The sequence below is a fragment of the Flavobacteriales bacterium genome, assembly GCA_020635855.1.
In the GTDB taxonomy this organism is placed as follows: domain Bacteria; phylum Bacteroidota; class Bacteroidia; order JACJYZ01; family JACJYZ01; genus JACJYZ01.
Map to the genome: position 1 here is coordinate 692,059 of JACJYZ010000003.1, position 57,671 is coordinate 749,729.

At 51.3% G+C, this 57,671-nt stretch carries 51 protein-coding genes, 2 tRNA genes and 1 pseudogene (2 of these 54 only partly in view); 31 read left to right on the forward strand and 23 right to left on the reverse strand.

All coding sequences use genetic code 11. From position 1 onward, the window contains the following. Positions 1-95, reverse strand: the 5' end (the start) of a protein-coding gene (locus H6585_11310; GenBank protein ID MCB9448923.1) for a hypothetical protein. The gene continues 1,174 nt to the left of window position 1, outside the view; 95 of the gene's 1,269 nt are visible here — the first part of the coding sequence; its start codon is at positions 93-95; the stop codon falls past the left edge of the window. 32 nt (positions 96-127) lie between these two features. Next, on the reverse strand, positions 128-2,260 hold the full coding sequence (gene cadA, locus H6585_11315) for a cadmium-translocating P-type ATPase (protein MCB9448924.1): 2,133 nt from the start codon (positions 2,258-2,260) through the stop codon (positions 128-130). A gap of 112 nt (positions 2,261-2,372) precedes the next feature. Here cadA and H6585_11320 point away from each other — a divergent pair. The 3 genes from H6585_11320 to H6585_11330 all read left to right on the forward strand — a co-directional run bounded on the left by H6585_11320 (position 2,373) and on the right by H6585_11330 (position 6,069). Next, a tRNA-His gene (locus H6585_11320) sits at positions 2,373-2,446 on the forward strand. Positions 2,447-2,755: 309 nt separating this feature from the next. Continuing rightward, on the forward strand, positions 2,756-4,285 hold the full coding sequence (gene guaA, locus H6585_11325; protein ID MCB9448925.1) for a glutamine-hydrolyzing GMP synthase: 1,530 nt from the start codon (positions 2,756-2,758) through the stop codon (positions 4,283-4,285). Between the two features lie 14 nt (positions 4,286-4,299). Next, positions 4,300-6,069: a LysM peptidoglycan-binding domain-containing protein gene (locus H6585_11330; protein ID MCB9448926.1), complete on the forward strand. Its 1,770-nt coding sequence runs from the start codon at positions 4,300-4,302 to the stop codon at positions 6,067-6,069. 44 nt (positions 6,070-6,113) lie between these two features. Here H6585_11330 and H6585_11335 read toward each other — a convergent pair whose 3' ends face one another. From H6585_11335 to H6585_11350, 4 genes are all read right to left on the reverse strand, one after another. Continuing rightward, entirely contained in the window at positions 6,114-6,914 is an 801-nt protein-coding gene (locus H6585_11335) for a hypothetical protein (protein ID MCB9448927.1), read from the reverse strand. A 305-nt stretch (positions 6,915-7,219) separates the two neighbouring features. After that, complete coding sequence (locus H6585_11340) at positions 7,220-7,738, reverse strand: redoxin domain-containing protein (GenBank protein MCB9448928.1); 519 nt, start codon at positions 7,736-7,738, stop codon at positions 7,220-7,222. A gap of 11 nt (positions 7,739-7,749) precedes the next feature. Next, complete coding sequence (locus H6585_11345) at positions 7,750-9,225, reverse strand: hypothetical protein (GenBank protein ID MCB9448929.1); 1,476 nt, start codon at positions 9,223-9,225, stop codon at positions 7,750-7,752. A gap of 25 nt (positions 9,226-9,250) precedes the next feature. After that, positions 9,251-10,018, reverse strand: a complete 768-nt coding sequence (locus H6585_11350) for a hypothetical protein (protein MCB9448930.1) — start codon at positions 10,016-10,018, stop codon at positions 9,251-9,253. Between the two features lie 137 nt (positions 10,019-10,155). Between H6585_11350 and H6585_11355 the strand changes: the two genes are divergently transcribed. From H6585_11355 to H6585_11460, 22 genes and pseudogenes are all read left to right on the forward strand, one after another. Continuing rightward, positions 10,156-11,376, forward strand: coding sequence for a hypothetical protein (locus H6585_11355; protein MCB9448931.1), 1,221 nt, complete (start codon positions 10,156-10,158; stop codon positions 11,374-11,376). Next, positions 11,376-11,807 (forward strand): Rieske 2Fe-2S domain-containing protein, encoded by a 432-nt coding sequence (locus H6585_11360; protein ID MCB9448932.1) that lies wholly within the window; start codon positions 11,376-11,378, stop codon positions 11,805-11,807. The genes H6585_11355 and H6585_11360 overlap by 1 nt, the downstream gene beginning before the upstream one ends. Before the next feature lie 4 nt (positions 11,808-11,811). Beyond that, complete coding sequence (locus H6585_11365; GenBank protein MCB9448933.1) at positions 11,812-12,891, forward strand: hypothetical protein; 1,080 nt, start codon at positions 11,812-11,814, stop codon at positions 12,889-12,891. Between the two features lie 2 nt (positions 12,892-12,893). Beyond that, entirely contained in the window at positions 12,894-14,279 is a 1,386-nt protein-coding gene (locus H6585_11370) for a c-type cytochrome (protein ID MCB9448934.1), read from the forward strand. A gap of 83 nt (positions 14,280-14,362) precedes the next feature. Continuing rightward, a pseudogene (locus H6585_11375) lies at positions 14,363-14,617 on the forward strand (type B 50S ribosomal protein L31). 423 nt (positions 14,618-15,040) lie between these two features. Next, positions 15,041-16,195, forward strand: a complete 1,155-nt coding sequence (locus tag H6585_11380) for a GlmU family protein (GenBank protein ID MCB9448935.1) — start codon at positions 15,041-15,043, stop codon at positions 16,193-16,195. 233 nt (positions 16,196-16,428) lie between these two features. Further along, a complete protein-coding gene (gene lon / locus H6585_11385; protein MCB9448936.1) occupies positions 16,429-18,819 on the forward strand; it encodes an endopeptidase La in 2,391 nt (796 codons plus the stop codon). Between the two features lie 79 nt (positions 18,820-18,898). Continuing rightward, positions 18,899-19,978 carry a type IX secretion system protein PorQ gene (porQ, locus tag H6585_11390; protein MCB9448937.1) on the forward strand — a complete coding sequence of 360 codons (1,080 nt, stop codon included), beginning with the start codon at positions 18,899-18,901 and terminating at the stop codon, positions 19,976-19,978. Next, positions 19,975-20,661, forward strand: a complete 687-nt coding sequence (locus H6585_11395) for a (d)CMP kinase (GenBank protein MCB9448938.1) — start codon at positions 19,975-19,977, stop codon at positions 20,659-20,661. The genes porQ and H6585_11395 overlap by 4 nt, the downstream gene beginning before the upstream one ends. 81 nt (positions 20,662-20,742) lie before the next feature. Then, complete coding sequence (locus H6585_11400; protein MCB9448939.1) at positions 20,743-21,633, forward strand: 4-hydroxy-3-methylbut-2-enyl diphosphate reductase; 891 nt, start codon at positions 20,743-20,745, stop codon at positions 21,631-21,633. Positions 21,634-21,748: 115 nt separating this feature from the next. Next, positions 21,749-23,707 carry a 30S ribosomal protein S1 gene (gene rpsA, locus H6585_11405; protein MCB9448940.1) on the forward strand — a complete coding sequence of 653 codons (1,959 nt, stop codon included), beginning with the start codon at positions 21,749-21,751 and terminating at the stop codon, positions 23,705-23,707. An 86-nt stretch (positions 23,708-23,793) separates the two neighbouring features. Next, positions 23,794-24,354, forward strand: coding sequence for a bifunctional pyr operon transcriptional regulator/uracil phosphoribosyltransferase PyrR (gene pyrR, locus H6585_11410; protein MCB9448941.1), 561 nt, complete (start codon positions 23,794-23,796; stop codon positions 24,352-24,354). After that, positions 24,338-25,270, forward strand: coding sequence for an aspartate carbamoyltransferase catalytic subunit (locus H6585_11415; protein MCB9448942.1), 933 nt, complete (start codon positions 24,338-24,340; stop codon positions 25,268-25,270). Before pyrR ends, H6585_11415 begins: the two co-directional genes overlap by 17 nt. 84 nt (positions 25,271-25,354) lie before the next feature. Further along, positions 25,355-25,732 (forward strand): STAS domain-containing protein, encoded by a 378-nt coding sequence (locus tag H6585_11420; protein ID MCB9448943.1) that lies wholly within the window; start codon positions 25,355-25,357, stop codon positions 25,730-25,732. Positions 25,733-25,760: 28 nt separating this feature from the next. Next, positions 25,761-26,507 (forward strand): T9SS type A sorting domain-containing protein, encoded by a 747-nt coding sequence (locus H6585_11425; GenBank protein ID MCB9448944.1) that lies wholly within the window; start codon positions 25,761-25,763, stop codon positions 26,505-26,507. Further along, a complete protein-coding gene (locus tag H6585_11430) occupies positions 26,504-27,466 on the forward strand; it encodes a ribonuclease Z (GenBank protein ID MCB9448945.1) in 963 nt (320 codons plus the stop codon). The genes H6585_11425 and H6585_11430 overlap by 4 nt, the downstream gene beginning before the upstream one ends. Beyond that, positions 27,463-28,932, forward strand: coding sequence for a sodium:solute symporter (locus H6585_11435; protein MCB9448946.1), 1,470 nt, complete (start codon positions 27,463-27,465; stop codon positions 28,930-28,932). Before H6585_11430 ends, H6585_11435 begins: the two co-directional genes overlap by 4 nt. A 127-nt stretch (positions 28,933-29,059) precedes the next feature. Continuing rightward, on the forward strand, positions 29,060-31,849 hold the full coding sequence (locus H6585_11440) for a PKD domain-containing protein (GenBank protein MCB9448947.1): 2,790 nt from the start codon (positions 29,060-29,062) through the stop codon (positions 31,847-31,849). Positions 31,850-31,919: 70 nt separating this feature from the next. Continuing rightward, positions 31,920-32,591 (forward strand): toxin-antitoxin system YwqK family antitoxin, encoded by a 672-nt coding sequence (locus tag H6585_11445; GenBank protein ID MCB9448948.1) that lies wholly within the window; start codon positions 31,920-31,922, stop codon positions 32,589-32,591. A gap of 177 nt (positions 32,592-32,768) precedes the next feature. Then, complete coding sequence (locus tag H6585_11450) at positions 32,769-33,305, forward strand: SRPBCC family protein (GenBank protein MCB9448949.1); 537 nt, start codon at positions 32,769-32,771, stop codon at positions 33,303-33,305. Between the two features lie 281 nt (positions 33,306-33,586). Next, positions 33,587-34,129: a hypothetical protein gene (locus H6585_11455; GenBank protein ID MCB9448950.1), complete on the forward strand. Its 543-nt coding sequence runs from the start codon at positions 33,587-33,589 to the stop codon at positions 34,127-34,129. 9 nt (positions 34,130-34,138) lie between these two features. Further along, complete coding sequence (locus H6585_11460; protein MCB9448951.1) at positions 34,139-35,191, forward strand: hypothetical protein; 1,053 nt, start codon at positions 34,139-34,141, stop codon at positions 35,189-35,191. Here H6585_11460 and H6585_11465 read toward each other — a convergent pair. The 5 genes from H6585_11465 to nth form a co-directional block, all read right to left on the reverse strand. Next, positions 35,188-36,519, reverse strand: a complete 1,332-nt coding sequence (locus H6585_11465; GenBank protein ID MCB9448952.1) for a nodulation protein NfeD — start codon at positions 36,517-36,519, stop codon at positions 35,188-35,190. The genes H6585_11460 and H6585_11465 overlap by 4 nt on opposite strands. 47 nt (positions 36,520-36,566) lie before the next feature. Continuing rightward, the gene (locus H6585_11470; protein MCB9448953.1) at positions 36,567-37,379 is read right to left on the reverse strand and encodes an inositol monophosphatase; all 813 of its coding nucleotides are present in this window, start codon (positions 37,377-37,379) and stop codon (positions 36,567-36,569) included. Beyond that, complete coding sequence (locus H6585_11475) at positions 37,366-38,529, reverse strand: prolipoprotein diacylglyceryl transferase (GenBank protein ID MCB9448954.1); 1,164 nt, start codon at positions 38,527-38,529, stop codon at positions 37,366-37,368. The genes H6585_11470 and H6585_11475 overlap by 14 nt, the downstream gene beginning before the upstream one ends. A 458-nt stretch (positions 38,530-38,987) precedes the next feature. Beyond that, on the reverse strand, positions 38,988-39,656 hold the full coding sequence (locus tag H6585_11480; protein MCB9448955.1) for a response regulator transcription factor: 669 nt from the start codon (positions 39,654-39,656) through the stop codon (positions 38,988-38,990). A 202-nt stretch (positions 39,657-39,858) separates the two neighbouring features. Continuing rightward, positions 39,859-40,506 (reverse strand): endonuclease III, encoded by a 648-nt coding sequence (nth, locus tag H6585_11485; protein ID MCB9448956.1) that lies wholly within the window; start codon positions 40,504-40,506, stop codon positions 39,859-39,861. A 522-nt stretch (positions 40,507-41,028) separates the two neighbouring features. Here nth and H6585_11490 point away from each other — a divergent pair. Both H6585_11490 and H6585_11495 read left to right on the forward strand, forming a co-directional pair. Then, positions 41,029-41,547 (forward strand): ferritin, encoded by a 519-nt coding sequence (locus H6585_11490; protein ID MCB9448957.1) that lies wholly within the window; start codon positions 41,029-41,031, stop codon positions 41,545-41,547. 11 nt (positions 41,548-41,558) lie between these two features. Next, complete coding sequence (locus H6585_11495) at positions 41,559-42,404, forward strand: ATPase (GenBank protein MCB9448958.1); 846 nt, start codon at positions 41,559-41,561, stop codon at positions 42,402-42,404. A 142-nt stretch (positions 42,405-42,546) separates the two neighbouring features. Here H6585_11495 and H6585_11500 read toward each other — a convergent pair whose 3' ends face one another. The 8 genes from H6585_11500 to H6585_11535 all read right to left on the reverse strand — a co-directional run bounded on the left by H6585_11500 (position 42,547) and on the right by H6585_11535 (position 50,263). Continuing rightward, entirely contained in the window at positions 42,547-43,032 is a 486-nt protein-coding gene (locus tag H6585_11500; protein MCB9448959.1) for a DUF4199 domain-containing protein, read from the reverse strand. Beyond that, positions 43,029-43,742, reverse strand: coding sequence for a dipeptidase PepE (pepE, locus tag H6585_11505; GenBank protein ID MCB9448960.1), 714 nt, complete (start codon positions 43,740-43,742; stop codon positions 43,029-43,031). Before pepE ends, H6585_11500 begins: the two co-directional genes overlap by 4 nt. Before the next feature lie 126 nt (positions 43,743-43,868). Then, positions 43,869-45,107 (reverse strand): MFS transporter, encoded by a 1,239-nt coding sequence (locus tag H6585_11510; GenBank protein MCB9448961.1) that lies wholly within the window; start codon positions 45,105-45,107, stop codon positions 43,869-43,871. Between the two features lie 156 nt (positions 45,108-45,263). Continuing rightward, on the reverse strand, positions 45,264-46,145 hold the full coding sequence (miaA, locus tag H6585_11515; GenBank protein MCB9448962.1) for a tRNA (adenosine(37)-N6)-dimethylallyltransferase MiaA: 882 nt from the start codon (positions 46,143-46,145) through the stop codon (positions 45,264-45,266). A gap of 148 nt (positions 46,146-46,293) precedes the next feature. Continuing rightward, entirely contained in the window at positions 46,294-47,724 is a 1,431-nt protein-coding gene (locus H6585_11520) for an HD domain-containing protein (GenBank protein ID MCB9448963.1), read from the reverse strand. A gap of 1 nt (position 47,725) precedes the next feature. Further along, a complete protein-coding gene (locus tag H6585_11525; GenBank protein MCB9448964.1) occupies positions 47,726-48,304 on the reverse strand; it encodes a threonylcarbamoyl-AMP synthase in 579 nt (192 codons plus the stop codon). After that, on the reverse strand, positions 48,301-49,284 hold the full coding sequence (locus tag H6585_11530; protein ID MCB9448965.1) for a glycosyltransferase family 9 protein: 984 nt from the start codon (positions 49,282-49,284) through the stop codon (positions 48,301-48,303). Before H6585_11530 ends, H6585_11525 begins: the two co-directional genes overlap by 4 nt. 163 nt (positions 49,285-49,447) lie before the next feature. Continuing rightward, positions 49,448-50,263: a 2,3,4,5-tetrahydropyridine-2,6-dicarboxylate N-succinyltransferase gene (locus tag H6585_11535; protein ID MCB9448966.1), complete on the reverse strand. Its 816-nt coding sequence runs from the start codon at positions 50,261-50,263 to the stop codon at positions 49,448-49,450. A 174-nt stretch (positions 50,264-50,437) separates the two neighbouring features. Between H6585_11535 and H6585_11540 the strand changes: the two genes are divergently transcribed. After that, positions 50,438-51,772 (forward strand): T9SS type A sorting domain-containing protein, encoded by a 1,335-nt coding sequence (locus H6585_11540; GenBank protein ID MCB9448967.1) that lies wholly within the window; start codon positions 50,438-50,440, stop codon positions 51,770-51,772. A 38-nt stretch (positions 51,773-51,810) separates the two neighbouring features. Beyond that, entirely contained in the window at positions 51,811-52,227 is a 417-nt protein-coding gene (ruvX, locus tag H6585_11545) for a Holliday junction resolvase RuvX (protein MCB9448968.1), read from the forward strand. A gap of 66 nt (positions 52,228-52,293) precedes the next feature. On the opposite strand, the gene H6585_11550 is transcribed toward ruvX, so the two are convergent. Beyond that, positions 52,294-52,662 (reverse strand): four helix bundle protein, encoded by a 369-nt coding sequence (locus tag H6585_11550; GenBank protein MCB9448969.1) that lies wholly within the window; start codon positions 52,660-52,662, stop codon positions 52,294-52,296. Between the two features lie 239 nt (positions 52,663-52,901). Here H6585_11550 and gldM point away from each other — a divergent pair, with 239 nt between their 5' ends. Both gldM and H6585_11560 read left to right on the forward strand, forming a co-directional pair. After that, on the forward strand, positions 52,902-54,488 hold the full coding sequence (gene gldM / locus H6585_11555; GenBank protein ID MCB9448970.1) for a gliding motility protein GldM: 1,587 nt from the start codon (positions 52,902-52,904) through the stop codon (positions 54,486-54,488). A 138-nt stretch (positions 54,489-54,626) separates the two neighbouring features. Continuing rightward, positions 54,627-55,166, forward strand: a complete 540-nt coding sequence (locus H6585_11560) for an ORF6N domain-containing protein (GenBank protein MCB9448971.1) — start codon at positions 54,627-54,629, stop codon at positions 55,164-55,166. 269 nt (positions 55,167-55,435) lie between these two features. Here H6585_11560 and H6585_11565 read toward each other — a convergent pair. From H6585_11565 to H6585_11575, 3 genes are all read right to left on the reverse strand, one after another. Further along, positions 55,436-55,519, reverse strand: a tRNA-Leu gene (locus tag H6585_11565). Positions 55,520-55,808: 289 nt separating this feature from the next. After that, positions 55,809-57,113: a hypothetical protein gene (locus tag H6585_11570; protein MCB9448972.1), complete on the reverse strand. Its 1,305-nt coding sequence runs from the start codon at positions 57,111-57,113 to the stop codon at positions 55,809-55,811. Continuing rightward, a protein-coding gene (locus tag H6585_11575) for a membrane dipeptidase (protein MCB9448973.1) crosses the window boundary here: on the reverse strand, positions 57,110-57,671 show its 3' end. It continues 698 nt past the right edge of the window; 562 of the gene's 1,260 nt are visible here — the last part of the coding sequence; its start codon lies beyond the right edge, outside the window; it ends in the stop codon at positions 57,110-57,112. The genes H6585_11570 and H6585_11575 overlap by 4 nt, the downstream gene beginning before the upstream one ends.

A 57,671-nucleotide genomic window follows, 5' to 3' on the forward strand; every position in this document is an offset into this window, starting at 1 on the left:
TGTTGTGCCCATTCGAGGGTATAGGATTTGTCATATCCGGAATCGGGTGTGATGATAAAACAAATTACCCAGGCCATGCATGCCGACAGCGCCATCTGCACGGATGCAGGTATGTGCCGGAGCAGTTTCAGATACGCTTTGTTTTAAGACGGATGGAGTTCCCGATCACGATCACATCTGAAAATGCCATAGCGAGGGCTGCGATCATCGGGTTGAGGTATCCGGCGGCGGCAATGGGAATGGCGATCACATTGTAGAAGAATGCCCAGAATAGGTTTTGCTTGATGGTTTTCAAGGTTTGCCTGCTGAGTTTGTTCGCCCACGCAAGTTGTTCGAGGTTGGTGTGACTGAGCAGCACGATTTGCGCAGAATGAATGGCCGCCTGCGTGGCGTTTCCGATGGAAATGCCCACGGATGCTTTGGCAAGAGCCGGTGCATCGTTCACGCCATCGCCTACCATGGCGGTGGGTGCTTCTGCGGAAAAGGAAGCGATCAACGACATTTTGTTTTCCGGACTTTGTTCGCTGTATACTTCTTCAATGCCGCATTGCGCGGCGATCTGTTCGGCTTTGTCCTTTTTATCCCCACTTACCATGATGCAACGGATGCTGAGCTTTTTCAGGGAGGTCACTTCTTCCTTTACCCCCGGTTTCAGTTCATCTTCAATCCGGATGGAAGCGCAGGGTTTTCCATTTCGTACCAGGAAGAGGGCCGCATTACCTGTATCTTCATTCCATCCTGTGAACCTGGCCGAACCCAGGAGGTAGGTGTCACCCTGGGATGTGCGGGCGCTGATGCCGCCTCCTTTGGTTTCTTGTATGTTTTCCAGTGTTAGCTGGGCTGCCGATGCCAGTTCTTCTACCAGTGATTTGGCAATGGGGTGATCCGAGTGTGTCTCCATGCTACGGATCAGGCTTTTTACCTGACCTTCATCGCTTCCGTCATGAACCCGGATTTCCGCCAGGTGAAATCGGCCCGTGGTGAGTGTTCCGGTCTTGTCGAACACAATTTGCTTGATGCGGGCAAAAGATTCGAGTGTGTCTCCGCCTTTGATCAGGATGCCTTTTTTGGCCGCACGTCCAAGTCCGGCCATCACGGCAGTTGGTGTGGCAAGCCCCATGGCGCACGGGCAGGAGATCACCAGAACGGCCACGCTCCTCATTAATGATGTTTGCCAGCTGATGTCGAAGACCCATGCGGATACCAGGAGGGTGGCAAGTGCAATCACCAGAACGGCCGGTACGAATACGGCACTCACGCGATCACCCAGCTTCTGAATGGGAGGTTTGGCCAGTTGTGCCTGTTTGACAAGTTCAATGATTTTGGAAAGAAGCGTATCGTTCCCCACACGTTTTGCCGCCATCTTGATAGAGCCGGATACCAGGATGGTGCCGCCCGTCACGGGGTCGCCGTTGTGTTTGTCTACCGGTATGCTTTCGCCTGTAACCATGCTTTCGTCTATGCTGGTATCCCCCCAGTAGATAACGCCATCCACAGGCACCTTGTCACCGGTATTCACCAGCAGCTTGTCACCCGGTCGAATGTCTTCGTAATTTTTCTCTGTTACCTGCCCATCCGTTCCGAGCACCTTGGCTTTGGTTACCCTGAGTTTGTTCAGTTCGGCCAGCGCCGTGGTGGTTTGCCGCACCGACTTTTCCTCGAGCAGGTTGCCCAGCAGGATCAGTGTGATGATTGTGGCTGCCGTTTCGAAGAAAAGGTAATGGTGCATCTCCGGCTTGCCATAGTAAAGGAGTGCTCCGGCCAGGCTATAGAAAAATGCCGAAGAAGAACCCACGGTGATCAGTACGTCCATGTTGGGTACGCCACTCTTCAGGGAGGCCCATGCGCTGCGCCCGAAATGATACATGCCGATAAGGTATACGGGCAGACTGAGGGCCAACTGGAAAAATGGGTTTTGCAACCACGTTACATTCGGCAGGAACATGTGTAGTACCAGCGGTAGTGACAGGCCGGCGCATATCCAGAACGGACGGGCGAGGTGGCTGTGTTCATGATGGCTGTGATCATGTGTGCCGGTGTGCTCGGGCTGACCGGCACGGTAGCCCAGGGCCTCGATGTGTGCGATCATGTCGGGTATCCGGGAAGGGTCGGTTACATTGAAAGCGGCTTCTTTGGTAACGAAGTTCACCTCCACATTTTCAGCGCCGTCTTTTTCCAGGCTGCGTGAGACCGATTGGGCACAATTCACACAGGTCATGCCATTGACTTCCAGTCGGACCGGTGTATGTTGTTCAGACATATGACAAAGGTAATTATTTGAAAAGCAGTGCTGATGACAATGCAGGAAATCAAAAAATATTTACTTTTGCAAACCTTTCCCGCTGCATCCGGTATGCAGGGGAAGAAATACGGTGGCTGTAGCTCAGTTGGTTAGAGCATCAGATTGTGGTTCTGAGGGTCGCCGGTTCGAGCCCGGTTAGCCACCCGATGAAAAAGCGTCCCACATGTGCGGGGCGCTTTTTTTATATCCCCGATCAACAAATTGCCCGGTCGAGAAAATTCTTTTTTATATTTACCCCATCAACGCTTCAAAGTAAAATGGAACATCATTCTTCAAACAACGCGAACCCGTCCGCTGAGATCTTTGCAGGAGTATATGCTGCAGTGCTTGCGCTCGCCTGGGCCGCGCTGATCATTTTCGGTTAAAGGCCGTTTACCCGTGACTACCATCCGGGAATTCGTTTGATCGCCTGACATGCTGTTTCACGAATGGGGATAATATCTACCTTTGTGCATGCACGACAGTATTCTCATTTTAGATTTCGGATCGCAGTACACCCAGTTGATTGCCCGCAGGGTTCGGGAGTTGAATGTTTACTGCGAAATAGTTCCCTTTAACAACATTCCTGATTTCGGTGAAGAGGTGAGAGGAGTCATCCTTTCAGGTAGCCCGTCATCTGTTCGCGATAACAAAGCCCCCGCGCCGGACCTAGCCCGCATCAGGGGGCGCTTGCCTTTGTTGGGTATTTGTTACGGTGCACAATGGCTTGCCCAAAGTTCCGGAGGCGAAGTAACGCCTTCTGAGAACCGCGAATACGGAAGGGCAAACCTCACCTCCTTAAACGATAACAGTTCCCTGCTGAAGGGTATGACCGTTGGAAGCCAGGTGTGGATGTCACACGCGGATACCATCCGTGCCGTACCCGATTCATTCGAAACACTCGCAAGTACACCTGATGTGGCGATCGCAGCATTCGGCATCAAAGGCGAAACCACATTCGGTATCCAGTTTCATCCGGAAGTGACCCATTCCACCGAAGGCCTTACACTGCTACGCAATTTCGTGGTGGATGTGTGCGGTTGCAAACAAGACTGGACCCCCGAGTCTTATATAGGCGAAACCGAGAAGAACCTGAGAAAACAACTCGGGAGCGACAAGGTTGTGCTCGGACTTTCCGGAGGCGTTGACTCTACCGTCGCAGCCGGATTGCTTAATCGCGCCATTGGTGAAAACCTGTATTGCATTTTTGTAGACAACGGACTGCTGCGTAAAAATGAGTTTGAGGACGTGCTGACGCAGTACAAGAAAATGGGATTGAATGTGAAAGGTGTGGATGCACGCGATCGTTTTCTTCATGCGTTGAAAGGCATATCGGATCCCGAACAGAAACGCAAAATCATCGGAAGGGTATTCATTGAGGTGTTCGACGAAGAGGCGCACGCCATACAGGATGTGAAATGGCTGGGCCAGGGCACCATCTATCCCGACGTGATTGAATCCGTTTCGGTAAAGGGACCTTCGGCCACCATCAAGTCCCATCACAACGTTGGCGGGTTGCCCGATTACATGAAACTCAAGATTGTGGAACCCCTGCGCTTCCTCTTTAAGGATGAAGTTCGCAATGTGGGTAAAAGTCTCGGCTTACCGGAAGACCGCCTAGGTCGTCATCCTTTCCCGGGACCGGGTCTGGCCATTCGCATCCTGGGAGAAGTGACCCCGGAGAAAGTTTCCATCCTGCAGGAAGTGGATCACATTTTCATTTCAGGTTTGGTCAAACACAACTTGTATAATACCACCTGGCAGGCAGGAGCGATCTTTTTGCCCGTACAGTCGGTCGGAGTCATGGGAGACGAACGCACGTATGAAAACGTTGTATGTCTGAGGGCGGTCACCTCTGTGGATGGCATGACCGCCGACTGGTGTCACCTGCCCTATGAGTTCCTCGGAAAGATCTCCAATGAGATCATCAACAAAGTGAAAGGCGTGAACAGGGTGGTGTACGATATCAGTTCAAAACCACCGGCAACCATCGAATGGGAATAACATCATCAAATCGTTTGTCCCGCATCTTTGTTACTTGCGGACTCCTGTGTGTAAGCGCATACACCTTTGGCCAACAGCCCGAATGGCATGAGGGAGATACCATCCAGGCGTACGGCAAAACCGCCGTAGTGCGAAAAGTGGAAAAGGGGCTCACGTTGTATTCGCTTTCCAAAAAACACCATGTTGAAATCGAGGAAATTCTGGATTTGAATCCCCGGGTTCGCGCAAGCGGGCTGCAGGAAGACCAGCTGGTTCTGATCCCGATTCCACAGAAGGTAACCAAGGCTTTCCCACCCAAGAAAGAACCTGAAAAACCCGGTAAGGTGGAAGGGTATAGCTACCACGAAGTGGCAAAAGGTGAAACCATGTATTCGTTGGCAAAGCAATACGACCTTACGGTTGACGAACTCACCATGGAAAACCCCATTGTGCAGCAACAAGGTCTGAAGGCCGGCATGGAACTTCGTATTCCCGTGCATGGAAAAGGAGGTAAGGAGGGAGATGTGCCGGCGATCGAACCTGTGGTTTCCAGCGACGCCATGAACATGGAAAGCATGGATTCTATTCCGATGCCTCCGGTAGACTCGGGAGCGTTGAAATTGAAATATACAGTGTCGCTGTTATTGCCGCTATACCTGGATTTGAACGACTCTACCGAGGCGCGTATGCGCCGTGAGCCGCCAGCAGGTGAAATGGAAGATCATGTGCTCCCCCAATCGAGGCTCGGATTGGAATTCTATCAAGGCGTGCTGATGGCCAGTGATTCGGTTTCAAATGCCAACGGCATCGGATTCAACCTGAAGGTGTACGACACGGAAAATGATACCAACGTGGTGAAAAAGTTGGTACGGCAAGGTGCCCTGGATAGCACCGACCTGGTGATCGGACCTATGTATGAGAATTGCTGGAACACAATTTTGCCGACTGCACGCCGCAAGCATGTGGATGTTGTGAGTCCGTTTGCCATCGATGATGCATGGTTGGCCGGAATGCCGCATGCAGCCAAATTAACGACTCCTGCAGCCGTGCATGTAAGGACACTCGGTAAACTCGGTGCCGCAAAGTACAGTCATCACAAATTCATCGTTGTGTACCTGGATCGGGACGGTGACCGGGAATTGAAGGATGAATTCCGGCATGCCCTCTACACTTCATTGCCTGTATACAGGGATTCGTCTGCGGTGAATTATAAGGAAGTGAATTACTCCAAAGAGAAAATTGAAGGCGTGAGGTCACAGCTATCTGCTAAGGATACCAATGTGGTGGTTTTTCTTAGCAAGGAATATTCACTGGTAAGCGATCTGATTTCCAAGTTGAACTACTCTGCGGTAAAAACAGATGGACCGGACATCATCCTTTTCGGTATGCCGAATTGGAAAGGATTCGACAACATCGATGTGGCCTACCTGCAGAATCTGTTCGTTCATATTCCATCCTCTTATCATGTGGATTATTCCAATCCTGCGGTGACGGAATTCATGGTAAGGTTCAGGGATCGATTCCATACCGATCCTTCCAACTATGCCTTCCTGGGTTATGATGTGGCGATGTTCTTCCTGGAACGCCTGGCCACCAACGGGGTTCATGCATGTACGACATGGGACCAGCCGGTAGGGCATATTTTTCGCGGATTGCAAACCGGCTTTCAGTTTACCCGCAAACCGGGTTACGGAGTAGAGAATGGGTATACCCATGTATACCTGGTGAATGATTTTGAACTGAAGGATGCCAACGTTTTTAAGATTCATCCTCCGGAGCCGGGTACAGAAAAAGGGAAGAAGTAATACTCCTTCCCTTTAAATTTTGCAGGCTTCTTCCGAAGCGTTAATTAGCTGAGAACTTCTTCCAATTGATTGGCCAAGGTTTTGGCAATGCTCTTGGAGACATTGGTTGCCGACTTCCGTTTTGATTCCGGTTTGGTCCAGGTACCGGGCCTTGCATTGGTTTTTGCCTTGGTGGCGGAAGCTTTGGTTGCTTTTCTGCCCGGGGTTGACTTGGCTTTTGAGGCCTTCTTTGTCGTTGCTGCTTTCCCGGATTTCGCCGTGCCGGCTTTCAGCCTGGGAGTTGATTTCCCTTTGGCTTTTGCTTTGGCAGCGGTCTTTGTTTTGCCTGATGTGCCTTCCTTCTTTATCAATTCCGCACGTTTGGCGTAATCGGATTTCAAGACACCCGGACTGGAAAACCAGCTTTTCAGGCCCAGGTATTTTTCCTTTACACCCAAAGAAGCAGTATCAATTCTCTTTTCAATTGTTCTGAGTTTAAAACAAACCTGCAGAATGGCTTGCTTGGTAGAAAGCTGACGCTGTGCCGGAATGTTGGCGAAACCCATGATTTCCTCCGTCAGTTGGTCGTATGTCAGGGGACGGTCGACCTGGCGCAATCTTTTTAGAACCAGCATGCGCCATACAGATTTGGGCCCTGGTTTTTTCTTTTTGGTGGATGTGTCTCCTCCGGCAGATTGCCTGCGTTTGGTCGGGTTGCTTTCCAGCTCCCATTTACCTCCGGTGACACCTAATTGGGAAAGGATGTTTTCTATGTGTTGGAGACGACGAACGGCTTTGTCGTATTCTTCCTGATAGAACTCCTTCATGGCCGTAGTTTCACGGGCATCAAGCTTGATGTTTTCCATACGAATACATGTTGTGGGGTGCAATGCGTGAAAGGTATGCCATAATTCCCTGTTGCCGGTTTGCCCCCCGAGTTAGGGTATTAAGAACGTAGGTTCAAAGGTTGTAAAAAAAATTAATATTAGAATTTTGATTTAACAATTGTTTTGAAAAATAGATCAATACAAGAAATGAGTGGACAGACCTGTTTTTACAATAGGTAAAAATACCTATTTATGTTTTTCTATCCAAGTTGATGGTAGTCGGGAAGTCATTAAGGAAGAACCGGTATTGCAACCATTTCGGGGGATTAGGTCCGGCTGCTTCTTTATAGACCCAGCGCAGACAGGATGGTGTTGATGCTTGTCTTTCCTTCGAATGTGCCTGCCAACACATGTTCTTTGTTATATACAAAAGATGTAGGATTCAGCCGGATTTTAAACAACTGCATGGCCTGTAGGTCCCGATCGCTCAATACACGGATGTTGTGGTAGAATTGAAGGTTCTGATTTTCGGTATAAGAAAGAAGTTCTTCCGGTAGCTGGGATGAGACCAACAGGATATCCACGTCTTCAAGTGCTTTGTGGTTTCGTTTGATCTGGAATACCTCGTCCTTGCATAAATGGCATTCCGTATTGAAATAGATCAGTAGCACACGGCGTCCTGGTTCCATGCTTTGTGTGTAAAAGGCATTTCCCTGCGGTGTGTACAGGGTGACGTTTGGCATGTGCCCGATGGCGTTTTGAAGATTCCTTTGCCGGATGGCGTATCGTATGTAGGCTATCGTTCCCGTGCATGCAACCATGGCCAGTAAAAAAATGATCAGGGTTTTGCGGCGGTTCTTCATACCGGGATAAGTCAATCCTTTTCGTATGCACCGAGATCGGGTGCCAGTCCTTTCACACGCGTATTGCCGGTGATATCGGTGGTGATGGGGTCTGACGCATTGGTGATGGACGGATCGCCGAGATCAATGGCCGGCGATAATGTATCCAATGCATAAATAAACGGCGGGCGTTCCAGGAACCCCGGATTGGTTTTGGTAATGGAGAGGAAATGCGTGGCATCCTGGAGATCATGACTGCCATCTTCTTTCAGAATGCAATGATCGAACATGTAGTTGCCCAATGCTCCGCTTTTAAGGTCTACACCCACCTCGTTCGGTAGTCCTCCATAGATAATGCAGTTGCCAAAGTAAGCGCGGACCAGATCCCTGTGCTGTATGTTCTCATCGATATCTTTGTACCAGTTGTTGACAAGCACGGCGGGAGACTGCCTTACATCATAGTTCCAGTAATTTGCCATGGTGCAATGACGGAAGCGGTAGTCGCCGCCGAGTGTAAGGGCTACGGTATACTGTCCGCAATTGGATACCATCAGGTTGGTGGCATCCACCACAGCCCCCTGTGCAAATAATCCCGCCACCGTCATGTTCTCAATCACGGTGTTGTTAATTTTTAAAGTCGGATTTCCATTTCCTACGGTATCCACCTGGATTCCTACGCTGCCGTTCCTGATGATGGCATGATCAATGGTGTTGTTGATGCTGCCGGCGGAAAGCCAGATGCGGCTCCATTGCCCGGGAATGTCTTTGTATGTTTCCTCCAGGCGGTCGCCGGCGATCAGCACCGGATCACTGGCGGTTCCGTTGATGTGAAGCGAGGATGTGTTCAGGGCGATCAGGCCCGAGTTGTTATGAAAATGTACCCGTGTTCCGGCTTCGATGGTCAGGCTGCAGGCCGAATCAATCACGGCATACCCATAGATCACATGCGGTTTGTCGTTGCTCCAGGTTTCAGGGCAGTTGGGCAGAAGGAAAGCAGAGTACCCTTTGGGAGGTGCATAGAAATAGGCATCCTGGCCCCAGGCAACCAGGTCCACATCCTGTACGTTGTCGTTGGTATTGAATACGATCGAGTCGGTGACCACCAGTGGGTTGTTGGTGTTGTTCGGGTCAAGGGTGACCTCGATAAAAATGAACATGCTGTCTTCGCCGCCGATCTCAACGTCTTTGATTGCCGTACCCTTGATGCCATCCACATTCATCCTGAATTTGGAAGTGCTACCACCGGCCAGGTAGATGGATGAAATGTTGATCTTCTTTTTATTCCGGTTGAAGACTTTGAGATATTGGGTGCTGGACCCCACCGTTGTAAACACGGTATCAAAAAGAACGGTGTCTTCCGAAAATTCCAGGCGAACATCCGGGTCGGTGTCGATCGGATCTTTTTTACATGCGAAAGCAAGGCATGCGATCAAAAGCAGCGCAGGTAAATGGCTATAAATGGATTTATGCAAAGTGATCCAAAGATAGGTAATGGCTTTGAAACGCATACCGTGCCTGTAGATTGTTCAGGTCTTAGCGGTCCGGAAGGATGTCAATGGCTTCACCGGTCAGCCACTTTTTTACCAACGGCGCCGATGTGCTGATCGGTACCAGGATATGGTTCGTGCTAACGAATGCGGGATCGGTGACCGCGTTTGTTGCCATTACACCGGACCGGTTCAGGAAACTTGAATGGATGAAAACGACATAACCGTCGCGCAGAAGAACAAATCCTACGTGGTAGTCCAACCCTACAGAATACAATCCGTCATTCAGGTTTTCACGCATGTAATCTGCCACTTGTTGCGGTGACTTGTTGCGGAGACGGATGATATCCCCGGTGATGCTGAGAATTCTGCATCCTGTGAGCGCACTCTTTCGTGCCAGCTTATAACGGTTCAGGTTTATGCCTGCATGTTTCAGGGTGGTGGATACAAAATAACCGCAAGCGATGAAGCCGGTGTCGGGTGTGTCGGTATGGCCTTCAAAATCCCACGGAGTGCCATACCAATAGGGGAAAATATCCTTCACTAGGGCGTTTTCAAGTGCTCGGCCGGCAGCCTGAAGTACGCTGTCTTTGTTGGTTGATTTCCGGTATGCTTCTGCCCACAGAAACCGGATGCCGCTTACCCTTGAGCGAGCGGCGGTATAGGAACTCCCGGGTGTGCGAAATATCCCCATGGATATCGAATCGGGTGAGGCAATCGTGTCGGTGGGATGGATGTTGGTGCCAGGTATGGCGGTTTCGGCTTGCGCACAGGAGGTCAACAGAGCGATGCAAATGTAGTAAGGGATCAGCATGGCAGATGGTTTCCTGTCATAATACCCGGCAAACCAAAACGGAACAAAATACCTACTTATAGGGAGCGCGTTACCCCCAATCCGGTACGGTGGAGGAGAGGTGAGTCGCGATCTTTGCCGCAAATAAAAGAACCGCTATGAATAAATGGATAGTTGCCGCAGGTTTGATCTTGCTGTCCCGGTCCGGTCAGGCCCAGGTACTGACCCGGGAGGATTCGCTGAATGCCGGATTGTCTCCCTCTGCACGAAATGTCATCATTGCCGGATACGGTGAAGCCAAGGTGAGCTATGATGCCAACATGAAAACAGCAGAGGCCAACCTCACGCGCAATGTGTTGTTCGTGGGGTATAAGTTTAAGAACCGCATCACCTTCTTCTCTGAGTTGGAAGTAGAAGATACCAAGGTGGACGCGGATGGTGGAGAGATCGCCATGGAACAATGTCTGCTGAAGTTTGATGTGGGCAAAGGGGGTAATTACCTGATGGCCGGACTGATCCTTCCCCGGATAGGCATCATGAATGAAAATCATTTGCCAACGACATTCAATGGAAATGATCGTCCTTTTGTTGAGCGATGGGTGATCCCATCTACCTGGCGTGAACTGGGCGTGGTGTACTACGGAACATTGCCCGCCATTCCTGGTTTGCACTACAGCGCCGGAGTGTTGAACGGACTCAACGCCGAAGGCATTGCCGGCGGTAGCGGCATCCGGGAGGCCCGCTTTGAAGGAAGGGAAGCAACCGCATCAAATATCGCATTGACCGGTGCTGTGCTGTACTACCTGGGTGGACTTCGCCTTCAGGCATCCACGTATTATGGTGGAACAGTGGGTATGTCTGAACGTGCCGCCGACAGTCTCGGACTTGATGCAGGCGCTTTTGGTACGCCTGTGTGGGTGTCGGAAGCCAATGCGCAGTTTCAATACAAAGGTTGGTCGGTGAAAGCTTTGGGCGTTTTCGTGAATGTGCCGGATGCCGATGCACTGAACAGGGCTTTTGCAACCAATGCCGCCACACGAACTACCGGCTATTACGCAGAGCTGGCATACAACCTGACTGAAAACAACTCCGCCTGGAAAGACAAAGGCAAAAAGTGTCTCCTCTTTGCACGCTATGAAAGCATGGATCTGATGGCTGATACACCTTACAATGGAATCAAAGATGAACTTTATCACAGTCATTACCTGGTAGCTGGAGTGACCTATATTCCCGCACCGGGCGTGTCTGTTAAAGCCGATTGGGTGCACTCAACCACAGGTGCCCCCAATCCTTTCCTGCACATTAACAACAACCCCAATGCACCGGCGTATCTTCCGGAGAACAACCACATTCAGCTGGGGGTTGCCTACAGTTTCTGATGGACAGGAAAACGTTCATAAGGAATACCGGTTGCGCATGCGTTGGATTGATGGCGGGCAGCGCCGTAGTTTCACTCCTGCAAGGATGTGCGGCGATCCCGGTATGTAAGGCCGTTGTGGAGGAGGGAAAGATATGTGTACCTCTGAGTGAATGGCCGGCTGAAGAACATACCAGGATTGTCAGGGCCCCTCAGCTTGAATACGACCTGCTTGTGGTGCGCAAGGCTGACGGATCCTATCGGGCGCTTGAAATGAAATGTACCCATGCCGATAACAGGTTGTCGGCAAACCCGAAAGGATTGGTGTGTACCCTCCACGGTAGCACTTTCGGCCTGGAAGGAGAGGTAACCAATGGGCCGGCCATTGCGCCATTAAAGACCTTTCCGGTATATCAGGAGCAAAACAACCTATATATACAAGTGAAATCCTAAAGCGATGAAATACCTGAACTTATTCTCCTTTTGTGTGAGTGCCGCATTGTTGGTTACAGCATGTAAAAAAGAAGACCCAACAGGTGATGATGAGATGTCCGATGAACAGTTGCAGGAGATGATCCTGAATGATTTCAGTGACAAGGTGGCTTATCAGAATTATCAGGACCTGGAGAACAACATGGCTGTGTTTTACGCTGCTTGCCAGTCATTCGACGCATCAGGATCGGATGCAGATCTGGATGCCGCCCGCAAAGGTTGGAAAGATGCAAGGGCCGCGTGGGAGCAAAGTGAAGCCTTCCTGTTCGGGCCGGTGTCTACCGAGAACATCGACCCATCCACCGATACATGGCCCGTAGATTACCCGTCACTCGACTCCCTGTTGCAAACCGGAAATGCCTTCACGCAGGCTTATTTGAATTCACTGGGCGATGAACTCAAAGGATACCACCCCGCCGAATACCTGTTGTGGGGTGCTGATGGAAGCAAAGTGCCTTCGGCATTTACATCCCGTGAACGTGAATATCTTATTGCGCTTTCCGCCGATCTGCACCTGAAAGTGACACAACTCCGCATGATGTGGGATCCCTCTGTAAGCGGAAATTATTCCTGGGAGGTGATCCATGCGGGTGAACAAGGTGGTGTGTATGCAACCCGCCGCGCAGTTTTTGAAGAATTCATCGGAGGAATGATCGGGATTTGTGATGAGGTGGCCAATGGAAAGATCGAAGAACCCTTTGCCATGCAGGATCCTTCATTGGAAGAATCACCTTTCAGCGGCAATTCTTTGACGGATTTCCGCAACAACATACAGGGTGTGAAGAATGTGTACCTGGGCATGTATTCGGAAGACGGGTACGGCATCCACAGCCTGCTCGAGAAAAACAACCTGGCCCTCCATAACAAGGTCATGGCGCGCCTGGATGCAGCCATCGATGCATTTGATGGCATTACAGTGCCGTTCGGAGATGCCATTTCATCACAACCTACCCAGGTGCAACACGTGATTGATCAGATCAATGCCCTTCGGACCGTGCTGGAAGATGACCTGATGCCCTTCGTGCAGCAATCTGTTTTGAATTGATCATGAAGAAGCTGTCTGCTGTATTTGTGATTCTGGCGGTTACTGCCGTCATGATATTTGTGCCTGCTTGTCGCAAGCCGATCAATTGGAATGAAGAGGATGCCGATCCGCGATTGTCCGGCGGCAAGCAAACGGTGTTTGTGGAAGGTACCGGGGCTTTTTCTCAGCCTTTTCCCGATATGTCGGAAGCGCGTCTGGCTCTGCATGAATTGGGTGATGCGCATTTCGAAGCTTCTTTCGTGGCTTCACCCGCACCGAAATTCGGAGGATTGGGCCCTATTTACAACAGCAATGCCTGTTTCAATTGTCACATCAACGATGGCAGGGGAAAGCCCATTGCATCCCAGGAAGCAATGACAAGCATGCTCTTTCGGGTCAGTGTGTCCGGAACCGGTCCGCATGGAGGACCTCTGGGTGCTCCCGGGTTTGGTGGGCAACTCCAGGATAAAGCCGTCTTCGGTAAACAAGCGGAAGCCACGGTTTCAGTGAGCTGGGTGGCAGAAGTGGTGTTCTTTGATGATGGCGATTCCATTGCGCTCAGAAAACCCCAATGGAGTTTTAACAATGCTTATTTGCCATTGCCGTCGGGTTGGATGTACTCGGCGAGGGTAGCGCCGCCGGTGTTCGGACTGGGGTTGCTTGAACAGATTGATGATGCCACCCTGTATGCATTCGCGGACCCGGATGACAGGGATGGCGATGGTATTTCAGGGAAACCCAACCTGGTTTGGGATGTGGCAAAGAACGCTACTGTAATCGGGAAGTTCGGATGGAAGGCCGAGGCGCCTACGTTGGCCCAACAGGTGGCGGGCGCTTACAACGAAGACATGGGGTTGACAAGCTACCTTATGGCTGCCGAGAGCAGTGTGGGACAGTCCCAGCATGATCTGCTGACGGATGACCCGGAAGTTCCCGACAGCATATTCAATGCCGTGGTGTTTTATGTGCAATCGTTGGCTGTTCCTGCCCGCAGAAAAGTGACTGATGCTACGGTGTTGAAAGGACAAGCTGTTTTTCAGCAAGCCGGCTGCAACGGGTGCCACATAGCATCGGTGACCACAAAAGTGGATGTGGCTTTCCCGGAAACTTCGAATCAATTGATCCATCCGTATACCGACATGCTTCTTCATGACATGGGGCCTGACCTGGCCGACGGCAGACCGGCCTACGAAGCTTCAGGATCGGAATGGAGGACACCTCCCTTGTGGGGCATCGGGCTCACCAAAGTGGCCAACGGACATACCTATTTCCTGCACGACGGCCGTGCACGCAACCTGATGGAGGCCATCCTTTGGCATGGCGGAGAAGCGCTCCAATCCAGAGAATTCGTGAGAAAATTGAATGCGGAGGAAAGAGATGCGCTCATTACTTTTCTGGATGCGCTATAACCGGATTCGACTGGTGAATAAAAAGGTTGTTGGAAATACGATATTTTGCTATCTTTGCGCCTCATTTTCCTGAAAAAGTTGTTATGAAGAAAGGAATTCACCCCGAAAACTACAGGTTCGTCGTCTTTAAGGATATCTCCAATGACTACGCGTTCATTACCAAGTCTACCGCCGCTTCCAAGGAAACCATTGTTTGGGAAGACGGACAGGAGTACCCGCTTGTAAAGCTCGACATCTCACATACATCCCACCCGTTTTACACCGGTAAGATGAAGCTCGTGGATACCGCTGGTCGCGTGGATCGCTTCCGCAATCGTTACCATGACCGCAAAGAAAAGCTGGAGCTGATAGAGAAGGAAAAAGAAGAAGCGAAGAAAGTGGCTCTGGAAGCAGAAGAGGCTGATAAAGCTCAACGTGCTGAAGCCAAAGCCCGCAAGGAAAAGGCGAAGGCTGATAAGGCTGCCAAAGCTGCTGAAGCCAAAGCCAAGCGTGAAGCCGAAGCTGCCGCCGCTGCAGAAGCTGAAGCTGCCAAAGCCGCCGAAGCCGCTGCCGCTGCCGAAGCGAAACCCGAAGCTTCCGCTGAAGAAGCTCCGGCTGCTGAAGCTCCTGAAACTCCCAAAGCAGAGGGAGGCGAAGAGAGCGCATCCTGAGATGATGTTCACTGAATATATAAAGCCACCCCATGCGGGTGGCTTTTTTTTATGTTCCGCCGTTACCCGCCGTCCGCACATTTTCTATAATTTCCCCGCAAATTGTCAGGTATGAGCCTAATTCTTTTTGATGATACCAACCGTGATCACCTGTTGCCGCTCGTGTTCACAAGGCCCGTGGCCGATATTCGCGTGGGCATTCTCACCATCCGGGAAAAATGGGAACGTTACCTGGGAATGATTTCCGGAACACACACGCAGCCTTACCTTCAACAAAAGTTCCAGGAGGTATCCGACCAGGCAGGCGTGCTTTATGTGAACGGAGCCGTACTTCCCGATCCTGTTCTGGTGTCGGAGGTAAAGCAACTCAAACCGGGGGAACAACTTGTGGCCGGCGACCTGCTTGTTGCCATGCATTCCGCAGGTACAGGCTGGCAGAATCGCATACAAACCGATGCCCCAAGGGTTCAAGCTTCCATCCTTCCGGCAATGATCAGGAAACCGTGGGATGTGTTTCAAATGAACGGCCAGGCGATTCAGCTTGATTGGGAGCTCCTTCAGCCTGAAAAATCAACCGCCGGGTATGGCAATATCCAATATGGAGACGCATTGCACATCGCGCCTGGTGCGGAAGTCAAAGGTGCAATCCTCAACAGTGAAGGTGGACCTATATACATAGGTGAGGGAGCCAAAGTCATGGAAGGGGCATGCCTCCGGGGGCCTGTTGCGGTATGTGCGCACGCAGAAGTTAAAATGGGTGCGAAGATATATGGTCCCACAACCATCGGACCTCATTCAAAAGTTGGCGGGGAACTGACCAACGTGGTGATATTCGGATTTTCCAACAAAGGGCACGACGGGTTTGTGGGTAACAGTGTAATCGGTGAGTGGTGCAACCTCGGAGCCGATACCAATTCATCCAACCTGAAAAATAACTATAGCATGGTGAAAGTGTGGAGTTATGTATTGAATGACTTCACCGATACGGGACTCCAGTTCTGCGGCCTGATCATGGGCGATCACAGCAAGACAGGCATCAATACCATGTTGAACACGGGCACGGTGGTGGGTGTGAATGCCAATATCTTCGGAGGGGATTTCCCTCCCAAGCACATCCCGTCTTTTTCCTGGGGAGGTGCATCCGGTTTTGAAAAATATGACCTGGATAAAGCGATGGTTGTGGCAGAGCGTGTCATGGAGCGACGAAAAGTCCGCTTAACCGAAGCCGACCGCGCGATTTTTCACCATCTGTATGAGCTGGGCTGATAACATGGCAGCGATTCCCTTTTGGCACAATGCTTGACTCACCACGAATGAAAATCGGTCGTGAACACTTAGGTGTGCCGCGGCAGGTAGAATGCCGGAAAGCTTTTGGTTGGTTGAATGCCCCTGAAAGCTAAGGAATGCTGACAAATTGACTGAAAATGAAAGATCCTTTTTTGAATAACCAGTGGGAACTCTCGGAAATCATAGATGAAGACACCGAGTTCATCCCTCTGATGACAACGGAAGAAGAAGAGAAGTGGGATGAGGAAAAAGCACCGGGCGTGCTGCCCATTCTTCCTCTAAGAAATACCGTACTTTTTCCCGGGGTGGTGATCCCGATCACCGTCAGTCGCGATAAATCCATTCGCCTCATCAGAGATGCCTATCAAGGAGATAAAACCATCGGTGTGGTGGCGCAGAAAGACATGGCGATTGAAGACCCAGGTGCGTCTGAATTGAACCAGGTGGGTACGGTGGCCTACATCGTGAAGATGCTGCGGATGCCCGACGGCAATACCACCGCCATCATTCAGGGCAAGAAGCGGTTCAGCATCGTGGACGTGGTGCAGGCTGACCCTTACCTCAAGGCCAACATCAAACCATTCGGGGAAACCAGGAAAATTGTGGGCGACAAAGAATTCGATGCGATGGTGGCATCGCTCAAGGACATGGCCACCATGATCATCCGCCAATCCCCCAACATTCCGTCCGATGCGGCATTCGCCATCCGGAACATTGAAAGTCCTTCTTTCCTGATCAATTTCGTTTCATCAAATATGAACGCGGAAGTGGCCGACAAGCAGAAAATGCTGGAAGTGGCCGATCTGAAAACCCGCGCGGAAATGTTGCTGAAACACCTGAGCAAAGAACTGCAGTTGCTGGAATTGAAAAACCAGATTCAGTCGAAGGTGAAAACCGATATCGACCAGCAACAAAGGGAATATTTCCTGCACCAGCAGATGAAGACCATCCAGGAAGAACTCGGTGGCAACCCGATGGAAGCCGAGATCAACGAAATGATGGAAAAGGCCGAGCGCAAGAAATGGTCGAAAGAGGTGCGCGAAACATTTGATAAGGAACTGGAAAAGCTGCAACGCATGAATCCGGCTTCCGCGGAATACAGCGTACAAGCCAACTACCTGGATGTGATGCTGGAGCTGCCATGGGGTGAATACACCAAAGACAACTTCGATTTGGAGCGTGCTGAAAAGCAGTTGAACAAAGATCATTTCGGTATGGAAAAGGCCAAGGACCGTATACTGGAACACCTTGCCGTGCTGAAACTGAAACAGGATATGAAGTCGCCGATCCTTTGCTTCGTCGGGCCTCCGGGGGTGGGAAAAACATCCCTCGGTAAATCCATTGCCAAAGCTCTCGGTCGCAACTATGTGCGCATTTCGTTGGGCGGATTAAGGGATGAGGCCGAGATTCGCGGACATCGTAAAACCTACATCGGGGCCATGCCGGGTCGCATCATTCAGAACCTCAAAAAAGCGAAAACCTCCAATCCGGTTTTCGTACTGGATGAGATTGATAAGGTGGGAAAAGATTTTCACGGTGACCCTTCATCCGCATTGCTGGAAGTATTGGATCCGGAACAAAACACTGAATTCTACGACAACTACCTCGAGCAGAACTACGACCTGTCCAAAGTACTCTTCGTTGCAACTGCAAATACCCTGGCTACCTTACAGCCTGCGCTGCTTGACCGGATGGAAGTCATCGAATTGTCAGGTTATACCCTGGAAGAAAAAGTGGAGATTGCAAAGCGTCATCTTGTTCCCAAGCAATTGAAAGAACACGGACTGGCAAAGGGCCAACTCAAATTCACGCCCGGAGTGTTGGGTTTCATCGTGGAAGGATATACCCGTGAGTCAGGCGTGCGAAGCCTGGAGCAGAAAATTGCCAAGGTGATCCGCCATCATGCCCGGTTGATCGGAATGAACAAGAAGTTCAAGCCGTCGGTCACAAAGGAAGGGGTGGAAACCATCCTCGGGCCGCCTCATTTCCTGCGTGACAGGTATGCGGATCCGGGTGTGCCAGGTGTGGCAATCGGTCTTGCATGGACTGCAGTGGGGGGAGATATTCTGTTTATTGAAACGGCACTCAGCAAAGGGAAGGGAGGATTGTCTCTTACCGGAAACCTGGGCGACGTCATGAAAGAGTCTGCCACCATTGCCATGGAATATCTGAAGTCGCATGCAAAAGATTTGCAGATAGAAGCCGGTCGGTTTGATGAGGAACATACCCACATACACGTGCCTGAGGGGGCTACACCCAAAGACGGTCCCTCCGCCGGAGTAACCATGCTGTCGGCGCTGGCATCTGCATATACAGGTAGGCATGTGAAGCCACGTCTTGCCATGACCGGAGAGATCACCCTTAGGGGTTGGGTGTTGCCTGTCGGGGGAATCAAGGAAAAGATTCTCGCCGCCAGACGTGCCAATATGAAGGAGATCATTCTTCCTGAAGAAAACCGCAAAGATGTGGCAGAGATCAAGGCTGACTATCTGAAAGGTCTCAAGTTTCATTACGTGAAAAGAATGGATGAAGTGCTTTCGCTGGCATTGGTGCCTGCTAAAAAGCTTGCCCGGAGAAAGCCCTTAGTCAAGGCCCGGCAATAACAAATCAAAACGTAGCGTTCGTTTTCCGAACATTTCGTTTATTTGTTGATGCCCTTGTGGTAATAAAAGCTGTGCACCCTTGCGAAGGAATTCATTTATCCCGTCTTTGTTGCGACATGTACTGGTACCGGTCCTGTTGTTTTTGCCTTTCACAGGAAGTGCTCAGATCGGCGGTTCGCAAGCATTCGACTTTCTGAACCTTGTCACCTCGGCACGTATCGGTGCAGTCGGTGGATATTTTTCTGCGGTTACCAACGACGACGATTTGAGTCTCGCGATTGATAACCCTTCCCTGTTGCATGCGGACATGGAGAAACGCCTGGTGTTCGATTATGTCAATTATTTTTCTGACATCAACTTCGGAAGTTGTGCCTATGCGCACCATCTTCCTGGATGGGGAACCTTGTCGGCCGGTATGCGATATGTGGATTACGGATCGTTTCAGGAAACCAACGAGCAGGGAGATGTGGTTGGTTCGTTCCGGGCTTCTGATATGGCATTTCAATTGGGAACGGCGCGTGCAATCGATAGCAATTTTACTGCCGGCGTCAATGCCCGCTTTATTTATTCATCGCTGGCAGGCTATACATCATCAGGTGTGGCTGCCGATCTGGCCGTAACGTATCGCAAGCCACAGGGAAGATTTGCAGCGGCATTGCTGTTGCGCAATGTAGGTGTGCAGGTTAATCCATATGTGGATCAGACGCGGGAAAAACTGCCGTATGAGGTACAAATAGCCATTTCCCAAAAGCTGGAACATCTGCCGTTCAGGTATATCGTGCACTTCACCCAGTTGCAAAAGCTGGATCTGAACTATGAAAATAGCAACAACCCCACGTTGCTCGTCGATCCGTTGACCGGTGAATCCATTGAACCCAGGAAGATGATTGGTGATAAAATCATGCGTCATGTGGTGCTTGGCGGGGAGTTGTCACCCTCTCAAAATTTTCATATCCGGTTCGGGTACAATTACCGGAGAAGGCAGGAATTAAAGGTGGATAGCAGGGCGGGTACTGTCGGCTTTTCATGGGGCTTCGGTTTGAAGATTTCCAAATTTCAACTGAACTATGGCCGGGCAACCTATCATCTGGCCGGTGCTTCCAATCACTTCAGTGTATCTACCCGCATTTCCGATTTCATTAAAAAAGAAGAGAATTGAGCGCAATTACCATTGCCATTGATGGTCACTCCTCTTGCGGAAAGAGTACCTTGGCAAAGGAACTGGCCCGTGAATTGGGATATGTGTATGTGGATACGGGCGCCATGTACCGCGCAGCCACCTTGTTCTGTATAGAGCACGGATGGCTGGGTGAGGGTGTCTGGAGGGAAGATGAACTGTTGGCGCACCTATCTGAACTCAACGTCTGGTTTAAAAAAGAAGAAGGCACAGTGGTACAGCACGTCATGCTGGGAGACCGCGATGTGACCGACCGTATCCGCACCATGGAGGTATCGCGCTTTGTAAGTCAGGTCAGTACCTGTGTGCCTTTGCGTGAGAAATTGGTGAAATTGCAACGTGAGATGGGTAAAGATAAAGGAATTGTGATGGATGGAAGGGATATAGGTACGGTGGTATTCCCCGATGCTGAAGTAAAAATATTCATGACCGCATCGGTGGAGGAAAGGGCCCGGCGCAGGTTCCTGGAAATCAAAAAGCGGGAACCGGATACGACCATTGAGTCGGTACTGGAAAATATTCGTGAACGCGACCGGATCGATAGCGAACGCAAAGTAAATCCCCTCAGACAACCAGAGGATGCGCATGTGCTGGACAATACCCACATGAACCGTGAAGAGCAGTTCCTTCTGGCGTTGTCGTGGGCGCGTGGTGCCGGCGCATAATGCCTGACAACTTTCCCGGATGTTTCCATACGGAGGGAGCAAAAACCTGTATCTTTGTAAACCATGAGCGACTCTTCGTCTATTCACGTGACCATTGATCCGAGCTCCGGATTCTGCTTCGGTGTGGTATATGCCATTGAAATGGCAGAAGATGAATTGAATAAATCCGGTGCGTTGTACTGCCTGGGAGACATCGTGCACAACAACCGGGAAGTGGAGCGTCTGGCTGCAAAAGGACTGAAGATTATCGACCACAATGACCTTGCAAACCTGAAAGATTGCAAAGTACTGATTCGTGCGCATGGCGAGCCCCCAAGCACATATGAAACAGCCATCCGAAACAACATTGAATTGATCGATGCTTCCTGTCCGGTGGTATTGAAGCTTCAGCACAGGGTACGCAACGGCTATGAAGAATCGGTTGCCGATAACGGGCAAATCATCATATACGGGAAGGAAGGTCATGCGGAGGTGAACGGACTCGTGGGACAGACGGGAGGGAAAGCGATCATAGTTACCACTGAAGAAGACCTGGACCGGGTGGATTATTCAAGACCGGTATACCTCTACTCTCAAACCACCAAAAGCACCGAAGGTTTTTACAAAATGAAACGACTGATCGAGCAACGCCTGCGTGAGGCCGGCAATGATCATGAAGTGGGTTTTGTAGCCAATGACACCATATGCAGGCAGGTGGCCAACCGGGAACCTCAGCTGAAACATTTTGCCTCCAAACATGAGGTGGTGGTATTTGTCAGTGGCAAGAAAAGCTCGAACGGTAAGATTCTCCATGACGTTTGCAAATCAGTGAACCCCCGAACCTACTTCGTTTCCGGGGAGGAGGAAATTGCTCCTGAGTGGTTCGAAGGTGTAAAGAGTGTTGGCATCTGTGGAGCCACGTCCACCCCAATGTGGTTGATGGAAAAGGTAGCTGCATGCATCGAGTCCTTGGCGCCTGCTCCCACTGCATAAAAATCCTGATATTTCTTTAGGTATTTAATCCTGGCCTTCATACCTTTGCGGGCATTTTGAGTACAACTCACGGAATGTCTAACCTTTTAACTGGCGCCTGGTGCGCCCGCATGAAATGACAAACGAAGAAAAAGTAGAAAAGGAAACCGCCGAAGTAGAAAAAGCAACCGCAGAGGTTGAAGTGGCAGAAAAGAAAGAAAAGAAGGCGGCGGCCCCCAAAGAAACTCCCGTTCCCGTAGCATTTGATTGGGACAATACAGATGACGACGGAGACGCCTACTCCGCGGAGGAGCGCAAATCACTGGAAGAACTTTACGACAAAACCCTGGTATCCATCAATGACCACGATGTCATCGAAGGAAAAGTGGTGGATGTTACCAGCAAGGATATCGTGATCAATATCGGCTTTAAGTCGGAAGGAATCGTATCCGTTGGTGAATTCCGTTACAACCCTGAGCTGAAGGTTGGAGATACCGTTGAGGTATATGTGGAAAGCCAGGAAGACAAGAACGGACAGCTGGTGTTGTCACACAGAAAGGCACGTGCCCTGAAATCATGGGATCGTGTGAACGAAGCATACGACAAGGGTGAAGTCATCAAAGGATACGTGAAGTGCCGCACCAAAGGCGGTATGATCGTGGATGTATTCGGTATCGAAGCATTCCTTCCCGGTTCTCAGATTGACGTGAAACCCATCCGTGACTACGATGTGTATGTTGGAAAAACCATGGAATTCAAGGTTGTAAAGATCAACCAGGAGTTCAAGAACGTGGTGGTATCCCACAAGGCGCTGATCGAAGCCGAACTTCAGCAACAGAAACAGGAGATCATCTCCAAACTGGAAAAAGGTCAGGTACTCGAAGGCGTGGTCAAGAACATTACCTCTTATGGCGTGTTCATCGACCTGGGCGGCGTAGACGGATTGATCCATATCACCGACCTGTCATGGGGCCGCGTAAGCCACCCCGAAGAAATCGTAAGCCTGGATCAGAAACTGAATGTGGTGATCCTGGATTTCGACGAAGAGAAGAAGCGGATCGCCCTCGGGTTGAAACAACTCACTTCGCATCCATGGGATGCCCTCGATGCCAACCTGAAGGTGGGCGACAAGGTGAAAGGCAAAGTGGTGGTAATCGCCGACTACGGTGCGTTCATCGAAGTACAACCCGGAGTGGAAGGTCTGATTCACGTGAGCGAAATGTCATGGTCTCAACACCTCCGCAGTGCACAGGATTTCCTCAAGGTAGGACAAGAAGTGGAGGCAGTTGTGTTGACCCTCGACCGCGAAGAGCGTAAAATGTCTCTGGGTATGCGTCAATTGATGCCGGACCCATGGGCGAATATCGAATCCAAATACCCGGAAGGTTCCAAGCACAAAGGAAAGGTTCGCAACTTCACCAACTTCGGTGTATTTGTGGAACTCGAAGAAGGCATCGACGGGCTGGTACATATTTCCGACCTGTCATGGTCCAAGAAGATCAAGCATCCTTCCGAATTCACCAAGGTGGGTGATGAAATGGAAGTGGTTGTGCTGGGTCTGGATACCGAAAACCGCCGCTTGAGCCTCGGCCACAAGCAGCTGGAAGAAAACCCATGGGAAACTTTCGAAACCGTATTTACGGTTGATTCCATTCACAGTGGAACCATTCTGAAGAAGGTGGACAAGGGTGCCATCGTTGGCTTGAAGTACGGAGTGGAAGCATTCCTGCCTACCAAGCATATGACCAAGGCAGACGGTTCTCAGGCTCAGGTAGACGAAAGCCTCGACTTCAAGGTGCTTGAGTTCAATAAGGAAAGCAAGAAAATCATCGTGTCTCACACCAAAACCTTCCAGGTGACAGGTGATGACGATCGTGCAGACAGCAGAGAACGCGGCAGCGATGAGAATTCGGCAAAATCCAAGGCGAAAGCAACCAAGAAAGCTGTTAAGTCCATCAAGGAAAACCTCGAGAAGACCACATTGGGTGACCTCGACGTCCTCTCCAATCTGAAAAGTGAAATGGAAGAGAACGAGACGGCGAAGGCATCCGGAAAGATCAAAGAGGATGAAGATTCCGAAGATGAAGAAGAATAGAAGTCAAAAAAATCCCGATGAAAATCGGGATTTTTTTTGCCCCTGCGATTCCAACAGTGCAATTGCTATCTTTGTTTCGCTGACCCATGCCTGCTAAAACCATTATAAACAGCCAGTGTTTCGAGCTTACGCTTCGCCGGCTATGTTATGAACTGGTCGAAAATCACGACAAGTTTGAGGATTCCGCCATGATCGGTTTACAACAGGGAGGTGTTTTCCTGGCCAGACGGATCGCCGGGTTGCTGGAAAAGGAACATGGGGTCAAAAACCTCCGGATAGGTAGCCTGGATGTGACGTTTTTCAGGGACGATTTCCGACGCCGGCAAAGTCCGCTTGTAGCCAGTTCCACCCAGATTGATTTCACCGTTGAGAACAAAAAGGTGGTTTTGCTGGATGATGTGCTGTTTACCGGACGCACCATCAGGGCCGGACTGGATGCGTTGCTGTCGTTCGGTCGACCCCGGAGCGTCGAACTGATGGTATTGATCGACCGCCGGTATTCACGGCATTTGCCTATACAACCCGACTATGTTGGAAGGACTGTGGATGCGGTGACATCCGAAAGGGTAGAAGTGTATTGGAAAGAGAATGATAAAGAAGATAAGGTCTCACTGATAACCCCATCCTCCTATGCAAACAAGCCTTAGCGTTGATCACCTGCTCGGTATCAAGTATCTCAAAAAGGAGGATATCGAGTTGATCTTTCAGACCGCTGAGCATTTTAGGGAAGTCATCAATCGTCCCATTAAAAAGGTACCCTCCCTCAGGGATGTGACCATTGCCAACATCTTTTTCGAAAATTCCACCCGAACCAGACTTTCATTCGAACTGGCTGAAAAGCGACTTTCAGCTGATGTCGTGAATTTTTCCGCATCTTCTTCGTCCGTGAAAAAAGGGGAGACCCTGATTGATACGGTGAACAACATCCTGGCCATGAAAGTGGATATGGTTGTGATGAGACATCCCAGTCCGGGTGCCGCCCATTTCCTTTCCAAACACGTGAAAGCACGGATTGTGAATGCCGGCGATGGTGCGCATGAACACCCGACGCAGGCCCTGCTTGATGCCTTTTCCATCAAAAGAAACCTGGGGCGAGTGGAAGGAAAGAAGATCCTGATTGTGGGAGATATCCTCCATTCAAGGGTGGCTCTCTCCAATATCTTTTGTTTGAAAACCCTGGGGGCGGAAGTATGCCTCTGTGGCCCGTCCACCTTGATGCCACGTCATGTTGAATCCCTGGGGGTGAAGGTTGAAACCAATTTGAAAAAGGCACTGGAATGGTGCGATGTGGCCATGGTGCTTCGTATCCAGCTTGAAAGACAGGACATCAGGTACTTCCCTTCCCTCCGGGAATATGCCATGCTGTACGGACTGAACCGGGAGTTGCTGGATTCGCTGAAAAAGGAAATTACCGTGATGCATCCCGGCCCCATCAACAGGGGGGTGGAAATCACCAGCGATGTCGCCGACTCCAAACAGTCCATTATCCTGGAACAGGTAGAGAATGGTGTGGCCATCCGAATGGCCGTCTTGTATTTGTTGGCAGAAAGGCCTGAAAATTGATTGTAATATTTTGATTTGACGGAGGGAATGAACTAAATTTATATCTTTGCTATAATCGTTAGCTATACATAATTCCCGTTATTTATGGATTTTGCAGTAGAAGTTAAAGATAAATATGCCGTTATCAGGGTCAATGCTGAGAAGCTGAACAGCGCCGTTGCTCCCGGATTGAAATCGCAATTGGTGGTCTCCAACAGCGAAGGCGTTAAAAACCTCATCATGGAAATGAGTTGCACCCGTTACTGCGACTCGTCCGGTCTGAGTGCCATCCTGGTTGCCAACCGGTTGTGCAAGAATGCCGGCGGATGCCTTGTGTTGGCCGGATTGCAGGACCCCGTCATGAAGTTGATCAACATCTCCCAACTGGATGGGGTGTTGAACATCGTACCCACCGTGGATGAAGCAGTTGACTTCATCTTCATGGAAGAGGTCGAAAAAGATGTAAACGATACCGACGAATAAGCCAAGGTTTAACCAATTGCACCATCATATGCAAAGAACTTTACGCTCCCACTTCATGGTCATTGCCCTGTTGGTTGCATCCCTGGATGCCTCCGCACAGTGTACCCCGAGCTCTACCGCAACCTCCCCGGGATTTCGTGCACCCGATGACAGCTATAAGATGCCTGACGGGCTCATTAATGTTGCTTACTCTTCTGCCATCACCATCAATGTGCCTACCTCTGTTAAATACAGCGGAGCCGACATTCCGGTTGATTCCATTCAAATCAATTCCGTTACAAACTTTCCGTCTGGTATATCAGCCGGCTCGCCGAGCAAGTCCATCCTGAAAGGTGGGGAGAGCGGATGCATTCCCGTGTCTGGCACCACCACGGCATCGTGGGAAGATACCATCCGAATTTCGTACAATGCATACATCACGTTCTTCAGCACAGTTCAGAACATCCCCTTGACCTGGGACAGCATCATCCTGAAAATCGGTGATCCCGCTGGTATTGAAGACCTGGATCAGACGCGTTTCTCGGTTGGACAAAATTATCCCAACCCCGTGGTTGATCGCACCGAGATCTACTACAGCTTACCCGCTGCGGCCGATGTTCGTTTTGAAGTATTCGATATGATCGGCAAAATGGTATACACCAACCACTACAGAGGCCATTCCGGTATCAACAACATTGACTTCAATGCGAAGACCCTGAAACCGGGCATTTACGTGTACAAATTGACAAGCGGCGACAAGGCATTGACGCGCAGAATGGTGCTGTCAAACAAATGAAGCCCTTTGGCTTAACCGTACTGGGAAGCAGTTCCGCCCTGCCTACATCCAATCGTTATCCGTCCGCTCATGTACTGACCGTGCATGAGCGTCTTTTTTTGATCGATTGCGGAGAAGGTACACAAATTCAACTCCGCCGTCACAAGATCCGGATTCAGAAGATCCAGGCCATCTTCATCAGTCACCTTCACGGAGATCATTACCTGGGCCTGCCCGGACTGGTTTCCACCATGTCGTTGCTGGGACGTAATACGCCACTGACCATCTACGGACCTGAAGCCCTGAAGGAGATCATGGACATGCAGTTGAAGTATATGGACGGTCATATGAGCTTTGAGCTTAATATAGTTCCCGTACAGCCCGAATCCGGAATTGTTATCTATGAAGATGAGAAGGTGACCGTTTCCTCCATCAAGTTATATCACCGTATTCCCTGCACCGGATTTCTTTTCAAGGAAAAGCCCCTGCCTGCCAATATCCGGAAGGAAGCCATTGAGGCATACGACATCCCCATTCAAGCGATTCCCGGTATCAAGGAAGGAGATGATTTCACGGACGATAGCGGACGCATCATTCCCAATCGCGACCTGGTGATCCCATCGCCGCCACCCCGCACGTTTGCCTATTGCTCGGATACCGCATACCAGGAATTGTTGCTGGATGACATCCGCAATGCCGATCTGCTGTATCATGAAGCCACGTTTCTGAGCGAACATGAGGAACGTGCCAGAGAAACATTTCATTCAACCGCCGCACAAGCTGCAACCATCGCCCGGAAAGCAGGCGTGTCTGCGCTGGTGGTGGGGCATTTTTCCGCCCGTTACAAAGACCTCACGCCTTTACTCGAGGAAGCCGCTGCCATTTTTCCGAATACCAGGCTGGCCCAGGAGGGACAGTACTACGACATTCCGGCGACGCTTCAGACCGCAAAGTTGACCAACCTGCGCGTTTCCAGATGACATCCTACGTATTGCTGGTTGCCGTTGTGTTGTATTTCTGTATGCTGGTGCTGATCGCACGCGTGACAGGAAAAGATGAGGGAAACCAGGCTTTTTTTGTCGGAAACCGCAGGTCACCGTGGTTCCTGGTTGCGTTCGGAATGATAGGCGCTTCGCTCTCCGGTGTTACCTTCATTTCCGTGCCGGGTTGGGTGGGTACATCCCAATTCTCCTATATGCAGGTGGTGTTGGGTTACCTGGTGGGTTATGCCGTGATCGCATTCGTTCTTATGCCCATCTATTACCGCCTTAACCTGGTCTCCATCTACACATACCTGCAACAACGGTTCGGCTTCTGGGCTTATAAAACCGGAGCTTTGTTCTTTCTTATCTCCCGTTTGATAGGTGCATCTTTTCGTTTGTTCCTGGTGGCGCTTGTATTGCATGAAGTCATCTTCACCCGCATCACAAGTATCCACATTCCATTCCCGGTAACGGTAATGGTTACCGTTGCCCTGATTTGGGTGTACACGCACAGGGGAGGCATTAAAACCATTGTGTATACTGACGTGATCCAAACGCTGTTCATGCTGATTTCAGTGGGGATCAGCGTATACGTCGTGTCCGATATGTTTCATCAGCACGGAGACTCGGTAGGGCAGTTGCTGTCGGCCAGCAAATATACCCGCTGGCTGTTCCTGGACGATCCGATGGACGGGAAGTTTTTTGTGAAACAATTCCTGGGAGGAGCATTTATCGCCATTGCCATGACCGGACTTGATCAGGACATGATGCAGAAGAACCTGAGTTGCCGGAATATCCGCGATGCACAGAAGAACATGATGGTATTCTCCATGATTCTGGTGGTAGTAAATGCCCTGTTTCTTGTTCTGGGGGTGTTGCTGTATGAATATGCTGCCGTTGCGAACATCCCTGTTCCCGATAAAACGGATTTGTTGTTTCCCATCCTGGCAATCGATTACCTCGGCCCCGCCGCTGCCATCTTCTTTATACTGGGTCTGATTGCTGCGGCATACTCCAGCGCAGATTCGGCCCTGGCTGCGCTGACCACATCCGTGTGTGTGGATTTTCTTGATACCGAGAAAATGGATACCGCCCGTCAGGTGAAAGTGCGCAAACGGGCACATATCGGTATGTCAGTGATGCTGGTGTTGGTGATCCTGGTATTTGGTGCCATGAACGATCGATCGGTGATCGATGCATTGTTTACTGCGGCCGGCTATACGTATGGACCATTGCTCGGTTTGTTTGCGCTGGGTGTACTCTCAAAAGCGAAATTGCGCAATAACTGGACGGTGGTTGCGGCTTGTATTGCGGCTCCGTTGACCGGTTTCTGGTTGAAGAGTAAAGCCGTGGAATGGTTCGGCTCATACCAGATCGGTTATGAATTGCTGGTGGTGAATGCCCTCATCACCATTGTTTACCTGCTGTTATTTTCTTTGTTGCCGGAGCGAAAACAAGCCTGATTTTTTTCCTCGCAATAGGTAGTTGCATAGAAGAAACTCAAACTGAAACCTTCCCTGGAAAGCAATCGTAAAAAGCCCCATTCGATGTGTCTTTTTATGATCCTCACACCCCAAAACCCACACACAGATGAAACACGTTTTACGCGCGCGGGCCATGTTATTTGCATGGCTTTTGTCATTTTTATTCCTGGGCGCCAACGCCCAGCAGGTCAACTTTACTGCTGATGTCACCACGGGCTGCGACAGCCTGAATGTGACTTTTACCAATACCAGCACAGCGGGAGTATTTTACAACTGGGAATTTGATGATGGCAGCAATTACTTCGGAACGGATACCAATCACCTGTTTACCCAACCGGGGAACTATACTGTTCGACTGATCGCATTTGATCTTTCATTCCAGGTTGTAGGTATGAAGGAGATGAATATTGAGGTCAAGGGCTTGCGTCAGGTTTACGTGAATCCCAATCCTGCCTGCCCCTATGATGAAGTTCAGTTCTGGCCCGAAGGAGCCGGAGGTACCAGCTTCGAATGGGACCTGGGTGATGGAAATACTTCCTCGGAAGAAAGTCCACGCCATGTATACGGTGATACCGGCACATACACGGCATATGTGATCTTTCACAGCTCGTGCGGAGCTGATACCGATTCGGTTGTGGTAACCCTTGATACGAATGCGCTTCCGAACGCCAGCTTCCGTGTTGATGTTGATTCTGTGTGTCCGGGAGACCAGGTCAGGTTCAGTCCGGATAACTACAGCGACGGGTTTGACTACGATTGGGATTTTGGCGACGGATCAGCGCATGTTACCCAGCCGCAACCCTATCATAAGTTTCCCGCCCCGGGGAATTATGTCGTGACGCTGACCCTTACCAATGGATGTAACAAACAGAATACAAGTCAGGATACCATTAAGGTAGCTCCCAACGTGCCTTTCGACTATCTGGGCGCCGTCTTCCAAGCCGGATGCCCGGGTGATAAGATCATGGGATATGTGGTGAGTTCAAACAACGTGAACTACAGTGCTTATATGTGGGACTTCGGTGACGGCACCAAAGACACCACGAACATTGCCAGTGTGCAGCACTCGTTCCCTGATACCGGCCAATACAATGTGATGGTCAAGGTCATGAACGGATGCGGAAATGATACGACTGTTTCAACCGTAGCCGACATCAATACCAATGCGGTGCCTGACCTCGAGTCGTGTGGTGGATCCTGTTATGGCCAACCCGATCCCAACGGGCAATACTGTCCGGGCGATTCGGTTGTGCTGTATTTTGCCGGTGACTACGCACAGAACATATGGTATTTCGGGGATGGCGATTCGGGCGTTGCAACAATGGTTATTCCGGTGAATGACGGAGGCGGTGACGGAGGCCCTCAATACGTTACCATCATTCAACACGCATATGCTGATACGGGAACGTACACTGCCAATCTTGTTGTGGTTAACGGTTGCGGCAACAGCGATACCGGCATGGTGCAAGTACATATTGGCAATGGACTGCCCGTTAAAGCTGAAGTTTTTGTAACGGCACCCACACATGGCCCAACTCATTTTTCCTGTGAACCGTTCCAGGTTCTTGCGATCGGCGCCAGCACGTACGACTGGGATTTTGGTGATGGAAATACAGTACCAGCCGGCGGCGGTACCCAGGTACATGCCTATGGTTCCTCCGGTACGTATACCATTACGGTGATCGCTACCAATGGATGTGGTGCTACCGACACAATCAGCACCGATGTGGACATCATGGACATGGATATCACCGGAAGCACGGATGATGTCAGCTGCAACGGCGAAATGGATGGCAGCATCGACCTTACCGTACTGGCAGGTGTGGGGCCTTTCACTTACCTGTGGGATGACGGCGCCACCACACAGGACCGAAACGGTCTGGCGGGAGGAACCTATACGTTCACCGTAACCGATGCCAACGGTTGTACCTTCACCTACCCGGTTGATATCAACGAAGCTCCGGCGCTTACCGTTGCTCCGACCATTTTTGATGCAAGCTGCGGCAATTCCGACGGAGGTATCACGCTGAATGTGACCGGTGGTATCTCTCCTTATTCCTATATGTGGAATAATGGTGCGACCACAGCCAATTTGTCCGGTATCACTGCCGGAGCCTATTCCGTTACCGTTAGTGATTCTGCAGGATGTTACGATGTGCTTCCCCTGAATGTGAATGACATGGGTGGTCCTTCCGTGAGCTCAGCAAACAGTTTTCCGCTGTGTTATGGCGGTTCCGACGGAGCCATTGACGCCACCGTATCGGGTGGAGCCGCCCCGTATACATATGCATGGAACACGGGTGAGACCACAGAAGATATAACCGGATTGACCGATGGAAACTATGCCCTGACCGTAACGGATACCGTTGGTTGTGTGGGCGCGCTCAGTGTACATATCATAGAACCGAAAGAACTGGTGGCGAATTGCAGTGAGGGTGGAGGTGACGTGATGAGCAATCCTACCGGGGGAACATCACCCTATACCTATCTGTGGTCACCCGGCGGTGCAACAACCGCTACCGTTACCGGTGTAACGCCAGGAACATATTATGTGACAGTTACGGATGGCAACGGTTGTACGGACGAAGATTCGGTGATTGTGGTGCCTACCGCACTGAACCCGGTATCTGCTGATCCGGAAGGCATTGCCATCTACCCGAATCCATTCAATGGTTCCACAAAGATCAGGTATGAGTTGCAGAGCACAGACCAGGTAAGACTGGCTGTTACCGATCTGTTGGGACGTGAAATTGCTGTGCTAGTTGATGAGACACAGGTGCCCGGTACCTACGAAACAGTATTTGATGCACGGTCTCAGGCGTCGCAACCAGGAACCTATCTGGTATTGATCCGGATCGGAAACAGGTTGATCACCAGACGCATTGTGCAGATGTAACAGGTCTTGTGCCTGTAAGCTTTATACGGAAAGCCTTCCTAATGATGGAAGGCTTTCCTATTTTAGGAGCATGAAGAAGGTTTTAGGTATACTGGTGTATGTGTGCATGTGCGCTGGATTGCATGCACAGGAAGTGGAAGATCCGGATCGACCGGGGTGTTTCACCACCTACCATGTGAACGGCCATGTGCTGGAAGACGGTTGCTATGACCAGGAGCATCGGAAAACCGGAAGCTGGCGGACGTATACAGATAAAGGAACTCCAACCACGATTACCAATTACAAGAACGGACTGCTTGACGGACTGATGATCACTTTCACCGAGCACGGGGAAATTGAATCCGAAGCCAATTATATGGACGGCATGTTACAGGGGGCGCGTAAGGCTTATGGGGAGCACGGGATTGTGGAAGTCGAAGAGCATTTCAGACATGGCCAGTATGATGGTAAGCAGATCAAATACTTCTCCACCGGACGTGTGCAGGAAATTTCCATGTACGCGAACGGGGTCAGGGAAGGAGAATACAAATATTACCTGATGAGCGGCCAGGTGGCCTATTTCTACAATTACCACAATGGAAAGAAGGAGGGGAAGGCCGTTGTGTATTTCAGCAACGGCAAAATCAAAGAAGAGGGGGAGTACCGCGACGATGAAAAGTTCGGTATCTGGAGCGAATATGACAATGAAGGCAACCTGGTAAAGACCGTCAAATACCGGCACGGGAAAGCAATCGAAAAATAGCCGTCATACCCGATCCCCAATCTTATCGGTTTTTTAATTTATCAACAGTTCGCCTTTCTTGGTCAATGAAATTATTGCGCTTGTCGTTTCAAATGCTATATTTGATTTCTGAATAAGCGGAGGTAAGAGGGGGCATTCGACCATCACCCTTTTACAAATTAAACCAGTCATTGTACCATGAAGATTTTAAAAACCATCGGCATCATCGCCGCAGCAGTTATTGCTTTGGCGCTCATTATTCCGGCATTCACCGCCAAGGATTTCAAGGTGGAACGTGAAGTGACCATTCAAAAACCACGTTCGGAGGTTTTCGATTATGTGAAACTGTTGAAGAACCAGGATCATTTCAGTGTTTGGGCACAAAAAGATCCCAATATGAAAAAGGGACTCACAGGCACGGATGGCACTGTCGGCTGTGTGTCCAGTTGGGAAAGCGACAACAAAGACGTAGGCAAAGGTGAGCAGGAGATCACTGCCATCCAGGATGGTCAGCGGATCGATTACGAACTCCGTTTCATGGAACCCTACGAATCCAAAGGCAATGCATATATGACATTTGCGGATGATGCCGGAGGAACACGCGTGGTGTGGGGGTTCACAGGGAGCATGCCGTGGCCTTTGAACGGAATGATGCTTTGTATGGACATGGACGGAGCGCTTGGCAAGGATCTTTCTCAGGGATTGGACAACCTGAAAGGCATTCTCGAGCAGTAGTTCACGCAAACTTGCGTAGGCTGCATTGCGCTTGTAAACGCCTTTATTCACAAGTTATCAGCAATCCGTACAGGGGCCTTGTGCTGCGCACGGCTTTTTCATACATTGCTGAATATGGAGGTTAGCGGAACACGACATCTCTTTCCGCATAGCAGGGAATTTTGTTAAAAAAGTAGAATTCCGGTCACAAGCCGGCACGATCGAATTGCATGGAACGTTCGGGTTTTATGACCCGGCGGCATATTGCATAAACAGAGTATTCAACCATAAACCGTAACCTTATGCCACTTACTCCCGCACAGGCTGCCAACATCAACAAGGTAAAAGAGATGCTGGACCTGGCCAAAACCACGTGCCCCAATATTCCCCGGCTGAATGAATTGTCCAACAAGCTCAATTCCAACATCCAGAACGGCAAGCTGCATTTTGACACACAAAAGGTACAGAGCGCCGATCCCAGCGCACCGGCCTATACGGAGAACAAAGACAATATCTACATACGGGAAGACCTATCACCGAACCAGTTTGATCCGGCCAATCCGGGCGACGTGGGTAACCTGGTGAACCTGGCGGCAACCCTGATTCATGAAATGTTCCATCAGCTGGGTTCGGCCCACCCGACCACTTACTGCGAAACAGCAAATTTCCTGGCAGCACTGATCAATTGCTTCAAGCAAAACAAGAATGCCATCAAATCCCATTACCAGTGGGAGCAAGATTCTTTGTATGACCTGTACATTTCCCAGCTGGAAATTCAGGAACAAGGCGAAAGGTCGGAATGTGGCTCCACCAACAACAGCGGTGGCGGCGGTGGCGGCTGGTAATCGTAACAAATGAAACAACTGGACTTTGCCATGAGGTCTGCCTTTGTCACTTCTCAACAACACACAAACATGCAACGGTTCCGACAAACCGTGTTGCAGGGTTTCCGGCAACACTTCGCCGAAAGGCTGGGGATTGATAACCATTGGACCAACCGCAACATCTTGTCAAAGTCTGTTGTGAGAAGCAACTATCTATGGTGTACACATGGCAGGGAAATCTGGGGGGCTGAACTTCATCAACGCAACCGGCCCACAGCATCCGACGGTCCCTGGTGGCTCAGTAAGTATGCATATGCAGGCGCCATGGGAATGGACGTTGCCTTCCTGGCCATCGGAAAAGATCCCGATGAGGCAGGATTCGAATTGCCGGCGTCTGCCAAAGGTGGCGCCATTCTGAATACACTTGTGGCCCTGCTCGATGATCTCATTGACGAGTCTCCGCATCGTGACCTCGTCATCGAAACGATTTTTCTGCAGGAGAACATCCTGAATGCCGATCTTCCAACTCCACCTGAAGGATCGGATCTGCCACTGATCAGTGCGTTCCAGCTGATTCGTACTTTCAAACGTTACGTGCACGAAGCCGTAGAACGTCACCGAAATACCCGGGCACTTGAAAACCTCAGCAGAACCTTGTCTGCCATGCTTGATGTACAGGTGAAACTCGGCCAGATGAAGAAGTCGCAAAGCCATGACAGCATGACCATTCGTGAACTGAAAATCCAGAACAGCGTATTGCCTTTCCAGGCACTATGTGAAACCGCAATCTTGCTCGATGGGGTGGAAGGAGAAGTGCTTCCGTCGCTCGCATCCGCCATGGGAAAACACCTGTGTTTGATTGATGATCTGGCCGATCTGCCTGACGACCTGCGGATGGGAGAGTACAACCTGTATGCGTTGGGAGAACTGCCTCCAAGTCCATGGGAAGCCATCAGTGAATTGATTGACAACCTGATGGCCCTCTTGCAGAAAATCCGCATCATTGTTCCCAGGGGAGAAGACGTGGTATGGGCCTGGACAGCTGCCTGGTTACCGGGTGACGATCTCGGACAGCCGGCCTAGATCACCACCAGTTGCCCGGCCTGATAATCTACCACCCTGACTTCCTTTCCTTTTTCAACAAATCCCACCTGTGCTACGGCATCATAGATGTCGCCGTCTATTTCCACTTTACCGGAAGGTCTCAGTACGGTTGCTGCAACAGCGGTTTTTCCGATCAACCTTTGTTCGCTGTCGGCATTGTTTTGCCATTGGGTGCGCAGAGATCCTGAGTCTGTCTGCAGCACCACATGCCGGAACATGCCGTTGCCCTGAAGCAACCGGCTACCGAGGAACAGGGATCCGGCAATGGATGCGAACAGGGAGATCAATACGAGGGACAGCGATCGGACCACATCATTCATTTCCACAAAGTGAAAATCGAACCCGTTGTTGTCAACCAGGCTCAGGGTCAGTCCTCCCACGATACAGATGATGCCAGTGATACCAGCCACTCCGAAACCCGGTATCACAAAAATCTCCAGCAACAACAGAATGCAACCCACGGCAAAGACCAGAATCTCCCAGTTTTCGGCCAATCCATCCAGGTAATGCGGAGCAAAGTAAAGGGTGGCTGCAATGATGCTTGCAATCAGGGGGAAGCCCACACCCGGTGTTTGCAGCTCAAAGTAGATGCCCCCGATGATAATCATGATGAGGATGCTGCTCAGGTAAGGGTTGAGGAGAAATGCAATGATCATGTCAACGGCGGATTCCTTGTAGGTTGAAATCGTGTAATTGCTGATTCCTGCAAGTTTCAATGCTTCATCAATGTTGTTGGCCTTGCCTTCACAGAAGTGGTTGGCGATGGCTTCTTCGGTTGAGAAGGTAAGCACATGCAGCGAGTCGATCAGGCCAGGTATGACCACGCTCTCATCCACCATGGCTTCCGCGATCCTGGGGTCACGTCCCTGCGCCTGTGCGGTGGAACGCATCGTGGAGCGCATGTACGACTGGTATTTATCGGGCATTTTTTCGCCGCTTTCGTTCACCACCGTGGCGGCACCTATGCTGGCACCCGGGGCCATGAAAATGCTGTCGCAGGCGATTGATATGAGTGCTCCTGCGGAAGCGGCATTGTTGTCTATAAAAACGTACACCGGAATGTTGCATCGCAGGATGCGGCTGCGGATGGAATCTGCATCCAGTACCATGCCGCCGTAGGTGTTCATATGGATCAGGATCACATCGGCCTTCATCTGCTCGGCTTCGTCAAATGCCTGTTGGGTCTGACGCCACATGGCCGGGGCGATCATCTCCTTGATGTCGAACTGATACACGAGTTTGGGGTTGCCGGCTGTGGCGGGAATGGTCAGCAGGCCCATCATCAGAATGAAAAGCAGTCGTCGCATGGTGAGGTTCATGATTGCTTTAAAGATAAGAAAACGGATGCAGGTCTTCAGTCCGGGCGGAGGTTTACCGGAAAGCGCGAACATATGGCATCCAGCAGTTCGGCATGGGTATGGCCATTGCTGGCCAGGATCTCTTGTCCGAAAACGAAGTCATTACCGCCTGAAAAAGTGCTGACTTTCCCTCCTGCTTGTTGCACGATCAGTGCGCCGGCGGCTACGTCCCATGGTTGTAATCCGTATTCGTAGAACGCATCGAAACGACCGCAGGCCACGTAGGCCAGGTCGATGGCAGCCGATCCCCACCTGCGCAAGCCGTGGGTGTTTTGCATCAGGTGGCCGAGCACATCCAGGTAGGCTTGCATCTTACCGTAATCATGGTAGGGGAAGCCGGTGGCCAGCAGGGAATCCTTGGCGGTTTGTGCTTTGGAAACGCGGATGGGTTTTCCGTTGAGGAATGCCGGGCCATCGGCATGTGCATGGAAACACTCGTCGAGGTTGGGTTCATAGATCACGCCAGCCAGGAGGCGATCGCCATCTGCCAGTGCCAGGCTGATGCAGTAGGAGGGAAGTCCGTGGATGAAGTTGGTGGTACCGTCCAGTGGGTCGATGATCCAGCGGTGGCGTTGGCCCTGATCGGATTTGGTGCCTTCTTCTGCGATGAACCCTGCTTCGGGTACGAGTGCTTCCAGGCGTTGGATGAGCATGGCCTCTGAGGTCTTGTCGGCTTCGGTGACAAAGCTGTTCAGGCTCTTGGTTTCCACCTCCAGATCGCGTACGCGCAGTTGCATCGATTTCAGGTAGGCGCCCGCTTCTTTGGCAGCGCTGATCATTCCTTCGATGATGGCATCAAGAGGTAGCATGGGTTGCGTGTTTGTTTCGTTTGAAATAGATCAACCCGGCGATGCCCAGAAGGATGAGGCAGAAGGATATGATTTCGGCCTGGGTGATGTCCATACCGGCAATGTGGTAGGTGTTGTTGACCCTGATTTTCTCGATGAAGAAACGTTCCAGTCCGTTCACCAGCAGGTACAGCGAGAACATCACGCCGGGCTGTGTGAAGCGCTTGCGGATGCTCCACAGGAAGATGAACAGGCCGATGGCCATCACGCATTCATAGAAGGGAGTTGGGTAAACCGGAACGGGGAGCTCCGAGCAATATTTACCCACGCAACCGGCAATGGGTTCTCCGTGGTTGATGACGTTGTGCGGGTAGGTGAATGACCACATCCAGTCGGGCAGGAACGACATCCATCCGGGTTTGGGCGCAGGGTTTGTGATGCCCCAGTCGCCGTCGCCGGCCATCTGGCAGCCGATGCGACCGATTCCATAGGCCAGCATGAGGGGCGGGGCGGCAGCGTCGGTCAGGCGCAGGATGGGGATGTTGAACTTCCTGGCAAAGCGGATCACGGCATAAGCACCCACGATCAGTCCGCCATAGAAGGTAAGTCCGCTGAATGAAAGCAACGTGTGGATAGGGTCTATCATGAACTGGCTGGGGTCTTCCAGGATGTCGAACACCTTGGCACCGATGATGCCGCCGGCAGCTGCCCAAAGGGTCATGGTTCCGACGAGTTCGTGCGGCTGCATGGTGACGGTTTTCTCCTGGGGCTTGGCGAGTTTTTGTTTGTCCTTTTCGCGTTTCTTCATCCACACGGCGAACGCTGCAGCTGCCAGTCCGCCCAACCAGCTTCCCGTGGTCGATAGGATGATTCCCTGTGGATCATCCACCAGTTGACTGTAATGAAATGCGGCATAGATGAGTTTGTATCCCAGCAAAAACCCGAGTATGCCGGCCCCAACAAGTTCACCGGTGGTGACGGGTAAGCCTACCATGACTTTGGTATGGGTGGGTTTCATCCAGCCGAGCAATTCCATGCGTTTTAATTCTTTTGAGAGAAACCACGAGGCGATAAGGAATGCAACGGCCACAAAGAAGCCGAAGGTTTGTATGGGCAGCGGGATGTTGATGCCCAGGAGGTCTCGTAGTAAATCGGTTATGCTTGGGTACATGTCGGTTGAATTGGCATTGAAATCCCGTTGGGGCTGTAAAAGTATAAAGTTTCTTGTTTGTGGTTACTAGTTTGTGGTTATCCGTGCCACCCGGAGCTTTCGCGGTGGTAGAATTCAATTATTCCGGTGGAGCAGAAGCGCAGGCGGATGGTTCGTTTTTTGGGTTGGATGTTAGACTTGAGATGTTGGACCATAGACTACTGACCAATAGCATTCGACTATTCCCCGGGGCACACCAATCCCCACCCGGTTCGAGTTACGGCGTTTGAACATGCAAAGTGAGCCAAACCCATGCTGAAACTTGCGGTGGTAGGATTGGGTTGAAGTTTGTTGTTTTAGACGCGGTGACACGGACGTGGACGTCCGCGCCAACGTCGGCGACGGAATCAAAACCGATTGGTAGTTGTTCGTGGTTCGTTTTTAGCTAACGACTAAAGACTTACGACTTACCACTGAACTCATCCCACCACAATGTTGTTCTTCACGGCGAACATCACCAGTCCGGCCGTATTGCTCAGGCCCAGTTTGGACATGATGTTCTTGCGGTGGGTGGTAACGGTGTGCGGACTGATAAACAGCTTGTCGGCGATTTCCTTGTTGGTGAGGCTGGCGGCCACCATGCGGATGATCTCCAGTTCACGTTCCGACAGGTTCACCGGGTCGCAGGTGGCGCCGGAGGTTTTTGTGGTGGAAGGCTCGTGGCGGGCGGGTTGCATGAGGGTGTCGACCACCTTGCTGCAGAAGAACTTTTCTCCGACCGCCGTGGCTGAAATGGCCTCCAGGATCTCTTCCCGTGAACAGCGTTTGAGGATGTGGCCGTTGATGCCGGCATCGATGGCATCCTGGAGGACATGCTGTGACTGATCGGGGGTGATGGCGAGGAAATGGGTTTCGGGTGCGATCTTCTTCAGGCCGGTGATGTCTTCCAGGCTGAAGGATTCATCGTTGTAATTGATGATGATCACATGGGGATGCTGGATCAGTGTTTGTTTGTACAGATCCTGGGTGGTGGAAGCTTCACCCACCACTTCCAGGTTGCCCTGTTCGGCAATCAATGCGGCAAGTCCTTTGCGGGTCAGGAACTGGTCGTCGGCCAGCAGGATCCGGATCTTGGGAGATTTAGCCACAGGTGATCGTACTTATTTAGATTGATTATAAATAAGCGCAAATGTATTAATCCTTGACGAACTGGTCAAATGGAATTGAGTCGTAAGTCTCAAGTTGCGAGTCTCCCACCTACGCTAAAGCTTCGGCGGGCAGGCAAGTCAACCCGGGAAATAATTACGAAAGACGAATGATGGCACCCATCTAAAGTCTAACATCTAAAGTCTACCGTCTAATATCTATTGTCTCATAAAACTTACACCACTTCCTGATGCCGCACTGGTCGCACTTGGGGTTGCGGGCAATGCAGATGTACCTGCCATGCAGAATGAGCCAGTGGTGGGCTACGGCGAGCTGGTGTTCGGGGATGTGCTTCACCAGTTGTTTTTCGGTTTCCAGCGGTGTTTTGGCGCGGGTAGTGAGTCCGATGCGGGCTGCCACGCGGAACACATGCGTATCCACGGCCATGGCCGGTTGATCGAACACGACAGATGCTATCACGTTGGCGGTTTTCCTTCCCACGCCCGGAAGTTTTTGCAGGTCTTTGAGGTCGGAAGGTACCTGTCCGCCGAAATCATCCACCAGCATGCGCGACATGCCCACCAGGTGCTTGGCCTTGTTGTTCGGGTAGCTGATGCTTTTGATGTAGGGGAATACGGTTTCGGCATCCACCCCTGACATGGATTGCGGGGTGGGGAATGCTTTCAGTAACTCAGGGGTGACCATGTTCACGCGTTTGTCTGTACACTGTGCCGACAAAATTACGGCTACGAGAAGCGAGAAGGGGTTGTCGTAAAGCAGCTCGGTTTCCGCGTCGGGGTTGTGTTTGCTGAAATAGTCGAGCACATGACGGAAGCGTTCTTCTTTTTTCATGGGGTAAAGATAGGATGTTAGTTGTTGGTTCTTAGTTGTTGGTTATTGGTTATTGGTTATTAGAGGTTTGATGTTGGGTGATAGATGTTAGACTTGCGACTTAAGATTCGGCTCGGGGTGCACCAATCCCCGCCCCAATTCAAGTTACGCTGATTACAAATGCAATGGGAGCCAAATACATGCTTAAACTTGGGGAAGTAAGATTGGGCGGTGTTTTGCCTTGCCCAACTTAACTTAAGCACCACCGTTTTTTATGATCGTTTCTCATTTTCCGTGACTCGTCTGCCTGTCTATTGAACCACCTTTTTACTCTATATGCCCCAGCCTGCCGATACATGGGCCGGCGCAACGGCAGGCAGGTACGTGGTTCAACGGGCTGCCCGGCTCAAGTCAACATCTCAAGTCTATTGTCTAAAGTCCAAACCTCCTGTGACCGAAAGCTAAAGACATACAACTTGTAACTCGCCACTTGAGACTTGCCACTCATCTTACTACCTTTGTTCAAACCAAATTCCTGAATCCATGCTTTCAAAAAAAATAGAAAAAGCCCTGAACGACCAGGTAGGCAACGAGGCTGAAGCCGCATTCTTTTATCTCGCCATGGCTTCATGGTGTGAAGGCAAAAGCCTGGAAGGCTGCGCCGCATTCCTCTACCGCCATTTTGAAGAAGAAAAAGATCACATGCTGCGACTCATCCACTACATCAATGATGCCGGTGGTGATGCAGCGGTTCCTGCCATCAAAAAACAAACAGCCAATTTCTCTGACATCAAAGCTGTGTTCCAGACCGTGCTCAAGCACGAAATCGCGGTAACCACTGCGATCAATAAATTGGTGGACATGTGCCTGAAGGAGCGCGACTATTCCACCCATAACTTCCTGCAATGGTACGTGGCCGAGCAGCATGAAGAGGAGAAGCTGTTCCGCACCGTCCTCGACAAGATCGATATCATCGGTACCGATGCGAAAGGACTGTACTGGATCGACCAGGAGGTGGGTAAACTCAATGCTGCACTTGCCGCTTCTGAAGCGGGCGCCTGATCCATTCAAACATGATCCTGCTTGCCGACAGCGGCGGAACCAAAACACACTGGTGTTTGCTGGGTTCCGATGGTGTTTCGCGTTCCTTTTTTTCAGGAGGGATGCATCCGCTGGTGCATAGCGATGAAGCGCTTCAGCATACCCTGACAACCGAGGTTCTGCCCGCGCTCGGAACCGATTCAGCCGGCCAGGTGATCTTTTACGGCGCCGCTTGCAGCAGTGCAGAACGTATTGCCAAGGTAAACCGACATCTGTCTGCAGTCTTTCCCGATGCATCCATTCAGGTATTGCATGACATGTTGGGTGTGGCGCGTTCCGTATGCGGCAACGACCCCGGCATGGTGGCGATTTTGGGAACCGGCTCCAATGCTGCCTATTACGATGGTGATGAGGTGTACAGCCATGTCCCTTCCCTTGGGTATGTTTTGGGTGATGAGGGCAGCGGCGCATACATCGGCAAGCAATGGATCAGGGCTGTGCTTTACGGAGAGGCCCCGGCCGATCTCGCTGCCCGGTTTTTAAAAGAAACCCAGGTCGACAAGGAAACGGTGCTCCGGAAGGTGTACATCGAACCCAACGCCAATGCCTTTCTCGCGTCTTTTTGTCCGTTCCTGCACAACCACCTGCATGATGCATTTGTGCATGACCTGGTGCTGACCTCCTTCCGGTTGTTCCTGCAACGCATCGTGAAAAAGCACGAGGTATGGCGGGAGTTGTCACTCGGATGTGTAGGTTCCGTGGCCTTTCATTTCAAACCGGTTCTGGAAGAAGCAGCCGGCCTTGAGGGGGTTCGCCTGGGGGAAGTGATCCGTGATCCGATGGAAGGACTGGTGCGTTATTATAGTCGTAAGTCGTAAGTCTTTAGTCCTTAGTAATCGGAACGCAGAGACATATTGCATGGGTAAAAACGTTCCCGCCCGCACGGTCAAAGTCCAATTGCATCGTATGCCTGTGCGAGATTAGGACTAAGGACTAAAGACTTACGACTTGCAACTAACTTTAAATCTTTCGCTTTAACACCACAAACACTGCCGTGGTCATCAGGGATATAAGTCCGCCTATAAACAACACACGGAAAAGTGTAGTGGCTGACAGAACAAAGGGTGAGAACATTTTTCTTTTCAGGGCGATGGCGTTGGCAATGGCTTCTTCATTCTGTCCTTCCTTCGTCATGACTTCCCGTGTTTCGGTAATGATCTTTTCCAGGAATTCCGGATGAAGCCATTTGTGAACGATCACTGTTCCCGCTGCTGCGAACAGCCCGATGGTTAGTGATGCCCGCAGGCCGTTCTTGAAGATTTCCCGCATATCAGTTTGCGTGCCGCTCCGGAACCCCTGGTAATTGGTCACGATGATTGTGGCGAGCAGCAGGCCGGTGGTAGCGATGCTGCTGTATACACCGATATCCCAACCCATAAAATGTTCAGCGAGGATAAAAGCAAACAAACCAACGCCGGCGCTCAGATTGAAAGTCTTCCTGCTCATGCCGGGGATGCTGTTTGGGCGGGAAGGGTACTTCCGGATGCAATGTCTTTGATCACTTCGGGTGCGGTTAGCAACCGAATGGCTTTTCCCTTGACGGTGATCGTGTCGCCCTCCACATGCAGCAGGCTCCCCTCCGGCAGACAGGCCACCGGAACCCCGGGGTTCATGATTGCAAATTCTTTCAGTCGGTCCAGCCGGCTCTCTCCACCTTGGTTGGGCAGTGTGGCTTCGGTGTAGTGCGGGTTGATCTGGTAAGGAATGAGGTTGAAGGCATCGAACGAGGCGGGTTGCACGATCGGCATATCATTGGTGGTTTTCATCGTGGGCCCGGCCATATTGGCGCCGGCGCTCCATCCCACGTAAGGTATCCCGTTCAGTACCTTTTCACGGATGGCCTTCACCAGGCCTTGTTCATGCAGTGTTTTCACAAGGCAGAATGTATTGCCGCCGCCGGTCATGATCGCACCGGCGTTGTTCAGGGCCGCAACCGGATCTTTTTCCTGGTGGAGTGAAAAGGAGGTCAGGCCTACCTGGTCGAGCATGCGTTTCACAAGGTCGTAATACAGGTCGAAGCCAAGCGAGATGCCGGCATAGGGAACGAAGGCAACCGGACCGCCATCCTTCAGAAAACCGATAAGTTCTTCGCGCGGCCAGGTGAAGAAAGGCTCACCCGGCATGGTTGAATTGCTCAACAGCAACAATCGTTTCATGGCGTAAAATTTTTTCGAAGGTAACCTTTATATAGGTAGTCTTTAGTCGTAAGTCTTTAGTATTTAGTCCTGCGGTCACACGGTCGTATGATTCAGCGGCACTTTGAAGGCGCTGACGGTGCTGTTTCAAAGCGTATTGCTAAGCCGGGTTTGTTCGCTGGCTTCGTACGCATTGATCAGCTTGTGGTACAGGAAAATTCCAATCAGGTAGAGCCCGGCTGTTGTCAGCAGGATATGCACATAGGGCACACCATGCATCCGCATGAACTTGAACAGGATGGCGCTGATGTACCATGAGCCGTTCCACGTTGCAGAAGTAAGTGCACTGATGATCTCCTGGTTTTTCTTACCCACGTAGTTCATCACAAGTTCGGATGCCATGGGGTTTGACATGTTCATGAGGGGTTGACGAATCAGGTAGGCACCGAAAGCAATGTACAGTGCGATGGAAGTACCGGCATAATATTCGGTGGTGGCCAACACAACCAATGCGCCCACTGCCAGGGATTGGGTGGTGGTGATGGCTGTACGGTACCCCAGGTTGCGTTTGATGGAGGGTACGATGATGATGCTGATGAAGACCAGTATCAGCGCTACCGCTTGTAAAGTAGCGAACGGGTATGAGTCTACCTGGTGAACGTTATAGAAAAACAGGCTGATGAATTGCATGGTGAGTCCTGCACCCGTGGCGATCAAGAGAGTCGGGAGCATGCCCCGACCGATCAGGTGCCAGTCGTACTGTTTCCAGTGAAAGGTTTTGGGTACGTCCGCTTCCGGTCCGTTGTCTTTGGTAACGCGCAAAGCGAAGTATAGGCTTAGAAAACCCAGACACGACAGCAGGGTGAGGATGCTGCGTTCGGTGAACATGTCCGGGTTGATGGCGTGGAGTGACGCGATCAGGGAGCCGCCCAGGATACCGCTCAGGCTCCAGGTGCTGTAGCTCAGGGCAAAGGCCTCACTGCGATACGATGGATGTGTATTGCGGAGGATGTAGGGGAGGGCGGTGACTTGCACGAAGGTGAAGAACATGCCCCAGCAGAAGGTGCCGATATACAGCAACCACGATATGTGTGCATGGATGGCATACAGCATCACAAGGGAACAGGTGGGAACCATGATGCCCGGCGCAACGAGGAAGGGTTTGAGCCGTGTGTTGCGGATCAGGATACCCACCGGCAATGCGAACAGCAATACACCCAGGTACCGGTAAGAATAATACCCGGCGCTTTCATGATCGGCGTAGCCCTCCTTTGTCATATAGATCAACAACACGGCAAGAAACGACACGTTGATCAGCTGCAGAAAGAACTGTGCAGCGATCACGCGCAGGGTGTTCCGGTCCAGTTGCAGGTAGTTGTTGATCAAGTGTTGTTAGTCTTTGGTCGCCCTCCTTCGCTAAAGCTTCGGCGGGTAAATCAGTCGTTAGTCAGTTTGGAAGGGAGGTTTCGTGCACTTCGCAGATGCTGACGCAAACGCCCTCGTCCGCGTCCCGTGCTGACGCTGACGTCCTCGTCCGCGTCATTAACTTTCCAATCGCTGCATCACTTCATCGGCATACATCCATGTGAACCGGCCATCGTTCCTGAACCAGGTCATTTGTCGTTTGGCGTAGTGGCGGGTGTTGAGTTTGATCTTTTCCACGGCCTCATCCAGGGAGCAGTGCCCCTCGAGGTGCAGGAAAAGTTCGCGGTATCCGATGGTATTTACCGCCGGCAATGTCCGGTATTCAAACAGCGATTCGGCTTCGTTCAGCAGTCCTTTTTCCATCATTGCGTTCACCCTTTGATCAATCCGTTGATACAATTCCTCGCGGTCTGCAAGCAGCGCGATACGTGTGATACGGAATGGACGTTCCGTGGTTGTCTTTTTTCGAAAGGATGAATACGGTTTACCTGATGCACGGCAAACTTCCAGGGCGCGGATCAGGCGCCTCGGGTTTTGGAGATCTACCTGTGCATGGTAGACCGGATCTTTTTCCAGCAATTCTTTTTGCAGAGATTCGATACCCTCTGTTTCGAGTTGGTGCTGAATGTCTTCCCGAATGGTTTCAGGCACGTCAGGCATGGGATCCAGCCCGTCGCATATGGCCTGGATGTAAAGTCCGGTGCCGCCTGCCATCACTACATGTTCATGTTCTTTGTGGAGGGAAGAGATGGCATTCAGGGCTTCCTGTTCGAAATCGGCCGTGGTGTATGGGGTGTGGATGGACCGGTGGCCCGTGAGGTGACATGATATGCCTTTCAGCTCCTCTTCTGTTGGGCGTGCGGTACCGATGAACATTTCCTTATACACCTGCCTTGAATCCGCGTTTACCAATTCGGTTTTCAGTAAGCGCGCCGCCTCCACCGCAACGGCGGTTTTGCCTGAGGCGGTGGGGCCGCCGATGATGATGAGGTGGGGCACGATGTTAAGTTTGTGGTTGGTTATTGGTTGTTAGTTATTGGTTATTCGCTGTGCAGCTGGCGCGGATTTGCAATCTGTGCCCATATTCGTTTCGATGTATTTTGCCGGGTGGAGAGGCGGGAGATTCCGGCGGTCTATCGTCTGATATCTACTTCTTCCCAACTTTCAATCCCATCTTCTCGCCGAGTTCCAGCATCAGCCGGTGGGCGCTTTCGTAGTTGTTGGGGATATCGCCTTCCAGGATGGCTTCGCGGATGGCGTTCTTGATGTCACCCACTGGTTTGCTGGGGGGGATGTTGAACGTTTCGATGATCTCTTCCCCGCTGATGGGTGGTTGCCAGTTCCGGATGCGGTCGCTTTCTTCCACCTCTTTCAGCTTTTCCCGCACAAGCGCAAAGTTGTCGAGGTACCTGCGCACCCGCACTTTGTTCTTGGAGGTCACGTCGGCTTCGCACAGGTCCATCAGGTCGTCGATGTCGTCACCGGCTTCAAACAGCAGGCGGCGTACGGCGGAGTCGGTTACCTGCCCGTCTACCAGTGCAATGGGACGAAGGTGCAGCCTGACCAGTTTCTGCACATACTTCATTTTGTCGTTCAGGGGCAGTTTCAGGCGGCGGAAGATGCCGGGCACCATGCGTGCACCGCGGTCTTCGTGTCCGTGAAATGTCCATCCGCGTCCGGGCTCAAAACGCTGGGTGGCGGGTTTGGCGATGTCATGGAGGATGGCGGCCCAGCGCAGCCATAGGTTGTCGCTGGTTTTGGCCACGTTGTCCAGCACCTGGAGGGTATGGTAGAAGTTGTCTTTGTGGCTCATGTTTCCCACGGTCTGCACGCCCTGCAATTCCTGCATTTCGGGGAAGATGATGGCCAGTAGTCCGGTGTTGAAGAGGTGTTTGAAACCTACGGAAGGAATGGGTGACAACACGATCTTGTTGAGCTCATCGGCGATGCGTTCGGCGGAAACGATGGTGATGCGGTCCTTCATTCCCGAAATAGCTTCGTACGATGCCTGTTCAATTTCGAACCCGAGCTGGCTGGAGAAGCGGATGGCCCGAAGCATGCGCAGCGGGTCGTCAGAATAGGTTTGGAAAGGATCGAGTGGGGTGCGGATCAGTTTTTTCTTCAGGTCTTTCAGGCCGTCAAACGGGTCCACCAGGGTGCCGAAGTCGTCTTTGTTGAGGCTGATGGCAAGGGCGTTGATGGTGAAGTCCCTCCGGCGCTGGTCGTCTTCCAGGGTGCCGTCTTCCACGATGGGTTTGCGGGAGTTCTTTCGGTAGGATTCCTTCCGGGCGCCCACGAACTCGATTTCCACATCGCCATAGTTGATCATGGCGGTGCCGAAATTCTTGAACACGCTCACCAGGGAACTTTCCCCGTCACGTTTGGAAACTTCCTTTGCCAGTTCAATTCCACTGCCGGTCACCACCACGTCGATATCCTTGCACGGACGTTTGAGCAACAGGTCACGCACGAACCCACCGATCACGTACGCCTGCTGATCTTTTTCTGAGGCGATGTCCGAGATGGTATTGAATACAGGGTGGGTGAGTTGATCTGTGAATGATTTCAACACGGCAATTTCAGGGCCTGATAAGAGTTTGTTGTCCCAGTGCGTCAATTTTGATAATGGTTGATGGTTTGGTGTCCTCAAGACCGGAGGGCAAATTTATCACATAATCCACACCCACCAAAATGGCGGGATGTATCTCCCCGTAAGACATCGGACTGGGTTGGCCGCTCAGGTTTGCTGACGTGGAAACCAATGGTTTTCCGAGGGCGCGCACCAAAGCCTGGCAAAACGGGTGGCGCACAACACGGATGGCTGCGCTTCCGTCAGGCGAGATGACGTTGGGTGCGAGTCCTTTTGCATCCGGGTAAATGATGGTGAGGGGGCGTTTGGCCTGGGCCATCAGCGCTTCGGTTCCGGGCGGAAGCAGGGTCAGGTAATCCCTCAGCATGTCAATGGAATCCACCAGTGTGATGAGGCTTTTGGAATCCTGCCGTTGCTTGATGCGATAGATCTTTTTTACGGCATCTTCCTGTGTGGCGTCACACCCGATGCCCCAGATGGTGTCGGTGGGGTACAGAATCGTGCCGCCTTTTTGGAGCACGGGCAGCGCTTTTTCAACTTCCTGTTCGATATGGTAATGTTGGCTCATGCGGTAAAGGCGAATTGGGCAACGGGTATGTCGAGTGCGCACCTGAAGTGCTTCTTCGGACATTTGCCAAGTCCGTGCAATCCGCAGGGCTTGCATTCGGGCTGGGGTGTGGCCTCGGCAATGATGGAATAGGTTGACAGCGGTCCGAAGCCGAACCGCGGTGTTGTGGAACAGAAGAACGATGTGACACGTGCATTCACTGCCGACGCGAGGTGGAGCGGGGCGGAGTCATTTACATAGTTCATCTCTGCGTCATGCATCAGGGCTGCGGATCCCAGGAAGCTGAGTTTGCCGGCCATGTTCACCAGGTTGTTGTGACCGCTCTTGCGGATGATCTCATCGCACAGGGCCGCATCCGATGGTGCCCCGAGCATGTAAATAATGGTTTTCGGGTTGCATGCACGGATCAGCCGGATCCATTGCTCGGCCGGCAGTTGCTTGGTGAACCATACGCTGGCGGGGGCCATGCACAGGTAGGGGTGTTTCTTCAGCGGGGCTACTTCCTGCAGGTGTTCCTCGTTGATATAGAGTTTGGGCTTGCTCACTTCCGGTCCGGTCAGATCGCTGATCAGGGCATGGTTGCGTTCGGTTTCATGCCTGCCGTCGCCGATCACATGATGAATTCGGGTACTGAAGGTGAAAGACAATGGATTCTTGTCGAAGCCTGCCCGCGAATCTGTGCGTGCCCTCAGGGTCATGATGCCGCTTGACAGGAACCGCTGCAGGTTGATCACCCGATCGTATCGTGTTTTGCGGATCTCCCGGATGGTGCGCGCGAGTGAGCGGAACTTCGCTTGTTTCTTATCCCACACATACACCTTGCGGATGAACGGGTGTTCTTCCAGCAGACCTTCATTTCCTTTGCGCACAACCATGTCGATCATGGCTTCCGGGAAAGCGGCATGCAACGCCTCCGCCACCGAAGTGGCCAGGATCACATCGCCTATGAAAGCGGTTTGTATGATGAGGTAGGAGCGCAATACAATTAGAAATTAGGAATTAGAAATTAGGAATGTCCATTGTTATGAAGACGTCTGGTTCATGAGTTTGTGGAGTGACATCAGAAATCAAAACCATGGTTGTATGGTACATGGAACACGTTTGTTTTCAATTCCTAATCCCTAATTCCTAATTATTAATTATTTACACGGCCACATCGTATTCCCTTAACGCCGAGTTCAGCGAGGTTTTCTTGTCGGTGCTTTCTTTGCGTTGCCCGATGATCAATGCGCATGAAACCTGGTATTCGCCCGCAGCAAACTTCTTGGTGTATGAGCCCGGGATCACCACCGAACGGGCAGGCACCAGGCCTTTATACTCAACGGGTTTGTCGCCCGTCACGTCGATGATTTTGGTGGAGGCGGTCAGCACCACATTGGCACCCAGCACCGCTTCTTTCTGCACGCGCACGCCTTCCACCACGATGCAACGTGAACCGATGAAGGCGTTATCTTCGATGATCACGGGGGCGGCCTGTACGGGTTCAAGCACACCGCCGATGCCAACGCCGCCGCTGAGGTGAACGTTCTTTCCGATCTGCGCGCAGGATCCGACGGTTGCCCAGGTATCCACCATGCTGCCTTCATCTACATACGCACCTATATTCACATAAGAAGGCATCATGATCACTCCCTTGGAGACATAAGCACCATAACGGGCCACGGCATGAGGCACCACACGTACCCCCAGTTCCTTGTAACCGGTCTTCAGGTCAAGCTTGTCGTGGAATTCCAACGGGCCGGCCTGCATGGTTTTGTTCTCACGGATGGGAAAGTAAAGGATCACCGCTTTCTTGATCCATTCGTTGACCTGCCAGTCACTGCCTTTCGGTTCGGCCACTCGCAGATTTCCTTTGTCGAGATGTTCAATAACGCTTTGAATGGCCTGGCGTGTTTCTTCCTTTGCCAGTAGTTCCCGGTTGTCCCAGGCCGCTTCGATGATGGATTGTAACTGTTGCAAAATGGTATATACTTATGGGTTAAGGTTGCAAAAATAGGGATTACTGTCAAACGCCTTGTGATTGGACCGAAGACCCGTTACCTTTGGGCCTCCGTTGGTGTGTGGACAGCCACCCCGGTCAGGGGTTGTGCGGACGAAATAAGCGAGATGTTTTTAGGATTTAACTTTCAAACCATGAAAAATCGGGTATGCTGTTTCTTTTCCCTGATCTGTATTGTTCTTGCTATTTCTGATGTGAAAGGACAGGGTGGGCAGTGGGCGGCCCTCGGTGGCGGCCTGAACGATAAGTGTCTTTCGTTGGCATGTGGGGCAGGTAGCATCGTGTACGCCGGTGGCAGCTTTTCCGATGCCGGTGGTATTGGTGCAGCCAACATTGCACGCTGGGACGGAGCCAACTGGTCGGCGCTGGGGGATGGCGTTAACGGATGGTGCTATGCCATTGCAGTGGATGACAGCGGCAATGTGTATGCCGGTGGCACCTTTGCAAAGGCAGGTGGAATAGATGTGAACTACATTGCCAAGTGGGACGGTAACACCTGGTCGGCGCTGGGCAACGGATTGGGAGGATGGTGTTATGATATCAAGTTGGATGCGTCGGGCCAGCTGTATGCATGCGGCACATTCACAACGGCCGGTGGCAATACCGCCAACCGAATTGCCAAATGGGATGGTGTTTCATGGACTTCCCTCGGGGGTGGGCTGGATGACGTGTGCAATGCAATTGCCATTGACCGGCAGGGCATGGTTTATGCCGGTGGCAGGTTCACGCAGGCAGGCAACCAACCGGCAGCTTACATTGCCAGGTGGAATCCGGCAGATACAACATGGTCTGCCCTTGGGTATGGTTTGAATGACGACTGCGAATCTCTGTTGGCCGGTTCGGATGGCAACCTGTATGCAGCGGGTATTTTCACGATGGTGGATAGCATCAGCACCAGCTCGATCGGCCGATGGGACGGCAACGCGTGGCATACCATGGCAAGCGGTCTGGGGTATCAGCAGCATACCTATGCATTGGGTATGGATAGTTCCGGTACTGTGTTCGCCGGAGGTTCGTTTTATGCGATCTCCGGACTGGCGGTAAAGTACATCACCCGGTGGTCGGGAAGCGAATGGGTGGGTTCGGGTGTTGGATTCAGCAATTCATGTCGTGCCCTGGCCGTGGATCAGCAGGGTGTGTTATACGCCGGAGGAGAGTTTGCCAATGCCGGTGGAGGAGCGGTGAATTATGTGGCCAGGTGGGAGGAAACCATGGTGGGTGTGGATAATGTTCCCGGGCAGAAGAATGGTATTACCGTCTTCCCTGTACCAACCAGCGGTGAGATTTGGTTGCAGGGGGATGTTGATTTCGGAACAGACATTCGACTATATGATGTACAGGGCAAACTCGTGAATCGGCAACGGTATGATGGAAATGTCCTCGATCTTTCGGAAGTGAAAGCCGGTGCTTACTGGTTGAAAATAGGGTCAGGTAGTCGCGCACAGACGGTGAAGGTTGTTTTGCATTAGCCGCATATCGGCTTGCGGGCAATCACTACCTTTGTACCATGTCTCGCATCCTCGCCATCGATTACGGATTGAAACGCACCGGTCTCGCGGTCACCGATCCGCTGCAGATGATCGCCAATCCGTTGGACACCATTCCGTCCAATGAACTCATCCCGTTTCTGAAAAAATACCTGGCTTCCGAGGAGGTCGAACGTTTCGTGCTGGGCGAACCCAAACGCCTGGACGGAAGCGAAACCCACAGCAGCAAGGGCGTGGCCGATTGTATGAAGCTGCTGGAGAAATCCTTTCCCCAAATTCCCGTTAATCTGGTGGATGAGCGTTTTACTTCCAAAATGGCCACCGCCGCCATTCTTTCCGCCGGTGCAAAAAAATCACAGCGACAAGACAAAGCCCTGGTGGACAAGGTGAGTGCGGTGATTATTTTGCAGACGTACCTGGAGGGGGTAAGGGGGTAAAGAAGTAAGGGGGTAAAGAAGTAAGGAGGTAAGAGAGGAGGTGGAGGAATAGGGTTGCTTCTTTGGTTAAGATCTTCCGGTGGGTGTTTTGCAGGTAATGCGAATGAAATTGTGCAGTTTGATTTTTAGCTGCTCATAATTATCCATGAATTGATCGAAGGTGACTTGGTTTACCAGTTTCCGCTCATGAGCTTTGGTCATCCATGTCATGGTTTCGTATAAAGAACCCCTTGCATAATAGTAAAACCGCTGTTTGTCCAAATAATGATATCTGCCGAACCCTTCACTGATATTGGCAGCAATCGAATCCGCTGATCGAATGATCTGGCTTCCCATGGTGTGTTTTTCAAAATCTTTCCATTGGATTGCGATATTCCAAATACAACGTCCCATGTCCAAAGCAAGCTGATAAATTTTCAATTCCAACAGATCCATGTCGGTAAAATTATGATATCAATTGATTCAGTTCAGCGCTCTGTAAGTAATTGACACACATTTTCCCGATTGCATGAGTTATTGGATAGGCGACCAGCCAACCTTTACCCCTTACTTCTTTACCCCTTTACCCCTTTACCCCTTTACTTCTTTACTCTTTATCCCCTTCCGTTCCTTTTCCATCCCCCCTGTATTATGACCATCAAACCTGCAGTTGACGCTGCATAAAACCCAAGGAGATGGCTGAAAAGAAACTTTCCCCGCGCCAGAAGATGATCGGGATGATGTACCTGGTGCTGACCGCCCTGCTGGCCCTGAACGTGGCCAAGGAAGTGTTGGACGCGTTTGTGTTGGTAGATAAGAGCCTGGGCAAAACAACAGAGAACTTTCAGGAAAAGAATGCGGCATTGTACGCGGAGTTCGACCGGCAGGCAAGCATGATGGCACGTGCCAAGCCTTTTCGCGACAAGGCGTACGAGGTGAAGCAGCAGGCCGATGAGTTGCATGCGTTCATTGAAGCATTGAAAAAGGAAATCGTTGCGAAAGCCGACGGGCCCACCTACAAGATGGATGACATCCAGTCGAAAGACAACCTGGACATCCCTTCCCAGGTGATGATCTTTGAAAAGAAAGGCGAAACGCTCCGCCAACGGATGGATGCTTTCAGGGCGTTTGCCTTTTCCATGATCCCCCCAGACCACGAAGCGTTGTTGCGTGCCGTGAAGGAAAACCTCGCCACCCCCGATCCTGAACCGGATCCCAACAAAGGAAGCATGACCTGGGAACAGGAACATTTCGAAGACCTGCCATTGGTGGCCGTTGTTACCATGCTGTCAAAGATCCAGAACGATGTGCGCAACGTGGAGTTTGACGTGATCAACGACCTCAAGCAGAACATCAGCGGGGAAGACATTCCGTTCAATAAGGTGGCCGGCACGGTGATCACCCCCAGCAACTATGTGCTGCGCGGCGATTCCTTCCGGGCCGATATCTTCCTGGCCGCCTTCGACACCACCCAATCGCCCAGGATCTTTCTCGGCGACTACGAAACCGACGCCTCGGGTAACTACCGCATGTTACCCGGTTATGATTCGGTGCCTGTTGACGGCGGTATCGGTCGCTTCACGGCTGCAGCCCATGCGCTGGGACAGCAGGCTTACAAGGGATTGATCGAGTTGCAAACCAAAGATGGGAAGCGCATGTTTCCGTTCTCCGGAAGTTACAACGTAGCCGCGCCCCAGGCGGTGGTGTCGGTGGATGCGATGAATGTGTTCTACATCGGATTGGATAACCCTGTTTCCATTTCCGTGCCTGGTGTGCCGGCAGATAAGATCAGGCCCCAATTGAACGGCAACGGTCAATTGAAAAGGGTAGGCGACGGTAAGTATGAAGTGAAAATGAACCGCGGCGCAACAACTGCAAGGGTTACTGTAATGGCGGAAATGCCCGACGGACAGATGCGCAACATGGGCAGCATGGATTACAGGGTGAAAGCCGTTCCCAATCCAATCGCAAGGGTGACGGGCATCAGTACGGGAAAGGTGCGTAAATCAAACCTGTTGGCTTATCCCGGTGTAGCAGCGGAGATGGATGACTTCATCTATGCCGGGGTACGTTGGGTGGTCACGGATTTTGATGTGATGGTGCCAAGCAAAAGTGTACGGGCATTGGAGGTACGTGGAGATTACAAGTTTTCCGGCGAGGTTAAAACGGCATTTCGCTCCCTTGCCAAGGATGATCTTGTTGTGATTCAAAACATCAAAGCTGTGGGGCCGGGAGGTGAGCGAAGGAACCTGAATCCGGTGGTGCTGACGGTGGTGAATTGAAGGTGTGAATGCTCATGTTTTTTGAACGGTGATAAAGTTGGATAGATTCTCCTACATAAGCTTGTTCTGGTTACAGTCAGTAGTATTGGTTCCCCTTCAGTGTATGATGTACATTGATCTTCGAACATCAATGTACTTATGGTAACCGATCAACAAATCACAGAGAGAATTCACATTATCAGAGGCAAAAAGGTAATGATGGACAGGCACCTTGCCGAAATGTATGGGGTGGAAACAAAAGTACTTAACCAGGCAGTGAAACGGAACCTGTCAAGATTTCCTGCGGATTTCATGTTTCAGTTAACGCTATATGAATACCAGACTCTAAGGTCACAATTTGTGACCTTAGAGTCTGGTAAGGGTAAGCATAGCAAATACAGTCCGTATGTGTTTACCGAACAAGGGGTGGCCATGCTTTCCAGTGTGCTTCACAGTGAAACCGCTATTCAGGTCAACATCCACATCATTCGAATATTTACACGCATGCGGGAAATATTGGAAGCACAACAGGATGTATTGGCAAAGATGGTATCCCTGGAACGTACGTTGATAAAGCAAGGACGCAGGGTGGACAAGCATGAGGAGAAAATAGAGAATGTGCTAAATGCCTTGAGAAAGCTACTTTCGCCTCCGTCTACCCCGCGCAAGCGCATTGGCTATAAGCCGGATGGGCCCTGATTTTTGCCATCGGAAATCGGATGAAAGTGATGTGTAAACTTGCTAAGGTAAGTCGGGACTTGATTTTCGAAACGATCCAGTGTGAGTTTTGAGGGAAAAAGAAAAAGAGCCCTGGCAGTTGCCAACGCTCTTTTTCTTTTTGTGCCCGGGACTGGACTTCCCGTATGCCCTTGCTCCAAGCCAGCGCATACGGGATAAACTTCTCGCCCAGCCTTTTTTGTTGCGCAAAAAAAATCCCTCGCTTTCGCAAGGGATTTCCGTTCACTTTGTGCCCGGGACTGGACTCGAACCAGCACAGTATCACTACCACTAGCTCCTGAAACTAGCGCGTCTACCAATTTCGCCACCCGGGCTCGGGTTTTGAGGAATGCGAAATTAAAACAAATCTCGGAATTCCTCAAATTTGGGTTTGGGAGGGTGATTAATGGTTGTTTGATATTGGCTTGTGGCCCTCTGGTTGGTTGTGGCGTACCTACGGCACGCATCCTTTTTTGATAAATGATCTCTACCAATGTGTTGTTCCTACAGAACAATTGCGGTAAACCATTGAATGAAGCTGATCATTCGCTCCGTTAGGAGCGATACATGGGTGGACGAAATAATCCCGAAGGAAAGCGTGCGTGCCGTAGGTACGCCACCACTTCAATCTTGTAAAGACTCCACCCGCACATCAAACGGCAAATGCAATGCTTCCTTCAGCTGTCGATTCAGATCATCGTTTTTATCCACAGAAACCTCGGCGCTCAGCAACCAGCCGGAAGGAGGCAGCGGGGCAAGTGTCACTACCTCACCTGGTGCCTTCCTTATGTTGTGCAGGTTTTGCATCCTGGCATCCACCGCATTTGCATAAGTGGAAGCGACCGGAAACTGAACCACCATCCACAGGATGTTTCCGCATAATAGCAACCAGCTGGACATGACAGCTGCCTTCTGACCAACCACCGGCCATTGACCTTTCAGCCACATAACGGCAACAATTGTAAACACCTGGGTCAGGAGGCCCATGGGGGCCATCACCCGGTCGGGGGCCACATCGCTTGTGATCAGTACGGATGGAGCCGGTATGACCAATGCGAGTATCAGCCATACCCCTGCCACGCGCTTCAGTTGTTTGGTTGAAATTTGTGGCAGGTAACCGTAAAAGGGCAGTGCTGCCAGAATAGTCCACAGCACATGCAAGGGTATCGTCTTTAAAAAAAACCTTCCCCCCGAGATCAGCCACATGCGGACTCCCTTATCCAGCGAGAACGGTGACAGGTGTTCGGATCTACGCATATTTCCGGGGGCAACGAGCAGTGTAGCGAAAGCTCCTCCCATGACAATCAATGCAGGGATGAGCTGACGCCGCAGGTCCGGCTTTTTCCATGCCAGTGCTACCATGGCGGCAATACTCAGCAAGGCCAGCGTTTCATTGGAAGCGCCGATGTACAAGGCACACAGAAGGGGCAATACCAGATTCCGGGTGCCGCTGTTTTTTCGCAACAAACAAGAGGTAAGTACGAGCAGGGCCACCAGCGAGCTCATGTAACTGGTGGAAGTGCTGACCCACCACCAGGATTCACCCACCCCCTGTGTGGTCAGGAACCAACCGTTGATGAAGATCAGGGCCAGCCAGTTGTGATGAGGGATTGAAAGCCGGAGGGAAACCAGGATCCGGCGAACCGCCCACCATGCAATGGCAAGATGGGATATAGCGAACAACAGCAGGGTATACCGGTTGTAGAAAGCCAACCATGTGTGACTTTGAAGCAGGGCTATCCATCGACCGTTCCAGTCGCTATAAAACAACCAGGTAGCATGAAGAATGCCCCGGGATTTCACGAGTTCCAGCAGGGCGAAGTCGTCCCGGCTCAACCGGTTGAACCATGCCAGTCCGACATACAGGATCAGGAATGACCCTGCGGCCAGTGCCGGTCCCGGGGAGATCCTGCCTGTTTTGATCATCACCTGTTTTGGGCGGTGGCTGCAGTTGATGCAGCGTAATCTTCAACGGCTTTCCACACCCGCAGGATGTTGCCCGAGCAGATCTTCTGAATGTCGTCTTCGGAATAACCGCGGTCCAGCAGTTCTTTGATCAGGTTGGGGTATTTGGATACGTCTTCCAGTCCGGTCGGCAGGGTGGGACCCACGCCGTCGTAATCCGATCCGATGCCCACATGATCGATACCCGCCACTTTCACCACGTGATCGATGTGGTCAACCACCTGCTGCAGAGTGGCGAGGGGAACATGTTCTTCTTCCATGAATTGCTTGCGGAGTTCATCGGTTTCCTTGCAATGTTCGGGTTTGTTGTTGGCGATGGCCCAGGCTTTCACTTTTTCCTTCACCCGTTTTCCGGCTTCATTGAAGTCGGATGTGATGAAGGATGATCCGAAGTTGATCTGTACCACGCCACCGGCCTTGGCCAGCGCTGCGATCATCTCGTCGCTCATGTTGCGTTCGAAGCCCGGCACCAGGCTGCGGCAGGAAGAGTGTGATGCGATGGGCGGTGCCTTGGCGATATGG

What these genes read in the sequence shown, in the direction of transcription:
- H6585_11340 (MCB9448928.1), bottom strand. Translation starts at nt 7,738, where the DNA reads ATGAAGAACCGCCGCAAAACCCTGATCATTTTTTTACTGGCCATGGTT.
- H6585_11455 (MCB9448950.1), top strand. Translation starts at nt 33,587, where the DNA reads ATGCCACTTACTCCCGCACAGGCTGCCAACATCAACAAGGTAAAAGAG.
- H6585_11350 (MCB9448930.1), bottom strand. Translation starts at nt 10,018, where the DNA reads ATGCTGATCCCTTACTACATTTGCATCGCTCTGTTGACCTCCTGTGCG.
- H6585_11420 (MCB9448943.1), top strand. Translation starts at nt 25,355, where the DNA reads ATGGATTTTGCAGTAGAAGTTAAAGATAAATATGCCGTTATCAGGGTC.
- H6585_11425 (MCB9448944.1), top strand. Translation starts at nt 25,761, where the DNA reads ATGCAAAGAACTTTACGCTCCCACTTCATGGTCATTGCCCTGTTGGTT.
- H6585_11355 (MCB9448931.1), top strand. Translation starts at nt 10,156, where the DNA reads ATGAATAAATGGATAGTTGCCGCAGGTTTGATCTTGCTGTCCCGGTCC.
- gldM (MCB9448970.1), top strand. Translation starts at nt 52,902, where the DNA reads ATGGCTGAAAAGAAACTTTCCCCGCGCCAGAAGATGATCGGGATGATG.
- H6585_11360 (MCB9448932.1), top strand. Translation starts at nt 11,376, where the DNA reads ATGGACAGGAAAACGTTCATAAGGAATACCGGTTGCGCATGCGTTGGA.
- H6585_11540 (MCB9448967.1), top strand. Translation starts at nt 50,438, where the DNA reads ATGAAAAATCGGGTATGCTGTTTCTTTTCCCTGATCTGTATTGTTCTT.
- H6585_11430 (MCB9448945.1), top strand. Translation starts at nt 26,504, where the DNA reads ATGAAGCCCTTTGGCTTAACCGTACTGGGAAGCAGTTCCGCCCTGCCT.
- pepE (MCB9448960.1), bottom strand. Translation starts at nt 43,742, where the DNA reads ATGAAACGATTGTTGCTGTTGAGCAATTCAACCATGCCGGGTGAGCCT.
- H6585_11450 (MCB9448949.1), top strand. Translation starts at nt 32,769, where the DNA reads ATGAAGATTTTAAAAACCATCGGCATCATCGCCGCAGCAGTTATTGCT.
- ruvX (MCB9448968.1), top strand. Translation starts at nt 51,811, where the DNA reads ATGTCTCGCATCCTCGCCATCGATTACGGATTGAAACGCACCGGTCTC.
- nth (MCB9448956.1), bottom strand. Translation starts at nt 40,506, where the DNA reads ATGAAAAAAGAAGAACGCTTCCGTCATGTGCTCGACTATTTCAGCAAA.
- H6585_11525 (MCB9448964.1), bottom strand. Translation starts at nt 48,304, where the DNA reads ATGAGCCAACATTACCATATCGAACAGGAAGTTGAAAAAGCGCTGCCC.
- H6585_11380 (MCB9448935.1), top strand. Translation starts at nt 15,041, where the DNA reads ATGAGCCTAATTCTTTTTGATGATACCAACCGTGATCACCTGTTGCCG.
- H6585_11465 (MCB9448952.1), bottom strand. Translation starts at nt 36,519, where the DNA reads ATGCGACGACTGCTTTTCATTCTGATGATGGGCCTGCTGACCATTCCC.
- H6585_11365 (MCB9448933.1), top strand. Translation starts at nt 11,812, where the DNA reads ATGAAATACCTGAACTTATTCTCCTTTTGTGTGAGTGCCGCATTGTTG.
- H6585_11560 (MCB9448971.1), top strand. Translation starts at nt 54,627, where the DNA reads ATGGTAACCGATCAACAAATCACAGAGAGAATTCACATTATCAGAGGC.
- H6585_11500 (MCB9448959.1), bottom strand. Translation starts at nt 43,032, where the DNA reads ATGAGCAGGAAGACTTTCAATCTGAGCGCCGGCGTTGGTTTGTTTGCT.
- rpsA (MCB9448940.1), top strand. Translation starts at nt 21,749, where the DNA reads ATGACAAACGAAGAAAAAGTAGAAAAGGAAACCGCCGAAGTAGAAAAA.
- pyrR (MCB9448941.1), top strand. Translation starts at nt 23,794, where the DNA reads ATGCCTGCTAAAACCATTATAAACAGCCAGTGTTTCGAGCTTACGCTT.
- H6585_11440 (MCB9448947.1), top strand. Translation starts at nt 29,060, where the DNA reads ATGAAACACGTTTTACGCGCGCGGGCCATGTTATTTGCATGGCTTTTG.
- H6585_11345 (MCB9448929.1), bottom strand. Translation starts at nt 9,225, where the DNA reads ATGCGTTTCAAAGCCATTACCTATCTTTGGATCACTTTGCATAAATCC.
- H6585_11435 (MCB9448946.1), top strand. Translation starts at nt 27,463, where the DNA reads ATGACATCCTACGTATTGCTGGTTGCCGTTGTGTTGTATTTCTGTATG.
- H6585_11370 (MCB9448934.1), top strand. Translation starts at nt 12,894, where the DNA reads ATGAAGAAGCTGTCTGCTGTATTTGTGATTCTGGCGGTTACTGCCGTC.
- H6585_11475 (MCB9448954.1), bottom strand. Translation starts at nt 38,529, where the DNA reads ATGTACCCAAGCATAACCGATTTACTACGAGACCTCCTGGGCATCAAC.
- H6585_11490 (MCB9448957.1), top strand. Translation starts at nt 41,029, where the DNA reads ATGCTTTCAAAAAAAATAGAAAAAGCCCTGAACGACCAGGTAGGCAAC.
- H6585_11550 (MCB9448969.1), bottom strand. Translation starts at nt 52,662, where the DNA reads ATGGATCTGTTGGAATTGAAAATTTATCAGCTTGCTTTGGACATGGGA.
- H6585_11415 (MCB9448942.1), top strand. Translation starts at nt 24,338, where the DNA reads ATGCAAACAAGCCTTAGCGTTGATCACCTGCTCGGTATCAAGTATCTC.
- guaA (MCB9448925.1), top strand. Translation starts at nt 2,756, where the DNA reads ATGCACGACAGTATTCTCATTTTAGATTTCGGATCGCAGTACACCCAG.
- cadA (MCB9448924.1), bottom strand. Translation starts at nt 2,260, where the DNA reads ATGTCTGAACAACATACACCGGTCCGACTGGAAGTCAATGGCATGACC.
- H6585_11335 (MCB9448927.1), bottom strand. Translation starts at nt 6,914, where the DNA reads ATGGAAAACATCAAGCTTGATGCCCGTGAAACTACGGCCATGAAGGAG.
- H6585_11460 (MCB9448951.1), top strand. Translation starts at nt 34,139, where the DNA reads ATGAAACAACTGGACTTTGCCATGAGGTCTGCCTTTGTCACTTCTCAA.
- H6585_11495 (MCB9448958.1), top strand. Translation starts at nt 41,559, where the DNA reads ATGATCCTGCTTGCCGACAGCGGCGGAACCAAAACACACTGGTGTTTG.
- H6585_11445 (MCB9448948.1), top strand. Translation starts at nt 31,920, where the DNA reads ATGAAGAAGGTTTTAGGTATACTGGTGTATGTGTGCATGTGCGCTGGA.
- lon (MCB9448936.1), top strand. Translation starts at nt 16,429, where the DNA reads ATGACAACGGAAGAAGAAGAGAAGTGGGATGAGGAAAAAGCACCGGGC.
- H6585_11470 (MCB9448953.1), bottom strand. Translation starts at nt 37,379, where the DNA reads ATGCTACCTCTTGATGCCATCATCGAAGGAATGATCAGCGCTGCCAAA.